Source organism: Mesorhizobium sp. P3_A8, from assembly GCF_056402995.1.
In genome coordinates, this window is the sequence record NZ_JBFUGI010000018.1 from 1 (window position 1) to 55,381 (window position 55,381).

Annotated in this window: 55 protein-coding genes, 1 tRNA gene and 1 pseudogene (1 of these 57 cut by a window edge); 22 read left to right on the forward strand and 35 right to left on the reverse strand. The window is 60.9% G+C overall.

Annotated elements, in window-relative coordinates; all coding sequences use genetic code 11:
• From AC1DX4_RS31055 to AC1DX4_RS31080, 6 genes and pseudogenes are all read right to left on the reverse strand, one after another.
• Positions 1 to 193, reverse strand: a pseudogene (locus tag AC1DX4_RS31055) (IS30 family transposase); the annotation flags it as partial.
• A gap of 353 nt (positions 194 to 546) precedes the next feature.
• Positions 547 to 1,221, reverse strand: coding sequence for a hypothetical protein (locus AC1DX4_RS31060; RefSeq protein ID WP_477223951.1), 675 nt, complete (start codon positions 1,219 to 1,221; stop codon positions 547 to 549).
• Positions 1,222 to 1,223: 2 nt separating this feature from the next.
• The gene (locus AC1DX4_RS31065) at positions 1,224 to 1,631 is read right to left on the reverse strand and encodes a ubiquitination-like system serine protease family protein (protein ID WP_477223952.1); all 408 of its coding nucleotides are present in this window, start codon (positions 1,629 to 1,631) and stop codon (positions 1,224 to 1,226) included.
• A complete protein-coding gene (locus AC1DX4_RS31070) occupies positions 1,622 to 2,812 on the reverse strand; it encodes a ThiF family adenylyltransferase (protein ID WP_477223953.1) in 1,191 nt (396 codons plus the stop codon). The genes AC1DX4_RS31065 and AC1DX4_RS31070 overlap by 10 nt, the downstream gene beginning before the upstream one ends.
• Positions 2,772 to 3,047 (reverse strand): multiubiquitin domain-containing protein, encoded by a 276-nt coding sequence (locus AC1DX4_RS31075; protein WP_477223954.1) that lies wholly within the window; start codon positions 3,045 to 3,047, stop codon positions 2,772 to 2,774. Before AC1DX4_RS31075 ends, AC1DX4_RS31070 begins: the two co-directional genes overlap by 41 nt.
• A 3-nt stretch (positions 3,048 to 3,050) precedes the next feature.
• Positions 3,051 to 3,305: a DUF2188 domain-containing protein gene (locus tag AC1DX4_RS31080; protein ID WP_477223955.1), complete on the reverse strand. Its 255-nt coding sequence runs from the start codon at positions 3,303 to 3,305 to the stop codon at positions 3,051 to 3,053.
• 274 nt (positions 3,306 to 3,579) lie between these two features.
• On the opposite strand from AC1DX4_RS31080, the gene AC1DX4_RS31085 reads away from it, so the two are divergent.
• Both AC1DX4_RS31085 and AC1DX4_RS31090 read left to right on the forward strand, forming a co-directional pair.
• On the forward strand, positions 3,580 to 3,975 hold the full coding sequence (locus AC1DX4_RS31085; RefSeq protein WP_477223956.1) for an antitoxin Xre/MbcA/ParS toxin-binding domain-containing protein: 396 nt from the start codon (positions 3,580 to 3,582) through the stop codon (positions 3,973 to 3,975).
• 5 nt (positions 3,976 to 3,980) lie between these two features.
• Positions 3,981 to 4,682: an RES family NAD+ phosphorylase gene (locus AC1DX4_RS31090; protein ID WP_477223957.1), complete on the forward strand. Its 702-nt coding sequence runs from the start codon at positions 3,981 to 3,983 to the stop codon at positions 4,680 to 4,682.
• A 311-nt stretch (positions 4,683 to 4,993) separates the two neighbouring features.
• On the opposite strand, the gene AC1DX4_RS31095 is transcribed toward AC1DX4_RS31090, so the two are convergent.
• Together AC1DX4_RS31095 and traA are read right to left on the reverse strand one after the other, a co-directional pair.
• Complete coding sequence (locus AC1DX4_RS31095; protein ID WP_477223958.1) at positions 4,994 to 5,209, reverse strand: helix-turn-helix transcriptional regulator; 216 nt, start codon at positions 5,207 to 5,209, stop codon at positions 4,994 to 4,996.
• Between the two features lie 128 nt (positions 5,210 to 5,337).
• Complete coding sequence (traA, locus tag AC1DX4_RS31100) at positions 5,338 to 8,385, reverse strand: Ti-type conjugative transfer relaxase TraA (RefSeq protein WP_477223959.1); 3,048 nt, start codon at positions 8,383 to 8,385, stop codon at positions 5,338 to 5,340.
• 172 nt (positions 8,386 to 8,557) lie between these two features.
• Here traA and AC1DX4_RS31105 point away from each other — a divergent pair, with 172 nt between their 5' ends.
• From AC1DX4_RS31105 to AC1DX4_RS31115, 3 genes are all read left to right on the forward strand, one after another.
• Positions 8,558 to 8,884 (forward strand): conjugal transfer protein TraD, encoded by a 327-nt coding sequence (locus tag AC1DX4_RS31105; RefSeq protein ID WP_477223960.1) that lies wholly within the window; start codon positions 8,558 to 8,560, stop codon positions 8,882 to 8,884.
• A gap of 1 nt (position 8,885) precedes the next feature.
• The gene (locus tag AC1DX4_RS31110) at positions 8,886 to 9,140 is read left to right on the forward strand and encodes a conjugal transfer protein TraD (protein ID WP_477223961.1); all 255 of its coding nucleotides are present in this window, start codon (positions 8,886 to 8,888) and stop codon (positions 9,138 to 9,140) included.
• A gap of 982 nt (positions 9,141 to 10,122) precedes the next feature.
• Positions 10,123 to 10,773, forward strand: a complete 651-nt coding sequence (locus AC1DX4_RS31115; RefSeq protein ID WP_477223962.1) for a response regulator — start codon at positions 10,123 to 10,125, stop codon at positions 10,771 to 10,773.
• 210 nt (positions 10,774 to 10,983) lie between these two features.
• Here AC1DX4_RS31115 and AC1DX4_RS31120 read toward each other — a convergent pair whose 3' ends face one another.
• From AC1DX4_RS31120 to AC1DX4_RS31130, 3 genes are all read right to left on the reverse strand, one after another.
• Positions 10,984 to 11,247 carry a polymerase gene (locus AC1DX4_RS31120; protein WP_477223963.1) on the reverse strand — a complete coding sequence of 88 codons (264 nt, stop codon included), beginning with the start codon at positions 11,245 to 11,247 and terminating at the stop codon, positions 10,984 to 10,986.
• A gap of 38 nt (positions 11,248 to 11,285) precedes the next feature.
• On the reverse strand, positions 11,286 to 11,483 hold the full coding sequence (locus AC1DX4_RS31125) for a hypothetical protein (RefSeq protein ID WP_057143728.1): 198 nt from the start codon (positions 11,481 to 11,483) through the stop codon (positions 11,286 to 11,288).
• Between the two features lie 79 nt (positions 11,484 to 11,562).
• Positions 11,563 to 11,862: a DUF1236 domain-containing protein gene (locus AC1DX4_RS31130; RefSeq protein ID WP_477223964.1), complete on the reverse strand. Its 300-nt coding sequence runs from the start codon at positions 11,860 to 11,862 to the stop codon at positions 11,563 to 11,565.
• A gap of 836 nt (positions 11,863 to 12,698) precedes the next feature.
• Between AC1DX4_RS31130 and AC1DX4_RS31135 the strand changes: the two genes are divergently transcribed.
• Positions 12,699 to 12,920, forward strand: coding sequence for a hypothetical protein (locus AC1DX4_RS31135; RefSeq protein ID WP_477223965.1), 222 nt, complete (start codon positions 12,699 to 12,701; stop codon positions 12,918 to 12,920).
• Between the two features lie 225 nt (positions 12,921 to 13,145).
• Here the strand turns inward: AC1DX4_RS31135 and AC1DX4_RS31140 are convergent, their stop codons facing one another.
• The 5 genes from AC1DX4_RS31140 to AC1DX4_RS31160 all read right to left on the reverse strand — a co-directional run bounded on the left by AC1DX4_RS31140 (position 13,146) and on the right by AC1DX4_RS31160 (position 15,192).
• On the reverse strand, positions 13,146 to 13,574 hold the full coding sequence (locus AC1DX4_RS31140) for a hypothetical protein (protein WP_477223966.1): 429 nt from the start codon (positions 13,572 to 13,574) through the stop codon (positions 13,146 to 13,148).
• A 23-nt stretch (positions 13,575 to 13,597) separates the two neighbouring features.
• Positions 13,598 to 13,807, reverse strand: a complete 210-nt coding sequence (locus AC1DX4_RS31145; RefSeq protein WP_477223967.1) for a DUF768 domain-containing protein — start codon at positions 13,805 to 13,807, stop codon at positions 13,598 to 13,600.
• A 14-nt stretch (positions 13,808 to 13,821) separates the two neighbouring features.
• Entirely contained in the window at positions 13,822 to 14,568 is a 747-nt protein-coding gene (locus AC1DX4_RS31150; RefSeq protein WP_477223968.1) for an SOS response-associated peptidase, read from the reverse strand.
• A gap of 79 nt (positions 14,569 to 14,647) precedes the next feature.
• Entirely contained in the window at positions 14,648 to 14,977 is a 330-nt protein-coding gene (locus tag AC1DX4_RS31155) for a low affinity iron permease family protein (RefSeq protein WP_477223969.1), read from the reverse strand.
• On the reverse strand, positions 14,974 to 15,192 hold the full coding sequence (locus tag AC1DX4_RS31160) for a hypothetical protein (RefSeq protein ID WP_477223970.1): 219 nt from the start codon (positions 15,190 to 15,192) through the stop codon (positions 14,974 to 14,976). The genes AC1DX4_RS31155 and AC1DX4_RS31160 overlap by 4 nt, the downstream gene beginning before the upstream one ends.
• A 1,135-nt stretch (positions 15,193 to 16,327) precedes the next feature.
• Between AC1DX4_RS31160 and AC1DX4_RS31165 the strand changes: the two genes are divergently transcribed.
• On the forward strand, positions 16,328 to 17,083 hold the full coding sequence (locus AC1DX4_RS31165) for a Crp/Fnr family transcriptional regulator (protein WP_477223971.1): 756 nt from the start codon (positions 16,328 to 16,330) through the stop codon (positions 17,081 to 17,083).
• Positions 17,084 to 17,105: 22 nt separating this feature from the next.
• Here the strand turns inward: AC1DX4_RS31165 and AC1DX4_RS31170 are convergent, their stop codons facing one another.
• The 3 genes from AC1DX4_RS31170 to AC1DX4_RS31180 are packed head-to-tail and all read right to left on the reverse strand — an operon-like array spanning position 17,106 to position 18,202.
• Complete coding sequence (locus AC1DX4_RS31170) at positions 17,106 to 17,339, reverse strand: hypothetical protein (protein WP_477223972.1); 234 nt, start codon at positions 17,337 to 17,339, stop codon at positions 17,106 to 17,108.
• A complete protein-coding gene (locus AC1DX4_RS31175; protein ID WP_477223973.1) occupies positions 17,326 to 17,745 on the reverse strand; it encodes a hypothetical protein in 420 nt (139 codons plus the stop codon). The genes AC1DX4_RS31170 and AC1DX4_RS31175 overlap by 14 nt, the downstream gene beginning before the upstream one ends.
• Entirely contained in the window at positions 17,711 to 18,202 is a 492-nt protein-coding gene (locus AC1DX4_RS31180; protein ID WP_477223974.1) for an ATP-dependent DNA ligase, read from the reverse strand. Before AC1DX4_RS31180 ends, AC1DX4_RS31175 begins: the two co-directional genes overlap by 35 nt.
• Positions 18,203 to 18,318: 116 nt before the next feature.
• On the opposite strand from AC1DX4_RS31180, the gene AC1DX4_RS31185 reads away from it, so the two are divergent.
• The 4 genes from AC1DX4_RS31185 (at position 18,319) to AC1DX4_RS31200 (ending at position 21,287) form a co-directional block, all read left to right on the forward strand.
• On the forward strand, positions 18,319 to 18,609 hold the full coding sequence (locus tag AC1DX4_RS31185) for a DUF982 domain-containing protein (RefSeq protein ID WP_477223975.1): 291 nt from the start codon (positions 18,319 to 18,321) through the stop codon (positions 18,607 to 18,609).
• Complete coding sequence (locus AC1DX4_RS31190; protein ID WP_477223976.1) at positions 18,606 to 18,830, forward strand: hypothetical protein; 225 nt, start codon at positions 18,606 to 18,608, stop codon at positions 18,828 to 18,830. Before AC1DX4_RS31185 ends, AC1DX4_RS31190 begins: the two co-directional genes overlap by 4 nt.
• 834 nt (positions 18,831 to 19,664) lie before the next feature.
• Complete coding sequence (locus AC1DX4_RS31195; RefSeq protein WP_477223977.1) at positions 19,665 to 20,624, forward strand: hypothetical protein; 960 nt, start codon at positions 19,665 to 19,667, stop codon at positions 20,622 to 20,624.
• A gap of 63 nt (positions 20,625 to 20,687) precedes the next feature.
• Positions 20,688 to 21,287: a hypothetical protein gene (locus tag AC1DX4_RS31200; RefSeq protein ID WP_477223978.1), complete on the forward strand. Its 600-nt coding sequence runs from the start codon at positions 20,688 to 20,690 to the stop codon at positions 21,285 to 21,287.
• 818 nt (positions 21,288 to 22,105) lie between these two features.
• On the opposite strand, the gene AC1DX4_RS31205 is transcribed toward AC1DX4_RS31200, so the two are convergent.
• The 6 genes from AC1DX4_RS31205 to AC1DX4_RS31230 all read right to left on the reverse strand — a co-directional run bounded on the left by AC1DX4_RS31205 (position 22,106) and on the right by AC1DX4_RS31230 (position 26,040).
• Positions 22,106 to 22,438, reverse strand: coding sequence for a DUF1515 family protein (locus AC1DX4_RS31205; RefSeq protein WP_477223979.1), 333 nt, complete (start codon positions 22,436 to 22,438; stop codon positions 22,106 to 22,108).
• The gene (locus AC1DX4_RS31210) at positions 22,435 to 22,644 is read right to left on the reverse strand and encodes a hypothetical protein (protein ID WP_477223980.1); all 210 of its coding nucleotides are present in this window, start codon (positions 22,642 to 22,644) and stop codon (positions 22,435 to 22,437) included. Before AC1DX4_RS31210 ends, AC1DX4_RS31205 begins: the two co-directional genes overlap by 4 nt.
• 38 nt (positions 22,645 to 22,682) lie before the next feature.
• The gene (locus AC1DX4_RS31215) at positions 22,683 to 22,865 is read right to left on the reverse strand and encodes a hypothetical protein (RefSeq protein ID WP_477223981.1); all 183 of its coding nucleotides are present in this window, start codon (positions 22,863 to 22,865) and stop codon (positions 22,683 to 22,685) included.
• Positions 22,866 to 23,662: 797 nt separating this feature from the next.
• Complete coding sequence (locus AC1DX4_RS31220; protein ID WP_477223982.1) at positions 23,663 to 25,024, reverse strand: DUF6538 domain-containing protein; 1,362 nt, start codon at positions 25,022 to 25,024, stop codon at positions 23,663 to 23,665.
• A 129-nt stretch (positions 25,025 to 25,153) separates the two neighbouring features.
• A tRNA-His gene (locus AC1DX4_RS31225) sits at positions 25,154 to 25,230 on the reverse strand.
• A gap of 351 nt (positions 25,231 to 25,581) precedes the next feature.
• Positions 25,582 to 26,040 carry a phasin gene (locus tag AC1DX4_RS31230; protein ID WP_477223983.1) on the reverse strand — a complete coding sequence of 153 codons (459 nt, stop codon included), beginning with the start codon at positions 26,038 to 26,040 and terminating at the stop codon, positions 25,582 to 25,584.
• Positions 26,041 to 26,291: 251 nt separating this feature from the next.
• On the opposite strand from AC1DX4_RS31230, the gene AC1DX4_RS31235 reads away from it, so the two are divergent.
• Complete coding sequence (locus AC1DX4_RS31235) at positions 26,292 to 30,419, forward strand: PAS domain S-box protein (RefSeq protein WP_477223984.1); 4,128 nt, start codon at positions 26,292 to 26,294, stop codon at positions 30,417 to 30,419.
• A gap of 280 nt (positions 30,420 to 30,699) precedes the next feature.
• On the opposite strand, the gene AC1DX4_RS31240 is transcribed toward AC1DX4_RS31235, so the two are convergent.
• Positions 30,700 to 32,658 (reverse strand): acetoacetate--CoA ligase, encoded by a 1,959-nt coding sequence (locus tag AC1DX4_RS31240; RefSeq protein ID WP_477223985.1) that lies wholly within the window; start codon positions 32,656 to 32,658, stop codon positions 30,700 to 30,702.
• Between the two features lie 200 nt (positions 32,659 to 32,858).
• Between AC1DX4_RS31240 and AC1DX4_RS31245 the strand changes: the two genes are divergently transcribed.
• Positions 32,859 to 34,712, forward strand: coding sequence for an AsmA family protein (locus AC1DX4_RS31245; protein ID WP_477223986.1), 1,854 nt, complete (start codon positions 32,859 to 32,861; stop codon positions 34,710 to 34,712).
• Positions 34,713 to 34,783: 71 nt separating this feature from the next.
• On the opposite strand, the gene AC1DX4_RS31250 is transcribed toward AC1DX4_RS31245, so the two are convergent.
• From AC1DX4_RS31250 to AC1DX4_RS31275, 6 genes are all read right to left on the reverse strand, one after another.
• Positions 34,784 to 35,602, reverse strand: a complete 819-nt coding sequence (locus tag AC1DX4_RS31250; protein ID WP_032928764.1) for an ABC transporter permease — start codon at positions 35,600 to 35,602, stop codon at positions 34,784 to 34,786.
• A complete protein-coding gene (locus AC1DX4_RS31255) occupies positions 35,599 to 36,567 on the reverse strand; it encodes an ABC transporter permease subunit (protein WP_477223987.1) in 969 nt (322 codons plus the stop codon). The genes AC1DX4_RS31250 and AC1DX4_RS31255 overlap by 4 nt, the downstream gene beginning before the upstream one ends.
• Before the next feature lie 9 nt (positions 36,568 to 36,576).
• Entirely contained in the window at positions 36,577 to 37,716 is a 1,140-nt protein-coding gene (locus AC1DX4_RS31260) for an ABC transporter ATP-binding protein (RefSeq protein ID WP_477223988.1), read from the reverse strand.
• Between the two features lie 177 nt (positions 37,717 to 37,893).
• Positions 37,894 to 38,991 (reverse strand): polyamine ABC transporter substrate-binding protein, encoded by a 1,098-nt coding sequence (locus tag AC1DX4_RS31265; RefSeq protein WP_477223989.1) that lies wholly within the window; start codon positions 38,989 to 38,991, stop codon positions 37,894 to 37,896.
• 344 nt (positions 38,992 to 39,335) lie between these two features.
• A complete protein-coding gene (locus AC1DX4_RS31270) occupies positions 39,336 to 40,289 on the reverse strand; it encodes a DMT family transporter (protein WP_477223990.1) in 954 nt (317 codons plus the stop codon).
• 137 nt (positions 40,290 to 40,426) lie between these two features.
• Positions 40,427 to 41,875, reverse strand: a complete 1,449-nt coding sequence (locus AC1DX4_RS31275; protein WP_477223991.1) for a helix-turn-helix domain-containing protein — start codon at positions 41,873 to 41,875, stop codon at positions 40,427 to 40,429.
• A gap of 237 nt (positions 41,876 to 42,112) precedes the next feature.
• On the opposite strand from AC1DX4_RS31275, the gene aceA reads away from it, so the two are divergent.
• The 3 genes from aceA to AC1DX4_RS31290 all read left to right on the forward strand — a co-directional run bounded on the left by aceA (position 42,113) and on the right by AC1DX4_RS31290 (position 44,387).
• Positions 42,113 to 43,402: an isocitrate lyase gene (aceA, locus tag AC1DX4_RS31280; RefSeq protein WP_477223992.1), complete on the forward strand. Its 1,290-nt coding sequence runs from the start codon at positions 42,113 to 42,115 to the stop codon at positions 43,400 to 43,402.
• 57 nt (positions 43,403 to 43,459) lie between these two features.
• Complete coding sequence (locus AC1DX4_RS31285) at positions 43,460 to 43,702, forward strand: SMc00767 family acetate metabolism repressor (RefSeq protein WP_006202762.1); 243 nt, start codon at positions 43,460 to 43,462, stop codon at positions 43,700 to 43,702.
• A gap of 304 nt (positions 43,703 to 44,006) precedes the next feature.
• A complete protein-coding gene (locus tag AC1DX4_RS31290; RefSeq protein ID WP_477223993.1) occupies positions 44,007 to 44,387 on the forward strand; it encodes a response regulator in 381 nt (126 codons plus the stop codon).
• Positions 44,388 to 44,398: 11 nt separating this feature from the next.
• Here AC1DX4_RS31290 and AC1DX4_RS31295 read toward each other — a convergent pair whose 3' ends face one another.
• Positions 44,399 to 45,115 (reverse strand): HAD family hydrolase, encoded by a 717-nt coding sequence (locus AC1DX4_RS31295; RefSeq protein ID WP_477223994.1) that lies wholly within the window; start codon positions 45,113 to 45,115, stop codon positions 44,399 to 44,401.
• Between the two features lie 142 nt (positions 45,116 to 45,257).
• On the opposite strand from AC1DX4_RS31295, the gene AC1DX4_RS31300 reads away from it, so the two are divergent.
• The 3 genes from AC1DX4_RS31300 to AC1DX4_RS31310 all read left to right on the forward strand — a co-directional run bounded on the left by AC1DX4_RS31300 (position 45,258) and on the right by AC1DX4_RS31310 (position 49,322).
• The gene (locus tag AC1DX4_RS31300; RefSeq protein ID WP_477223995.1) at positions 45,258 to 46,694 is read left to right on the forward strand and encodes a glutamine synthetase family protein; all 1,437 of its coding nucleotides are present in this window, start codon (positions 45,258 to 45,260) and stop codon (positions 46,692 to 46,694) included.
• A 91-nt stretch (positions 46,695 to 46,785) separates the two neighbouring features.
• The gene (locus AC1DX4_RS31305) at positions 46,786 to 48,072 is read left to right on the forward strand and encodes an NAD(P)/FAD-dependent oxidoreductase (RefSeq protein WP_477223996.1); all 1,287 of its coding nucleotides are present in this window, start codon (positions 46,786 to 46,788) and stop codon (positions 48,070 to 48,072) included.
• Positions 48,073 to 48,452: 380 nt separating this feature from the next.
• Positions 48,453 to 49,322 carry an SH3 domain-containing protein gene (locus AC1DX4_RS31310; protein WP_477224042.1) on the forward strand — a complete coding sequence of 290 codons (870 nt, stop codon included), beginning with the start codon at positions 48,453 to 48,455 and terminating at the stop codon, positions 49,320 to 49,322.
• A gap of 30 nt (positions 49,323 to 49,352) precedes the next feature.
• Here AC1DX4_RS31310 and AC1DX4_RS31315 read toward each other — a convergent pair whose 3' ends face one another.
• Entirely contained in the window at positions 49,353 to 50,639 is a 1,287-nt protein-coding gene (locus AC1DX4_RS31315; RefSeq protein ID WP_477223997.1) for a Mur ligase family protein, read from the reverse strand.
• Positions 50,640 to 50,726: 87 nt separating this feature from the next.
• Positions 50,727 to 51,473, reverse strand: coding sequence for an SDR family oxidoreductase (locus AC1DX4_RS31320; RefSeq protein ID WP_477224043.1), 747 nt, complete (start codon positions 51,471 to 51,473; stop codon positions 50,727 to 50,729).
• Between the two features lie 309 nt (positions 51,474 to 51,782).
• Between AC1DX4_RS31320 and zwf the strand changes: the two genes are divergently transcribed.
• From zwf to edd, 3 genes are all read left to right on the forward strand, one after another.
• A complete protein-coding gene (zwf, locus tag AC1DX4_RS31325; protein WP_027045183.1) occupies positions 51,783 to 53,252 on the forward strand; it encodes a glucose-6-phosphate dehydrogenase in 1,470 nt (489 codons plus the stop codon).
• Entirely contained in the window at positions 53,234 to 53,950 is a 717-nt protein-coding gene (gene pgl / locus AC1DX4_RS31330) for a 6-phosphogluconolactonase (protein WP_477223998.1), read from the forward strand. The genes zwf and pgl overlap by 19 nt, the downstream gene beginning before the upstream one ends.
• A 73-nt stretch (positions 53,951 to 54,023) precedes the next feature.
• Positions 54,024 to 55,381: the 5' portion of a phosphogluconate dehydratase gene (gene edd, locus AC1DX4_RS31335; protein WP_477223999.1), read on the forward strand. 466 nt of this gene lie beyond the right edge of the window; 1,358 of the gene's 1,824 nt are visible here — the first part of the coding sequence; it begins with the start codon at positions 54,024 to 54,026; the stop codon falls past the right edge of the window.

Sequence of the window (55,381 nt, forward strand, 5' to 3'; positions counted from 1 at the left end):
CGACGAGCGCCGAGGCCGCTCTACGCCTTGCTGACGGAGCAATGCCGCCGTGTAAGGATACGATCCGCTGAACGCCGCCCTTGTTCCGGCGCTCAAGTGCGCGCGAGATCGACGAAATGCTCTGGCCTTGCTTCCATCGATCCCAGAGCTCGGCCTTCTGTTCTGACGTAAACCAGATCCGCGACGTCACCATGCGACACCTCCCATCCTCTCAGATTAAAGGTGTTGCGACGACCGGTTGAACCCACCGCCCCATTTCGGACGTCCAAGCAAACGTTGCCTTCGCCTGAAAGCGGACTTCCTGGCACTCGTCCCGAACGACAGCCAAGTGCCCCATTTCGGTCGTCTAATTGTATGAAAATCTAGCTCGAAAGCGGACGGAGGATGGGAGCAGCGGGGTCAATGTTTGACGCCGTATATGCCAGCCGTATTGTGGCTCGATGATCGGCCTGCAGCCGGCCATAACGTAAGGACGTTATGTTATACGTAATTGCTCCTGCCGAAAGTTTCGACTTGTCGTTCCGGAACGCAGAGTGACAGCTCCGGCTAGCGTGCCTTCACCGCGCGCTCGACCTGGTGCCAGATCGGGATTTTCCGAGTTTTATGGGTGCAGCGGGTGTTGAACAATTTGATCCACGCGACTTGCACGTCCATTAGGATCCCCATAGTCCGGGCTACCAAAGAGTCGTCGATGGCTTCCGGATCGCCATGGATGAAAGCATTGCGGCGCTCCTGAATCGTGCGGATTTGCTCGGCCAGCGGTACGTAGTCCAAGGCGGCCAGGTCCTCCCAGAAGGATACACCCCACAGCGACTTGTGCAGCTCGTCGAGTTGGCCGCCGACGAACTTGAACTTGCGGAGGATCTTAGCCGCCTCGGCTTCGTCGAGGTCGCCAAGTGCCGCGTTATAGAAGCGGTCCATCAGGGACTCGAAGAACGCCCAGAACAAGATGACGATAACCAACTTCCGCGATGTCTTGCCTATCGGCGCCGGGCCATCGTCCGCGCGCTCCCATTCCCGCCTCATCATCTCGAGCAAGAGATGGGTGGACCAACCCAGGGCACCCGGCACGGTTCGCCGCTCGACATAGCTGCCGTCAGGCTGCCTGACCTTTTCGGCTTCGATCACGTGGCCGCAAACGGGGCAGGCGATGCGGTCGTACAGCGCGTTGCACTCGTAGCAATGCACCTGCGTTATCAGGCCTCTGTGAAAATCGTCCACACTTACCTTCCGAACAGCCGGACAATTGCGTTCCAGATCCGCCGCAGTAGGCCCGGCTTCGGTTCGCGCAACCGATAGTAGGCTTCGCGCTTCAGCTGGTCGCTCCGAAGAGCTGCGGCGGTCTGCGCCGCTGACATCGTTGCGGCCCAATCGACGCGACCGTTCGATATGACGTAATGGGAATTGCAGGGCAGCTGACCGCTGCCGATCGACGGCCACAAGCTCGGCTTGCCGTCCTTCTTAATGAATGTCCACTCGGCGGCGCCCAAGGGCACGGATACCTTGCTGCCGCACCCGCAAGCGCAAAGGTGCACGGCGACGCCGAACTCTTCGGACACGTACAGAATGCCCGGCTCGAGTTCGCGCGGAACATACTGAACCTCCCTTAGCGCGATCTGACTCAGGGGCATGTGAAAGAGAACAGGCGGGTTGAGGCGGTGTCCATGACCAGATGATACGTCGCGGCGTCGCTCGCGTAAAACCCTCGCCACTGCTTGTATCGGAGGACGGCGATGCCGGCGTTGATGGCATTCAACTCGGCAATCTGAATATTGGTGCGGTATTCGTCGCCCGGCTGATCGGACGTCTCGATCAGGTTCTGGCTGAGGATATCGGCCGCGGTAGCGGGCTGTAGGAGGGTCGCGCGCATCATCCCGGCCAAGGCACCGTCCTGCCGGTTGAGCCCCATGCCGACGTCGATGAACGCAATCCCCAGCGCGATCAACAGGTCGAAGATTTCCTTGCGGGCTGAGCCTTTGTCGACACAGACGAAAGCAAACGTGACGCCGGCCAGATCCTCTGCGCAGCTCGCGTCGATAAACTTGTCGACGAGCTTTAGCCCGTGGCGAAAATTGTCGTAGCGGGCCTGATACACGTCGACCTTCGGGCGCCGGAATTCGGCCTCGAGGACACTCCCAGGCGAGCGGTAGGCATTGTGAATGTAGTAGGCATCGGAATCGAAGCCCCTGACCTCTTTCACATTGGTTTTCACCAGGAAGTCCAAGAGATAGCTGCCGGTCCCACCCAGGCCGATCAAGGCCACCACATCTTCTTTGAATTTCGCCGCCAGGTCGCCGATCTCGGCTCGGCTAGTCAGGGTGTCGTGGAATTTGAAGATGCTGTCTTCGACGACGTCATGGTCGACGTCGAAGGTGTAAATCTTCGCGTCCGGAAATCGGCTGAGGGCGGGGCCCGCCAGGATCGTAACGTAGTGGTCGATCTTCTCGGCAAGGTTGGCAAATCCGTTCGGGGGCTTGTTGGAAAATGAGCGCTGTACGACAACATCCGGCTTGGCCAGCTGCATCGTCGTGGCTCCACCTGCGAGATTGGGGATGGGCTGCCCGTTCAGGCCATGCGGCACGTCGCCGGCGAAGTAGATCTGATGGTCATCCTGAAGGACATGGTTCTGGTCGGTGAAGACGAGCTTGGAGACGATGGCCCCGTAACAGAGCTCCAATTGCGAGCTTAGGTACGGGATGTCGCGCACGACCAGGCATTTGCTGTCGAACCGGAGCGCGTAGCCCCGGTCCATCAGCTGCCGGATGTCCGCATTATGATTGGCTAGTGCGATTAACACGGAAAACCATCCCATCCTTCGCCTTCACCGAGGTGCCCGGCGCAAGGATGCCTTCCTTATCGTTGTGGCCCTTGGTGTACGTGACGGAGTAAGTCGCGCCCGGGTTTTGCGGGAAGTCGGGGTACGCGAGAGTTACGACTTCCTCGAACGAAAGTTCTTCCTTCTTCGGCACTTCGTAAGGCGTGCCGTTGACGATGATCTCGATCATCTTGTCCTTACCCTTATCTTGGGCTTCGTTCTCGTTCTGCATTGTCTATTCCTTTGCTTGTACGAGTGTCTTAGCCACGCGGAGGGTACGGGTCTCGGCCGTGGCTGTCGCTCTGCCGTCCTGATTATGGATCTTGAGCTCAGTCGACTGATTGCGGCTGACACCGCGGCCGTAGTCGATGGCCTCGCGCTTGGTCTCGAAGTGGTCGGAGGCACGTTCGCTGCCACCGCGCTTCACGTCCCAACCCCCATCGGGGTTGTGGACAACATGATGGGTCTTTCCGGAGCCTTTATGAGCCATGTAGTTCTCCTATCTAATTCCCGATACGAAAAGTACGCCTACTCCAAGCGACTTGGGTGCTGGCAACCTGGTTGCCGTGCGGTCCCACCCGGGTTCGATTTTCACTTGGTCGGACATAAGATTCTCTCCTGTCCCGACGTGTGTGTTTCATCGCGTCAAGCCTTGACGAAATCCCAATAGAGACGGATATTTACGAATCAGTCCGTTCTGGGACTGTAGCTAATCGGACTACAATGAAAAATCAAGTCCGATTTGACACAACATCGAGGAGCAGATGGAAACGCATGAGACAGTTACTCCCCAATCGACAGCCACAACCAATCCCGAGCTGCCAAGCCCCCTCGGTTTTTTCTTCAAACTCGCTGACATCTGGGAGCTGAACACCGACCAGCAGATCAAGTTGCTGGGATCACCATCACGATCAACCTACTTCCGGTGGAGAAAGGACGGCGGCGACGTGTCTGCCGATACGCTGGAGAGAATTTCGCACCTCGGATCCATCTACAAGGCGCTGCGCATCGTCATGGATTCGGAGGAAACTGCCGTCGGATGGATCAGAAGGCCCAACAGGTATTTCGAAGGCGCGTCCGCACTGGACGTGATCATGACCGGTAATCTGAGTGACATCATCAGGGTCCGACATTATGTCGACGCCCAGCGTGGAGGTTAGCTTACGTGTACCCCCGGATCAGCATCGACGGCCTTTACCGAAGGCTCATTCCGTCGAAATATCCGACCATCGATATCTATGAACGTTTCGGCTCCCGCGAGATGCAGGCATTCGCGGCGGAGCTGGAAGCGGTGACGAACCCTCGACTTGCCGCGAAATCGCGCATTACAGGTGGCGATATCTCGGCGGATGCAAGTTCACCGCGTCTGCAGAACTGGAACCATGCCCCCTTCTCTTATCCCATGCCGGAAGGGAGCGATTTCCTTCCGGCACCCTACTCGGTAATGGATCTCGCCTCCGACACGCAGGCGGCACTTGCGCGTGCCGTCCTGCGCCGCGAGCTATTCTTGTCACGCACCGACGAACCGTCGTGTGGTGTAGACATGCGGATGCTGGCGCACCAGGTCAAAGGTGAGGTCATTGACCTGCGGAGTGTCCCGACGGACATGTCGGTCGCCGCACGTCGGCTCATCGGTCGGCAATTATTCGAGGACGGCGCCAACGGCGTTCTCTACCGAACGGAGGAGGTCCCCGGCCACGATTTTCTCGCAGTGTTTAGTGTCGAGATCCTCGTCGACAAGGCGGTCCAGGGTGCCCATTTCAGGTTCAGGTGGGACGGCCTTCAGGTTAGCCGAATATTCGATTTCACGCGCAACGAGGATATCGACCGCGGCGACGTTTTTGCCAAGCCGAGGGCAGCTGCCTAACAGCTACCCCATTCAGCGAACTGCCAACCCAACGGGCTGGGCTCCTCAGCGCAGACACGCCGCCACCAGCGCAGCTCGGTTGCCATCGGCTGGTCCGATCGAAAGATTGTCAGCTTCCAAAGACCTGGATCTCGCAGTGGTCGTCCGCAGCGTGAAACGCTAATGTCCGAAATGGTTCAGTTAGCAATGCGGCTGCTTCTCGCCATCTGTCCCATAAACCGGACTGTCAGCGGACGGTCCCTTCCCGGTCGTTGAACCTTACATCAGAGAGGACTGTTCAACGATGGGCGCAACGTACCTCTCGACCGCCACTAGTCGCTCTTTTTTCGTGATGCATTGGTGTGCCAGTAGACAGGGTCAGCGACCCACCTATTGACATCGGATTCGCGCCAGCCGGCCCCGTTGATGCTTATCTTGACCTGGGCCGGAAACGTGCCTTCGGCGATCTTGCGGTAGATGGCTGAACGGGACAGGCCGGTCCTGTCAAGGACGGTTCTGAGACGTATGATGCGATCCGGCTCTGGCATAGCTTGCCTGATTCTCAGTGGTTGTTGCTGGTATCTACTGGGACAGACAGGACGGACGAATGCTGGACGCAATCAGGTTTGTCGCTTCAGCAGTCTGCGGCGTGAAAACGGCGGCAAATCGGAGCGTGTCAGAGTCCAAGGCCTCGCCCCTTACCGATGCCATGGCTGAACGCGAGTTCCGCCCCGAGTCGGCGGCCGGAACCGACGTGAATGCCGAGTTCGCGCTTGCGGTTTGCCAATAGGGATTCAAGTTGAGGATCGCGTTCAAGGCTCTTGGCCATATCGGACATGGCCGAACGCGTTGACTTATAGCCAGACATGTCGCCGGCCTGATATTGCTCCCGTCCGGTACGGTCGAGCTTTTGCCAACGTTCCACGAAACGGTCGGCGCGGCGGCCGGGATCGATGTCCATCCCGGTGCGAATTTCCGTTTCAAGCTGGAGAGCAACCACGATGCGGCTGACGCGGCCGGCGCCCGTCTCACGAACCAGCTCGGGATTTTTCACATAAGCCGCTTCAGCATCGCGCCAGCCGTGAGGCCGAACCTTCTCGAAAGCGCAACGGGCATCCCTCAACTCGCGCATCTGCTCGGGACTGCCCTGCCCGTCCGCACTTCCGGTACGGAGGATCGCGTCGATCGCACGCGCGTGACGCACAAGCGCTTGGGTGCGTGCGCGGCGCATTTCTGCTTCGGGATTCCCCGGGAGATTCGCGTCACGCTGCGCTCCCCCAGCAAAAGCTTCTCTTCCAGGCGTGGCGCCAACATCTCCGATTTGCGCCCCAACATCTTCCCTTCTCGGCCTGCGCCCAAGGTGTCGGTCAAGCTCGGCGTCGCCAGGCGAGCGCAACCCGTCGAGCAACCCCTCGATCCTGTCCCGCAGCTTCTCCGGAACGATCCGGCGCACGATCTCGACCACGCGCTCGCGGAACGTGATACCGCGCCGCTCGGCATAGGTTTGGGCCGGGTCGACCTGCTCGTAGTCCGACGCCATGTCCTTGGCGCGGTCGCGTGACAGCGTCCGGACGAGGCGTGCTCTAGTGGCAAAGTCATCGCCGCCGTAATGCAGGTCCAGCCCATCTCGATGCCGCGACAGCGCGACGTAGCTGCCATGTGCATCCATGCCAGGCGTGGCGAGCACATAAGTCCGGTCGACGGTCATGCCCTGCGCCTTGTGAATGGTCGCGGCATAGCCGTGGTCGATGTGAGCATAGTCTTTCAGGTCGAAGCGCACAGACCTTCCGTCGTTGGTTTGAACCGTCACGCTCTGTGTGCTGACCTCTTCGATCACACCAATGGTGCCATTCTTGACGCCAAGCCCGCGCTCGTTGCGCAGGAACATGACCCGGTCGCCACTGGCGAAGTTTCTTGCACCGCGTTCGACATTCACCTGAACCTCGTCGCCGAGATCGCCGGCAGCGCGCATACGCTCGCGTGCTGCCTGGTTCAGGACGCGCACTTCGTCGTTTTTGTGGGTGAGGATGATCCGGCTTGCCTCTGGATGCGCCTGCCTGTCGCGATCCCAGCGCTCGACGAGTGCACCTCGTGCCTCATCGCGCGTTGCAGCTTGATGCACCATGCCTTGCGCGTCGTAGGCGCTGATTGCAGCGCCAATCCTGCCGGTTGCCAGATCGCGCGTGGCATCGCGCTGCCAGTTCTCGCGCTGCCGGCGCACCTGGCCGATTTCGACGCCGCCATGTCGCTCGTGAATCGAGCGGAATGCAGCGCCGGCTTCGATTGCCTGTAGCTGCTGGGGATCGCCGACCAGCACGACCTTCGCGCCAACGTCGGCGGCATGGGAAAGCACGCGCTCCAACTGGCGCGTGCCGACCATGCCGGCCTCATCGATCACCAGGACATCGCGTGCTGTGAGCAGATCACGGCCCTGTCCCCAGCTATGCTCCATGCTGGCGATGGTGCGTGACGGGATCCCTGATCCGCCTTCCAGATTCTCGGCGGCAATGCCGGAAAGTGCGGCGCCTCGAACCTCGTAGCCCGCCGCTGCCCATGCCTGGCGCGCGACGCCCAGCATGGCGCTCTTGCCCGTTCCGGCAAAGCCGACAACGACACCAAGACCGCGACCTTCGGTGATATGCGCAAGCACATCGGTCTGTTCGCCTGAAAGGACAAGCCCGTGTTGCGCAGCCCGCGCCAGTGCTGCCTCGCGATGTGCGTCACTCACCGTGTGTCGCTCCTCCAAATCGATACGCTCCGCCGCGCGGTGAAGACGTTGTTCGGTCTCGATCATCTGCCGGGTGGTGAAACGGTCTTCGCCGCGTCCGTCCTTGCCGAGTTCGATAAGATCGGGTGCGTTGCTGATGGCTGCCACGACCGCGTTGAACTGCTCCATTCCATCGCTGTGGCGATGCGAGAACTTGGCCATGTCCCTTCGGGTGAATGTCGACTGCTGATGCGTGATGGCATCCAGCGCCACGGATGGATCGGCAATGATGCGCGCGCCATTGTTGCGCGCGATCTCGCGATGCAGTTCAGCGCGATCTGCTTCAGTGTCGCCAGCAGCAAGGCCACTGCCCTCGATGCGCTGGGCCGGAGCACCGATCTGCGTTTGCGGCTCCAACGCTATGCCCTGCGCTTCCAGACTGCGATGATCGATGCGGGCGTCGATGTCGAGTTCGGCCAGGCGTTCATTGGCCAGCTCCGCCCATCGCTCGCGCCAGCGCTCGACCAGCAGGGTAGCATTCCAGTCTCGAACCTTTGACCCAAAACCGTTCTCGTCCACGGCCCGCATGGTGAGCATGACATGAGCATGCGGCTTTGGACTGCCATCCTCTGCCCGGTCCCAATGCACATTGAGATCGGCGACCATGCCCTTGCTGACAAACTCGGCCTGAAGGAAGTCGCGCGCCAACTCGATGCCTTGCGCCTGGCTGAGTTCACGCGGCAGCGCAAACTCGACCTCGCGGGCAAGCTGCGCGTCCTTGCGCAGCTCGAACGCCTCGACATCGTTCCACAGCCGTTCGCGGTCGCGCCAGGCCTCCGGTGCATCCTCCGGCAGCATCACCTCGGAATGGACGACACCGCGTTTGGCGGAGAAGTCGTGGCTGCGTTCGATGCGCTCGTCACGCAATCGCGAGGCAGAGCGGTAGGCGGCGGACGCCACAGCGCTTGAGCCTGCCTTGCGGCCAATGACCTTGACGTGAAGATGATAGATCGCCATCGCGACCAGATCATTTGCACGTCAAAGCGCACGTCGGCACGACGTATAAGCGCGCCCTCCCTCGAAAAATTCTCGGGATGGACCAGCCCGTCCCAGGCTGTCTCGGCAACCCTGAAGCCTTCCGGCAGACGCTCAACTATCATCCAGACATCGACAAACAATGGAGACAGTCATGCGCAAACCGCGGGACTTCGACACCGAACTGAAGGCGCTGGAAGACAAAGCGCGAGAACTCAAAGCGCGAAAGGTCCACCAGCTTGGTGAACTCGTGATCGCCACCGGCGCCGATCAGCTCAGCACCGACGAACTGGCTGGTGCATTGGTGGCAATCACTGAGACGAAAGACACGGCAACGCGTGAGGCATGGGCCAAGCGTGGGGTGATGTTTTTCGCGAACCGGTCGCGGCGAGCTGCTCCGGCATCTCAGCGCAACCCTCGCAGCGCTCCAACGCAACGGGGCGGCCCACAATCGCCGGAAAGCAGCTCTGGCTCGGCATGACATGCGCACGTGGCAGGTCGAGCGCCGCAAGCGCACACGACATTTGATCGAGCTCGGCGGGCTCGTCGCTAAGGCAGGCATCGTTGAGCTCACCAACGACGATCGCGCCATCATCTACGGAGCGCTCCTCTGGATCGTCGCCAAACTCCAAAGCCATGAAGGCGGGCATGCGCGGAACATGTGGGCCGGGAAGGGAAAGGAGGCGTTCGATGCGGAACGGCATGAAGCCCAAAAGAATCAGCCAACTCAGCGGTGATTGGCGATCGGCAGAGTGCAAAGCCGCGAACGGCGGCATCTGCCAACCGTTCGCCAGGTGGCGGCTGCGTGGTAGCGATTTGGGGGACAACCAGCAGCCACCCGCACCTCTCCCTTACCAAGGGAGTGCTCTACCACTGAACTACCGCAGCAACGGGCGTCTGAATAACCGCTGACGCCTTTAATTGCAAGGCGTTGAGCCCCTTTTCGACATGATGCGCCAATTTGGTCTGTTGGTGCCAATGCGGCACCAAACGGGCACGACACGTCCACCAGCCTGCACCATTTGAGCGAGAGCTACACCATTGTTGTAACCCGCATGGTGCCAGGGTGGTGCGACAAAATACAGCCCCGTACAGAAGTTTCTCGCACCCCCGCCCTTCACGCACTACCAGCGAAGGCTCCGCACGCGTCTTTGCCCCCTCAACGGTTCGATACGATACGGCTCAGTGGCTTTCCAACCTCTCATCTGACCAAGACCACGCGTGTCAGCTAACTAAGACCGTCCTCAGCAAGCTCCATGCCGGTATGACCAGACCGCCGGGGAGACGGTGGAGGTTAATGGGTCTTGGCGCCTTCGCGTCACCGGCATGGCGCTGGCGCTAGCTTCGCTCCACCGCCTAACGGAGCGGGCTCCGGGTTGGGTACGAAGCGGTGCCAAAAACAAGCGCCCTACGCCCGATTGGCTAATTGCGTGATTGCTAATATACCCATAATCATTCGGAGCGGGGGAATGCTCCCGCAGTGGCCGGTGTGGTCCGTTGCCCCCACGGTTGGAGCCCCACTGCATCGGCCATTCTCCCAGCCTGGGCACAGCCTGGCGCTTCGCAAGCAACCACCCCGCCGCTCGCTGACCTCTGCTGGTTGATCCAGCGCAAAGACCTTGGCCTGCCCGTGTCCATTCGGGTAGGCCTTTTTGCCCTGCAAGGCGGAACTTAAAATCTAGCGTTGAGTTCGACAAGGTAGCTTCACGCGGAGTAGGCATGATCGGGATCATTCGCATCGCTGTTGTCGAAGACCATCCGCTTTTTCGCGAAGGTGTGACGCGCAGCCTATCAGAGATCGGGGGCTTCGAGATTGTCGATGAAGGGGCGACGGCGCAGGATGCAGAGCGCATCGCGTCTACGGTGCGACCCGACATATTACTGCTGGACATCTCGCTGCCGGGCGGAGGCCTGGCCGCGGTTGAGAGCATCCTTGCCGACCATCCCGCCCAGAAGATCGTCATGCTGACCGTTTCAGAGAGCAATCCCGATGTGACCAGAGCCCTGAATGCAGGGGTGCGCGGCTATGTTCTAAAAGGTGTCGGGTCGCGGGCTCTTGCCGAAATCCTCCGCAATGCTGCGGCTGGAGAGCGCTATCTTACGCCCACCCTGTCGGCGCGGCTTTCCGATATTCAAAACTCATCACCTGCGAACAGCGTGGCGCACCGGATGCGGCAACTCACCGAACGGCAAAAGGAAATCCTGAGGCTGGTGGCTCAGGGTCTCAGCAACAAGGAGGTCGCCCGGCACCTGAAGTTGCAGGAGAAGACAGTCAAGCACCACATGACTGGGGTTATGTTGACCCTCGGAGTCCGAAACCGCACGGAAGCGGCGCTCGTGATGAGTGAATTTCGCGGCCGGCCAAACTGAAGGCCCGACGCTTCATCTCCGTGACGCGATGCCGGCGAGGTCAGCATAAATTTCGGTCCGATCTCCGTCGTGCTTTTCGATCAGGGCCAATGTTTCCACTCGCGTCATTTGCCCGAGCTTCATTAGAAATTCGAACTCGTGCTTTGGTATCGACGTCGCGAGACGGTCGAGCTTCATCTTTCGGCTTTCGCTTTTGCCACGCATTGTATGTCAGCTACCAGGTCGCGGCCGGACAAGGCCTAGATTAAAATTGGGTGGCAAATCCAAGCGCGTGTTCTTGACCGCGGCTGTTTCTATCGCATCCACGGGCAGGATAATCACCATTCGCGCCATCCGCTCGGGGAAGATTGGTTTGGCGGAAATGAAGAAGATGATTGCTAAAAGCCCTAGCAACAGAAGGATGGCGGCCACATTGGCGATCATCTCTCCAAATTGCCCACTGCTCTCCCGCACCACTTCTTCCTCCTGTCTCATTGGCGTGGCCGATACGTTGCAACAAGGGCCTGGGCCAATCAAAACGGCTCAGCGAGGAACGATGCTGCGATCAGATCGTCGCCGGCAATCCGGCCACGACCGTCGTCCAGGATGGCAGCGACCTTTTGGAAGGTCTTTATTTCGGCGTCGGTTATGCGTGCTGCCCGCACTCTCGCCTGAAGATCGGCTAAGCGCGCCATAAGCGCATCTGTCGTCTCGACTTCAAGGTTCATCATCTTCATTGTCCAGTTGAGGGGATTGACATGCGCAGCCCGCCGCCATGCAAGCGGCGGCGGGCAATTGGCAACTCGCTTTTCAGTCGTAGACTTTGATGATTTTGCGGGTGCTCGGATCCACCAGGACCGTGCGGTTGTCGACCACCACATAGCGGTATTTCACGTTGGGGACCTCGTGGAGTTCGACCGTGTCCGGCAGAGCCGTACCGATGTTCAGCTCGACGCCGGGTATCTTTACGGAAGCCAGCGGCTGCTTTTTCACGTACTCGCGCACGACGGTGTCCTGCTCCGGCGTGATGACAACGTCCTGTGCCGCAGCTGCGCCGACGCCAGCCAAAAGCAACAGCGCCGCTGCGGCGCCGGTAAGGTGCATCTTCATGGTTTTTCTCCTCTTGTGATCAGGCGACAGCACCATCGTCTGTGCGCCAGCCACTCGAACTTCACGGCATGTCAAACGTTCCTCAGACGGACTTCGGTCCCAACAAGACCAAGACCAAAGTCCGGCCACGGAACGCAATGGTCTTACCTCTTGAGACTAGGCGGAACAGCCTAAGTCCGGCGTAGTTGCTGGTCCAAATTCGGAGAAAGCACATGGATAAAAGTGTTGGCCAAGCACGCTGGTTGCTCGCACCGGTTTTCGCGGCAGCCGTCACCTTTCTGGTGATGGGCATAGTCCTCGGCTGACATGTGATGGATCGGCACAGCTATGTCCCTTCCTGTGCTGATAGGACCCGCCAAGCCGCTTCCGCGGCTGGCGGGTCCTCTATTTTCACAGTGGGATGGCTTTAGCTCATGCAACCTTGGAGGTTTACTATGGATCGGCGAACTTTCCTGACTGCGGTGTTTGGCATTGCCGGAGCAGCTGCGCTTGCAAGCGCTGTCCGCCCAATCAACGCAATGGCCGGTGTTCCAAGCGCGGGACCCGGCATCCTTGATGAACTCGAAACGCCACAAAGACAGGATCTCGATGAACGAGGCCAGGCGGAAGTCGAGCAGGTTTCCCACCGGGACTGGCACTACGGCCCCCGCCGTCGCCGGCGGGGTTGGAGACGGGTTTGCCGTAGTTACTGGCGACATGGTCGCCGTCGCGTCCGGTGCTATCGCAGACGTGGTCCTTCGGTCATCTTGCGATTCTAGTTAGTTACCGCTGCACGTGGCCCGTTCCGGCTCGAGCGCCGAGAACGGGCCGATATCTTAATTGATGAGCAGAAGAAAATGACATTGGCCCAGAGATCGAATGAGAGTTGCAATGCGGACACTCCTGCAAATGACAACGTCGGAGCTCATATGACGTTGGACGCTGCCTCGAATGACGAGGAGAACATTGCCGCCCTCGTCACGCGGACCGAGCGCAGGGCTATTTTGGTGCTTCTGGGAATGGGCGGATGGTTGATGCTCGTCCCCGCCATTTATGTTGTGCTGACCCACGGGATATGAGCGGAACAATCTCCTGTTTCGCGAAGTCGCCAAGCGCGGAGGGCATCTCGCCTTGCGGTCAGCCGCTTTTGCACGAAAATTGATGGCCATGAACGAAAAGCAGACCCCCGAGAAATTGGTGCCCGAGCCGTCTCCACGGTGGCAGAACAATAAGGGCGTGCTGCTCGCGGCCGCCGTTCTAGTTTTGGCCTTTTGCGCTCTGGTCGGAATATGGTTTTCTAGACCCTAGACACCCTTCGCCTGGGCATAAGGCGACGGCTTCGGGGGCGTGACGGCCAGGTATGTCGTGAACTCGCGCTCAAGCGCTGCCACCGCTGCCTCTTTGGTGTCCTCCCTGCCTCGCTGACCGCCATGGACCCGCCAGCGCTTGTCGTTCGTGCTGATCGCCCAGAACCATTTGTCCTTGCTGGGCCCGTGCTGCTCGCCAAGCACCCGGCCGACGCCGGAGCCGAGGAACGCCGGCTCGAAATCTTGGGGACCAACGGTCTGGCCTCCAATCACAGTTCGAGCCCAATCGAGCCAGAGCCGCGCGCCACGATCCCGGACAAACCGAGCTGCGTCGACGATGGTGGGGAAAGACCCGATCACCTCGCCGTCTGCTAGGACCTCGTAGCCCGCCGCGGCGTCGCGGACCTTCAATCTATCAGCCGGCATGCGATCATCCTTAGTATGGCCTGTCAGTCGACTAAGCCCGCATCCTGGTATCGAAGCGCCTTATCGATCGCCTCAGAGGCGGTGCCTGTATCGTCTTCGATTTCCGCTCTGCTAAAGCCCAGCGTCCTCGCGTCGGCAAAGAGCATCTCCGTCAGCTCGGCGACGGAGACATCGGTGCCGTGGATGTTGTTTGAAATCCATTTGAAGAGGAAATTCGTCCCGCGTGTGCTCATCAGGCCAAGCTCGGTCAGACGTCGAAAAGATCGTCGGGACCGTGGCCCTTCACATCGATAATGTCGGGCCGGCCGATCTCGTCAATGATGTCAGGCGTGTTGTTACGGGGGCTGCCGACCTTGCCGCCGATCGGCCACATCTTCATCAGGTCGGACGGATACGGCTTCATTAGGTCGCGAGGATCTGGCTCTGGTCCGAGCCAGCGCATGTAATCGGCCGGCGCCAGGATCACCGGCATCCTGTCATGGATGGTTGCCATCAGTTCGTTCGGTTCGCAGGTAGCGATAGCGAAGGTGCGGATCAGTTCACCCGTGACCTTGTCGGCATACTCTTCCCAGATGCCCGCCATGGCGAAAGGCTCGTCATCTTTCATCGCGATTGCATAGGGCTGTTTCCTCTTGCCCGAGGCGTCCAGCTTCTGCCATTCGAAATACCCGTCCACCGGCACCAGGCAGCGCCGTGAGGCGTACGCTTTGCGGAACATGCCATTGGTCGCGATCGTCTCGCAGCGTGCGTTGACGGGCGGCGGTCGGCCGCCTCCGTCACGAGCCCATCCGGGGACAAGCCCCCACCTCGCCGACACGAAGCCGGCCATGGACGTGGACAGTTCCTCCCGGATGATAATCGGGTAGTTGAGGCTTGGCGCGCCATTCCAGATTGGGAAACCATTGCCCATGCGCTCGACGTCGCCAGGATGCGCGAACTCGAAACGCCGCACCATGTCAGGGATTGTCGTCTTGACGAAAACGCGTCCACACATGAGATCACCGGTCTATCGTTGCGGAAGACCAAAATGGGAACGCTTCGTGAACGAGTCAAGCGGCGCCGATCTCCTTGGATTACCGCTTGGATGCCTCCTCTTCCAGCCTGTTCAATTCAGCCTTGATCATCTCCGGGTCTTCATGCTCCAACCCGACCACCTCGTTCCTGGTCTCGTTCAGGGCGACGATGATCTCATCCAGCTTGGCATGGATTGCTGCGGTGTCGCGATAGCCCTGAATCAATACGACGCCAGTGATGAGAATGGCCGCGACTGACAGAGCATAAGTGACGGCATTGGTGAGGCCGAAAGGCACCAGGGCCGTGCAAACGATCATGGCCAGCATCATGACGTAGAAGCCGGGCGGGCGAGATAGAAAATCAGCTGTGACAAACAGAAAGCGGTTCACGGAGCACCGCCTTCGCGATGGTCCATGGCCTCGGCGATGACCTCGAACACGCTGGGCACCTCCTCGCTGATCTCGGTCGTGGGAATGCCTGCCTTGTCGGCGGCTTTCATGGCCTTGTCCGCAAGGTCGCTGATGACCACCGGATCGTCACTAGCGGTTTCGGGCAACTGCTCTGCCATCCATTTGTCGAGGAAGTTGATGCCGCGTGTGCTCATGTGTGCACAAAGCTCACATGGAGCTGTGAGTTCCACCTGACGGTTGATTTCCGTTGAGCCGCAACTCTCTTAGCCGCGCAGTTTTCGCCTCCCGGGCTTTTCGTTCAGCATCGAGAATCCTCCGTGCTTCACGATCAGCTCTCTCAATTTTTTCCTTATCGACACGCCGCTTGTTTTCCACAACAGGCCTCCTTCGTCTGTCGGCTGGTCGAGAAATTGTGTCCCCCAAAAGAGCGATTTCAATTTCATTTGTTAATGCACGCCAGCTTCGGCCGGCGCTGTTTGTCATCCAGAATTGATTTTAGCGGGGCGTACATGTGCGCTAAAATCCCAAGCCCATTGCCCTTGGAGGCGAATTGCGATGGACAGCGTTTCCATAATTCTGAATGGTCAGACCCAGCCTTGCGTGGAAGTGTTCGAAGCCTGCGGTGAGTGGGTTGTCCGCGTCGTTGAGGAAGACCAGGAACTTACACGGTCATTCGAAATCGAATCGATGGCGTTGGCCTTCGCGGAAGGCCAGCGGAGGCGGCTAGCACTGTATAAGTTCGTGCGGCTCTAGAGTGTCTTCAGAAGCCGAGCTTCACCGCATCAACGCTTGATCGCCGGGAAAAGCGGATTGACCCTAAGAGGTCGCGTAACGGGTCAAGTGGCCTTTTCGACAATTCTTGTCCTGGACATAACCCGATGGGGCCGCTTTCGCCGGTGCTTCTCGCGTCTAGGATATGGATGGAAAGCTCGCCGGACGAAGACCCCAACAACCTCAAGCCCGGCGAGCCCACAACCTGATCAGAGTACGCGATCAGGGCCGGGATCAACCGGCACCCTGTCAGAGGCAAAAGCAGTGCCAGTACCGCCGTCCCGAACTGGGACTCGCATTTACCGCGTTGTTAGACGAGCGTCCTGCCGAGATTGCGAGCCAATCTCTCTCGGAGTACGATAATTCCAGGGCTGGGAGAACAGTCAAATGTCTCATTTTTGGTTGGGAGGAACGGCTGTCGTAGTCTTGGCGTTTATCGCGATCATCGCTTTGGACCACCTGAGCTACAGACAGAAGCGCAACACGAGTCTGCGGTAAGCCGATCTGCCGTTGCTGAGGTTCGCTTGTGTGATGATGGCGACCTGCTAAAGGTCATCGATGTCCGATTTGACAACGCCGCTAATCAGAAAGCTCGAAAGCCTTGGTCGCCTTACTGCTGGTGAACGCGACAGCATCGAAGCGATGACGCTTGCAGGTAAGGAGTTGACGTCCGGTCAGCACATAGCGCTGGAAGGTGACGAGCCAAGCCTTTGTTGCTTGGTGGTCGAGGGACTCGTGCGGCGATACAGCATCTTGAGCAACGGCAATTTGCAAACGCTATCGATCCATGTTCCCGGCGATATACCTGACTTACAGGGCTTGCACCTTAGGACGATGGATCACACACTCGCGTCTTTAGGTAAAAGCAAGGTCGCCCTTATTGCGCACCGCGACATCCTTGAGGTTCTCCGTAAGTCACCTCGCTTGGGAAATCTATTTTGGCGTGAGAGTTTGGTTGATGCAGCCGTTGCGCGGGCGTGGGTCAAGGTGTTGGGAGGCCATGATGCGTTTGGCAGGTTCGCCCACCTCGCCTGTGAACTTTACGTGCGCTTGAAAGTGATGGGCCTGGTAACTGACAATTCTTTTCCGTTGCCGCTAACTCAAGTTCAGCTCGGCGAAACTATCGGGGCGAGCGTTGTTCACGTAAACCGGATGTTGAAGAAGCTGAGAGCTGACGGGCTTCTAGAACATAAGGACGGGCGGCTGTCCATCATGAACTGGGAGGGCTTAAGCGGTGCGGCAGATTTCGATCCCGGGTACCTGAATCTGCGAGACCTCCGCTATTTGGATCTAACGCCTGCGGCTGGCCGTTAGTCATTCCGGCGAGCTCGTCAGCTTAGGTCTCGCTGCGGTCCACGGCAGCCTCGTCGACCTCAGCTTCCATTTGATCGCTGACCGGCCTGGCCTTGCCGGCACCATCAAGCGGAACACCGTCGAAGCCCTGCAGCCAAGGGTCACGCCATTCTTCCCAGTACGCCGGCACGTCGCGGGCTTTCCCGTCCTTTCGCGCCTGGCCGCCGTACATCCAGGCGTAGGCGATGCGCTCCTGGTCCTTCTTAGCTACGGCCATCTACGTCGTCCTCCCAGTAGTCCAACAGTCTCGCATGGCGCAGCTTCTCTTCGCCCTTGAGGGTTTTCACGCGGCCGACGAGGCCAGGCTTCAGCCATTCGGCCTTGTCCTTCTTATGCCCTTTCGGGACGGGACCGCCAACCTTGCCTTGCACCCGATCCCATAGGGCTTGCCGCTTGTCGGCTCTGAAGCTCACGAACGCGCCGCCTTTGTAGTGGCCTTTTTCGGCCATGATCACCTGTGCAGCTTTGCCGGGTTCCCGCTGCACGCCAATGATGTCCATCTGCTTCTCTTCAAAGCACTTGATCTTGCGCCAGTCCATCGTCGGACCGCTGCGATAGGCGCTGGCCTTTTTCTTGGATACCAAGCCCTCAAGGTTGGCCTTGTCGACGAGATGATACCGCATCGCCGGTGCCTGGCAGCGCCTCGCTGAACTGTATCCGCCCGCCTTCTGGGACCATTCCTTGCAGGATCTCGCGTCGATCCGCCAACGGCATGGTCCGCAGATCATGACCGTTGAGAAGCATCAGGTCGAACGCCACGAGATACAGGTCTGGTGACGGCTGGCGGCGCCCAATGATGCCTTGCAGCGCGTGGAAGTCGGAGAGGCCGGCTTCATTGATCATGATGGTTTCGCCTTCGAAGATGAAGGTTTCGGCCTTGATCGTGGCGGCTTCCTCGACAAGATATCGGTATCGCGCCGTCCAGTCGAAGCCGTTCTTCGTCAGCATCCGAATGCCGTCTTCGTCTTTGATGACCTGCGTGCGGTAGCCGTCGAATTTTATCTCGTGGCTCCAGTCGTCACCCTCTGGAGGGGTGTCGAAAAGCTCTGGCTCCATCGGCTTGATGAACTTCAAACGCATACACTGACCCGCACAAACCGCGATTCAATAAGCTTAAGCTAAAATAGTTCCCGAATTTGGAAACCAAACTTTCCGTGGTGCGTTCTGGCGCTCTCAACGATTGGGGAGGTCGTGCCATGGGCAACTTTCTACCGCTTTCCATCAAGCTGGTGGACGGCACAGCCATGAGGGTTTCGTCGATCTGCGAAGCGGAGGTTGCGCTTAAAGGTCAATGGCGAAACAAGGAGGCAGCGCCCTACAAGGACGCGTGCCGGCTGATATCTGCAGCCAAGGAAGGCACCTGCAAACCAGCCATCGCTTTTGCGGCCTTCAAGGCTGCAGCAATTGACCAGGGCCTCTTGTTACGATCTGGCAGGAGTGCTGCGCTCAAGATGCTCGATGACGTTAGCAGGGACATGCAGACATGACGAAGCTATCCGATCTCGGCCCGCCGATCCCCGGCAAATTGCATGGCGGCGACCTCATCCGGGAGGAAGGCCATTTCTACAACTGCCCAAACTGCGGTCAGAAGGTTGATCAGCGCGACTTGCGCCAGGTCTTTTACCACGAGGAGCCGGGACATGAGCCCTTGGAGCCGGAGTCTCCGGGAGCTACAATACTGCCGTTCTCGAAACGACCGGCAAACTAGCTCTTTGGAATCGTGACGCTGGTAGGGCTGTTGATGATAATATCCGCCGTCAGCCAGAAACCGACCGCCATGAGAAACAGGACGGCGACGGCAATCAAGAGAAAACGCACCCTAGGCCCCGTGTTTCGTATGGAACCCGGCGATATTACCACGCCAGAAACAAAAAAGCCCGCCGGCCGGAGCCAGCGGGCTTTTCGTGACGTTATTCCTCGATCAATCGGTAACGCATGTCGACGGCGTGCAGGCAGCTGTCACAGCCGAAAGCGTCTCGCGCTTCACGATCACCGGCTTCTCATAGGTCTTCTTCATAGGATACTTCCCCGCGTTTACCCTCAAGCCGGCAAACTGCCTTGCGGCGGCTTTTTCTGTCAACCTTCCGGCGCCTGCGCTTATCGACTCGGCGGCGAGCCAGAAGCCGCTAGCCATGAAAACCAGACGATCATTGCGAAAAGAAATAGCCGCATGGAGCGCCCCCGCCGTTGCCCCGACAATATCAGAAAGCCCGCGCCTCGGGCAACGCAGCGGGCAAGGTTGGGAGTGACTGGGCGGACTAGTTGCCCGATGGAAAAGCCCGCCGACATCAAACGGCGGGCTTTTTGATTCAACGTTCAGGTCTCCTCGATTGGCCCCAAAATGGGAATGATCTGCGTCGTGTACAGTCGTCATTTGACGGTACGCATCTTTGTGGCCTTCCTGCAACAATCGCACCTATAAGCTTAGCTTAAAGTGCAATTTCATGCGGACCCACCGAATTTACTGACATTGTAGTTGACAGCTTTCTTCGGCCCGAACAGGCTTTAGCGGGGGATAAAGCTTGATAGCGGGGGTGGGCTTATGATGGATACTCAAAGACATAGCGAATATGTACGTTCGTTCGGTTTGCTGCCCTTTATGGGCTTGTTTTTTTTGGCGACAATTTTCTGGACGGCGCCCGCTTCGGCACAGGTCGTTTTCGGCGGCGACGCTGGTGATCCCGAAAACACGATCTGTAGCTTTGCCGGCGTGATCGGTACAACGATCAACGACGATTGTAGTGACTCGGACGACTCTTTTTTCGCCGCGCCAGGAATCACTATAGGCCCGAGCGGCAGCCAGATTAACTTCGACGCTGCAACGGGAGCCGCCACGTTCGGTGGGGCGGTCGACATGGGTGGCAATGTTGTTCAAAATGTTGGCACCCCGACAGCGGGAACTGATGCAGTTAACAAGGACTATGTCGACGGTGTTGTTGGCGATGCTTCGGCAAAGAACGTCGAGCAGGACGGAAGGCTCGACGCCGTCGAAGCCAAGAACACCGAGCAGGACGGCCGGCTCGACAGCGTCGAGACAAAGAACACCGAGCAGGATGCGACCCTCACCGATCACGAGACGCGGATCACGCAGACGGAAACCACGAATGCCCAACAGGACATTCGGCTCGACGGCCACGACACGATGCTGGCATCCCTCGATACCCGTGTGACGACAAATACAAGCGATATTGCCTTGCTCGACGGACGGGTCGGTGCCCTGGAAAGTGGTTTCGCTGATCTGGGCAACCAGATTTCCGAGAATCGGACCGAGGCTCGCCAGGGCATCGCAGCGGCGATCGCCATGACCACAGCGCCAATGCCGTCTGCCCCCGGCCGCACGAGCTGGGCTGGGAATGTCGGCTATTTCAAAGGCGAAACGGCTTTCGGTGGCTCGTTCGCTCATCGCTTCGATTTCAACGAGCCTTTCGCGCTCACCGCTGGCTATGCCTATGGCGGCGGCAGCAGCCACGGTTTCCGCGTCGGTTTGGCGGGCGAATTCTAGCACTTAAATCCAGTGCGGCAGATCGTGAAGAAATGGCCGTCAGCTGTGCCGGGAGGGTGTGGAATGCGCAGATTTGCGTGGCTGCCGGCAGTGCCTTTGGTCCTATGTTGCATACAAGCGCCTCCGGCATATTCTCAGGCGAAAAAAGACGACCGTTCCGCGCCCAAAGCAGCTAACAGCCCAAAGCCGGCCAACATCGACCACAACGGCGTCTTGATCCTCATCCGGTCGACATTGCTCGCGCTGGACCATGCCAACAAGACCGGAGACTATTCCGTGCTTCGCGAGCTCGGTGCTCCTGAGTTTAAAACGAACAATCCAGCCCGTCTGGCTGAGGCCTTCGCAAAGTTGCGCAACGAGGAAGTCGACCTCAGCGGTGCAGCCGTGCTTGAGCCGCAGCTGACATTGATGCCGCAGATCGAAACCAATGGCATGTTGCACATGGCAGGTTTTTTCCCGTCAGCCGCCATGCAGCTCAATTTCGAATTTGCCTTCGCCCCTGTCGACCGGCAATGGAAGATATCGGGCATGTCGGTTAAACTAGGCGCGAGCGCGCCCTCGGCCCCCGCTAGTTCCTTGCCTGTTGCGCCCGCACCGGCTCAGGAGAAACCGGAGCCGCCGGCCGCCGCTATCACCACAAAACATCAACCCCAAAAGAAATAGGTTGATCAAAGGTGGTTGCCATGTTCGGTCAGGCCGGGTGGGTGATCGCAGCTTACGACGCAATTCATCAAGCTCTCGCTTCATGCCCCTGATAACGTCTCGCGTGCCGTAGACCGCGCCGAAGTCCTGCGAAGCTCGTCCAGCCGGCGCGTGAATTTGGTGACGCATTTCGCGGCGATCCGCTCCGAACCAAGCGCGATTCGACAACAAATTAGAAAAAGCGCATATTCGTTAAATGATGGGGGGACGTCATGCGCTTTTGTCTTGGGACAGCGGTAGTATCTGCCATATTATTATCGGGATGCTCGGCCGATTATTTGAACCATTACGATGGCGTCACTTTGGCCGCTGGAGACGCCAACCACGCCAATTTGCTGATGCAGACGGTCGACCCATTCAACCCAAACAGTCAGAACACCCACATTGAAGGCGATGGAGCTCGATCGGTGGCCGTAGTGCAACAATTGCGCGGTGGCTCCGTATCAAAGCCTTACGCTGGCAATTGCGAAACTCCAAGTGACACGGCGAAGGACGGTTCAAATTGCGGTGGAAGGGCGGCCAGCGTTAAGCCAGGGGGAGCAATGTGACTTACCCGCCTCGCAGCACCCGCCAGATGTCGTGCCAATAGGCCGTGACCAGTGACGCCAGAGCCGCCGCTGCCATACCGTGACGCCCAGGGCGCCCAAAACCACTAGCTTCCAGCGCGTCACCTCTGGTCAATGCTCTTTCAGGGTTAGTACGAAAAAAGCAGCCCACCGGCCGGAGCCGATGGGGTGACTGAAATGATGCAGAGGAGATTCAGGCGGTGCGCAGCACCTTCAAGATCGCCACCAGTAGACAATGAAGCCGACAACCGCCCCGCCGAGTGCCGTGCCGGCGATGCCGGCCACGAACAGCGCGCCGACGCCTCGCTGCTTCCATTCCTTTACCTCGTCTGTGACGTCTTTGCTATCGGCGACGTCAGCCTTCATCGTCTCGACGTTCGTTTTGAGATCGCCGAAATCATGCACCAGGTCGTCGACCCGCTTGTGGATGGAGGCTCGATGTTCGTCAGCTCGTCTGGTGCTGTCGGTAAAGTCACGCCGCAGCGCTGCCACCTCAGACCGGAGACTGCCGATTGCCTCCGAAATCTCGTCGAGCTTTGACGTCATTTCACCAGCGCCTTGATCGTGAGAGCCTTGGCGTGGTCGAGGCGCTTGCAGTCGCCGAGTGCCGCCCGATCCTTCACCCAGAGCAGGATTGCTTGGTCATAGGGGATGAAGGTGTGGGGAACGTCGACGACGCCTTGGCATTCTTGCGTGACGCTTGGATCGACGTGGATCGCCGGCTTTGGCGCCAAGCTATCGACCGATGGCATCGAGCCGTGCTGACACCCCTGCAGAGATGCCATCAGGCTTACAGCCAGAAGGATTTTTCGGATCGGGCGGTGCATTGTCTTCGTCCTTCTGGGCGAACCGGCTCGGCAATGCGGCCGGCGTCGATATGCTGTTTGTCGATATAGGCTTGGGCCGCGGCGTCGATGTCTTGCTCGCCGGTCGTTGTGTCGGCCGCTTGGGCGATGCCAGCGAGCAATGCCACGCTCGCGCTAACCTATTCCGGCCAGTTCGACCGCACCGCCGCCGACAACAGCGCCAAGCACCCGCAACTGGGGGTGAGGCGCGACCCAGAAAGTTCGAAAAGCTTCCAAGAACCTCAGGCAAATTGGACGCCGCAGGACATTAAGGGTCACGGACATTGCAGCGAACGTTCGCATTGGAACGGTTAATCTCATCGGCAAAAGAGCGTCCGAATAGGGCTCTCGGCGGCTCCGTCGTGAGAACGAAAAAAGAAGAGAAGCAGAACTTTCGTGTGCGATTTTTGCACACGGCATCATGTAACTATCTGATATTACTCATCTATCTATCCCATCCATCATCGCCACGGGTCGCGATTTTCGACCGCACGGCATCGAACGCAACTTGCTCACGCTGCATGCCGGCGATAGCAAAAGAACGCGCCCTCAATGTGGGTCTTGCGATGTAGCGGTCTCCCGCTACCAACCCCCGACGGCAGAGAGCCTTTCCCATTTGCACGCCGCAGCCGCCGATTGTGGCCCGAGCCGAACGCAGGCCTTCACTGCACCAGAAAGGTCCGCCTACGCATAGGGCATGCTACATTCATGGCCTTGCAGAAAGGCGAATCTGTGAGGCGATATTCGCCCACGCTTCAGCCAATCACCGTGCAACGGATTGAGCGAGCGCTCGACCGCGTGGCCGAGATCATCGTGGCGCGCGGCGAACAAGGCGAGACATGGCTACCGTTGTACGACTATCTTGAACGTGCTCTGCAAGATTGCCAAGCAAAGGAGGGACGCCTTGTCGCAGCCCATGAGCGCGTTAAACGATTGAGGGGTCAAACGGCAGTACGATCTTCATGAGTTCTTCCTGCCACATTTTCATGTCGCCGCCTTCGCCGTATTTCGGACGGTCGATGGTGTGGCCCATCAGCATGCGCCGGAGTTCCTCATCCAGCCTGGCGTTCTTCATGCGGTCTTCAAACGAATGCCGAAGAGAATAGACAGTGTGCTTTTCGGTCGGGAACAGTTTGTGGTTCTCGAAGTGCTTGTTGAGCAGGGCTGATAGCGACGCCTCGCGATCTTTGTATCTCGGAAAGCCATTAGGATGCGTCTTGAACACCTCAAGCGCGACACCGACCAGAGGCACCTTACGCACCGATGAGGCTGTCTTGATCTCACGTGGGTCGTCAGGATCTTCGCGCGGCTCGACCGAAATGTGAGGCACCTCGTGGTCGAGATGGATAACGCCGGCGTGCAAGTTCGCAAGTTCGCTCGGCCGGGCCCCCGTCTCCACGAAGGCGAGCAGGATGCCTCGCGCCTCATCGTTGAGCGCCGCGAGTGCACCAGGCACGAGGATCCTGTCGCGAATCCAGTCGGTCGGGAACGGTGGGCGACTGCGTTTCGACTTGTCGCTGAATGAGAGATCGGCGAATGGATTCTTCTGTTCGGGTGAACCGAGATGACGATAGTAGTCGCCGTAGAGGGTTCGCAGGTTCCCCATATTTCGGTTGCCGGTCGACGCCGAACGGTCTGCTTTGCCCTTAACGGGCGCAATTCGATCCAACCAATATTTATGGACCTCACGCGCGTCATCGCGGGTGATCTCTCCCATTCGCTTGTTGCCGACAAGCGTGATGAAAACATCGACGCTCATTTGGCGTTTTGCCTTCCATCGCTTCTTCTGATCAGCACTTTTGGTGCGGAGTTCGTCGCGGACGATTTCGTCAAAAAAGAGCTTCAGCGCTTCCGATRTTTTGTCGTCAGGATGAGACACGGCACCAGTAACCGCGTCGACCACGGGAGAGTTGGTAGGATTTCCGATCGTGGCCTCGACCCGCTGTAGAACGGTATCCAGCGGCTCGGCGACGAAGATTTCGGCGAGCGGCCGATAGACGAATCCTAGCGCCTCTGCGCGTTTGATAGCGCGCTGGTAACGGATGCGCGCGGCATCTGAATCTTCCCCCAACATTAGAGACGACCATAGCGCGTTGTCGGCAGCTTCGTGGAGATCGCGTGACGTACGCGCCTTCAGCCGGTCGGTCGTGTCCAAAGCACGGCGTACGAAAGCACCGCGACCATCGAGCTCTCGTAGCTCCGTTGGGACTCGTCGGTAGTAGTGAAAGCGATCGCCCCTCTGTTGCAGAAAGCGATCAGGATCATGCTCTTCGCGTCGCCTTCCCATGTCTTTAAGACACCTTTTGTATCACAATAAGTAACACAATAGGTATCACAAAAGGCCAATATGGCGCAACCGTCAAGTCAGGTAGCGCCAATTTCTGCAGTAGAATCAATAACTTGCAGGAGGAGCCGATGGTACCGTTGGCTGGGATCGAACCAGCGACCTCCGGATCCACAATCCGGCGCTCTAACCATCTGAGCTACAACGGCACATTTGCCTGAGCGGGTCGAGGTGGAAAGTCTCCGCGATCCGCTCTGTCGTTCGGCGATGCGTCCTTACGGGCTTATGGATTCTAATTCAAGGCTTTTGCAAAGCAAAGACCACTTCCCCACATCTCGCCCCAGCAGCGCTGGTTTCGCCGGGCAAAGAAAAAGGCCGGCGGGAGGAGGTGCCGGCCTTTTCCTGTTACGAGCCAGCGGGAGGAGGTGCTGGCTGGTCACCCCGGGGAGCAGAGGGAGGAGGTTCCACTCGCCGGGTATTCCTTGATGGCTACCATCATACGCCTGATCGTTTTTAAGAAAATGCGACCTTTTGTTGCATCTTCAGATCATGCGTAAATGTTAGGCAGCCTTGATGTCCTTCACTGCCTTCTCGAAGGCGGTCTTGATCGGCTTGGAGACGTCTTCGGCGGCCTTGGAGGCAACAGCCTGGAAGTCCTTGGCCTGCTCGACGGTCGACTCGATACGCTTGCGCAGGAAGGAGGTCTGCAGCTCGACGACTTCCGACAGCGACTTGGCGCCGATCAGGGCTTCGAGATGCGAGAAGCCGGCTTCGGCATTGGCGCGCAGCGCCGCGATGGTCTTGAGCGACAGGTCGCTGGAAACAGTCTTGGCGGTCTCGTAGGTCGACTCCAGAGCCTTCTGGGTCTCCTCGGCGCCGGTCTTCAGCTTGGCATAGGCCTCTTTCGACTGCTCAACGCCCTTTTCGGCGAAAGCGCGCATCTGGTCGGTGGCCTTGGAAGCGTCAAAGCTCGGGAATTCAACGTTTTCGATCGTGTCGGCGGTCTTGGTCCTGGACATCTTTCCATCCTTTTCAGCGGCAGCGGCTTTGACAGAAAGCCGTCTCGTTCAGTTATGATGGCAATATAAAGGCAATTTTTGTGCATTGCAATATCTTTGTTGCACTGCACCATAAATTTCTTTCAGGCCGTTAACCAAAAGCCCAGAAACCAGCCGTTGCACGTTCTGGCTTGTGGACCTTCGCGCCTCAGGCTTTTATTAACAAAGCGTTAACTGCAAATTTCGCCGCTCCGTCAGGATTCGCCAAGCGCATGCCGTCCGAATATTCCTTCCTCGACGTCGCCGTGCTGGACGCGGTCCGCCAGCGGTTTGCCGCCGGCGACGCGCTCGCCATCCTGTCGGTGGACCTGGAGCAGGTGATCTGGGCCAATGGGCCCGGCGCCGCCGTGTTCGGCTACCCCGACATCGAAGCCATCATCGGCGCCTCCGCACAGTTGCCGCTGATCGCCCGCCGCCAGATCATGGCGACCAGTGGCTTTCCCGAAATCGGCAATGATCGTGGGATTACCGTCAGGTTGGCGACCGGGATGACCAGCCGGACCATCGGCTTTCAGGCAAGTGCGGTGACGCTGCCCGACGGCGAAAAGGCGATCATGCTGGCGGTGCCGGCGGCGCAGACAGGCTCGCGCAGTGCTGCCGAAATCGCCAGCCGGGCGATCAGCGGCTTCACCGAAGACGGCCATTTCATCGCCTTCATCGATGCCGGGGGCAATATCGAGGCCGCCTCGGAGGGATTTTCGGCGCTCGGCATCCAGCCCGCGACGCTGGCCGCCCTGGTGGCCGACGTGGCTGCCGAGGACGAGCGCATCGTCAAGCGCCTGGTTCCGGGCGGCAACACCTCCTACCCGGCCGGCCTCGCCCGGCTGACACCGGAACGGCATCTGCTGGTGGTGATCGACGAGGATCAGCTCGAGGACAACGCGTCTGCAGCAGAGGCCTCGGCCGACGAGCCCCCCGCAGCAACGGAAAGCCTAGCCACCGAGATTGGCGGCGCAACAGCGGCAGCGGAAAGCGCCGCGGCAGAATCCGATCCTCACCAGGACAATCAGCCGACGGCGGATGCTTGGCGGACAGAGGCGATCGAGCCGTCCCCCGCCACTCCCGAGCCAGCCATTGCCGAGCCAGTCACTGTCGAGCCAGCCACAGCCGAAATTGAGCAGCCTGCCCTCTCCGAGCCCGTGGCAGAAGATATGCCGGAACAGGCAGTGCAAGAGATTGAGGAGCCGGCCGGGCCGACATCGGTTGCCGCCGACAACGATCAGCCGGCGGCGGGCGGCACGCCGGCACAGCACGATCATTGGTACTTCAATGCCGGCGGGGATGACGCGCGGCTCGCGCCTGCTACACCGGAATCTGAAAACGGGGCCGAAGCGATCGGCACCGAGACTTCGGCGGACAGCGCGGAGCCGGACAAGGCCACCTCCCCGTCCACACCGACCGCAACCCCAGCCCGGACGATAGACCGCTCGGCGGCGCCGCTTCGCTTCGTCTGGCGCACCGATGCCGAAGGCAAGTTCAGCGCTCTGTCGCCGGAATTCGCCGATATCGTCGGCAAGCCGGCCGCCGACGTGATCGGCCGGCGCTTCAGGGATGTCGCGGCGATCTTCGGCCTTGATGCGTCCGGCGAGATCGCCGGCCTGCTGGAGCGGCGCGACACCTGGTCCGGCCGCTCCGTGCTGTGGCCTGTCGTCGGCACCGACCTGAAGATCCCCGTCGACCTGGCGGCCTTGCCTGTCTATGGCCGCAGCCGCGCCTTCGAAGGTTTTCGCGGATTCGGCGTCGCCCGCCCCAGTGACGCGGTCGTCGATCCGGAAGCGATCGGCATGGCCCTGGTGCCCAATGGCGAGGCGCCAGTGGCGGCGTCCGTACCGGAAGCCGTCGAACCTCCCGCTGAAGCGCCGAAGGCCGAGGAGCCAAACGCGTCAGATCCGTTCAAGGGCGAGGTGCCGGCGCTGACCATCGTGCCGAAACAAGAGCGGCGCTTTGCCGACAAGGTCATCCGGCTGGCCGAACACCGGCAGCCGGCCAACGACAAGGGGCTGTCGACGCTGGAACGCAGCGCCTTCCGTGAGATCGGCGAGCGGCTGAAGAGGGACAGTGCGCCGGCCGAGCCGCCGGAAGCCGACAAGCCCGGCATCGAACGCCCGACGCAACCGGCAGTCGAGACACCGGCCGAGCCCGCGGCGGAAACAGCAGCGGAGGTCCCGGCCGCCAAGACGGAAACTCCGATCGAATCCGCTGGCGAGGTTGCCTCGACGCCTGACGCTGCCCCGGATCATGAACCGACAGAGGCCGGCGAAATCTCCGCGACAGAGCCAGAGAACGACGCGGTGCTGGCCGAACCATCCGAGACCGAAGTCGATGGAGAACACGAGGCGGATTTAGCACGGCTCGATGGCGCCCATCCGGACGACGTGGTTCACGAGGCGCATGCCGACGCGCCGTCCGGTGCGACAGGCTCGCTGCTCAGCTACGCCGACCACAACGACGAGCCCAGCCCTGTCGCGGACAATGACGAGCCAACAGCCTCTGAACCGGTCGCCGCGGAACCGGAAAGTGCCGAGCCCGCCGCGATTAAGGATGAACCGGCGGTTGCGGGCGCCGGACATGTCGCAGCCGACGACGACAGCATGACGTCGGCCGATTTTCGCGATGCCGAGGACAATGAGGATTGGACCGACGGCGCTGAAGATGCAGCGGTTGATGATCAGACCGTAGAGCATGCCGGGCCATCGGCAATCTCCGAAGGCCAAGCCATTACGCCAGCCACCGAGACTGCCGGTGCACAAGTTGCAGCCGAGATCCAGCGTCCACGCCTGCAGGTACCGCCGCTCAAGACCGAGGGGTTCGTGCCCTCCGCCTTTTCCGTTGGCGATGAAAGCAAGGTCCCCGATACCTCGCTGCTCGGCAAGCTGCCGGTGCCGCTGCTCATCCATTCGGGCGACCAGCTGCACTATGCCAACGAGGAATTCCTCGACCTGACCGGCTACGACACGCTGGAGGATCTCGAGGATTCCGGCGGCCTGGGCGCGCTGTTTGCCGATCCCTATGCCGATGACGGCGCTTCCGACGGCAGCGACCGGTCGCTGCGGCTGAAGACGCGTGATGGTCAGGAATTCCCGATCGACGCCATCCTGCGCTCCGTTCCCTGGCGCGACGGCAAGGCGCTGATGCTGGTCGTGCGCCGTTCCGGCGAGGATGACACGCCTGCGGCCCTGCACGCGGTCGGCGAGGAGCCGACACAGCCCGACATTTCCGAGCTCAAGGCACGCATCGCCGAGATGCGCACCATCATCGACACCGCCACAGACGGCGTCGTGCTGATCGGCAGCGACGGCACCATTCGCTCGATCAGCCGCCCGGCCGAAGCGCTGTTCGGTTTCGACAGCGACGAGGTGACCGGCAAGCCATTCGCCTCGCTGTTTGCCATCGAAAGCCAACGCGCGGCGCGCGACTATCTCACCGGCCTGTCCGAGCCCGGCGTGGCAAGCGTCATGAATGACGGCCGCGAGGTGATCGGCCGCGAAGCGCAGGGGCGCTTCATACCCCTGTTCATGACCATCGGCCGGCTGCCCAATGAGAGCGGCTTCTGCGCCGTCGTGCGCGACATCACGCAGTGGAAGCGAGCAGAAGAGGATTTGACGCAGGCACGCGCGGTGGCTGAGCGGGCGTCCTCGCAGAAAACCGATTTCCTCGCCCGCATCAGCCACGAGATCCGCACGCCGCTCAACGCCATCATCGGCTTTTCCGAATTGATGGTCGACGAGAAGTTCGGGCCGGTCGCCAACGACCGCTACCGCGACTATCTGCGCGACATCAACCGCTCGGGCAACCATGTGCTCGATCTGGTCAACGACTTGCTCGACATCTCGAAGATCGAGGCCGGCCAGCAGGAGATGGCCTACGAGGCGGTGTCGCTCAACGACACGCTGGCCGAGACCGTGGCGATGATGCAGCCGCAGGCCAACCGCGAACGCGTCATCATCCGCTCCAGCTTCGCCTCGCGGCTGCCGGAAGTTGTGGCCGACCTGCGCTCGGTGCGCCAGATCGCGCTCAACATCCTGTCGAACGCCATCCGCTACACCCAGGCCGGCGGCCAGGTGATTGTCTCGACCGCCTATGAGACCTCTGGGGACGTCGTCATGCGGGTGCGCGACACCGGCATCGGCATGAGCCAGGCCGAGATCGAGCAGGCGCTGAAGCCGTTCAAGCAGATCAACGCCTTGAAGCGCGGGCGTGGCGACGGCACCGGCCTTGGCCTGCCGCTGACCAAGGCGATGGTGGAAGCAAACCGCGCCCGCTTCACCATCAATTCGACGCCCGGCGAAGGCACGCTGGTGGAGGTCGCGTTTCCATCGACCCGCGTGCTCGCGGAATAGGTGACCGCCTCCTCGACAGCCTTCCGCTACCCCATTCCGCTAAAAGAAAAGGCGCCCAAAGGACGCCTTAAGAGATGGGATTGCTGTCACAACGGGGGCTTGAGCGAATTCAGATCCTCCGGGGGCTGAGGAACGGGATTTCTCCCTCAAGTTACATGCGACTATCGGGGCCGGCCCTTAACAAGTCCTTACCGGCTCGTCGAAAAATTTACGAATGTGTACCACTCGTGAAATCTAGGTAAATTCTACCGACATATTTTGTTAACCACGCCGGTTGGGGTCAGTCGGCGAGTTGCGGCAGATTCCTGAACAGCTCAAGTGCTTCCGGGTTGGCGAGCGCTTCCTTGTTCTTGATGGCGCGGCCATGCACGACGTCGCGCACGGCAAGCTCGGTGATCTTGCCCGATTTGGTGCGCGGGATGTCGATCACCGCGACGATCTTTGCCGGCACGTGACGCGGGCTGGCGCCAGTGCGGATTTTCGCCCGGATGCGTTTTTCCAGATCTTCGTCGAGCGTCACGCCGGCGGCCAGCCGCACGAACAGCACGACGCGCACGTCATTGTCGAAATCCTGGCCGATGCACAGCGCTTCCAGGATTTCCGGCATCTGTTCGACCTGGTTGTAGATCTCCGCCGTGCCGATGCGCACGCCGCCCGGATTGAGCGTGGCGTCGGAGCGGCCATGGATGATCATGCCGCCATGCGCGGTCCATTCGGCGAAATCGCCATGGCACCAGACATTGTCGAAACGCTCGAAATACGCCGCCTGGTATTTCTTGCCGTCAGGGTCGTTCCAGAAGCCGATCGGCATCGACGGGAACGCCTTGGTGCAGACCAGTTCGCCCTTCTCCTGGCGGATCGATTTGCCGTCATCGTCCCAGACATCAACGGCGAGGCCGAGGCCCGGCCCCTGGATCTCGCCGGTCCAGACCGGCAGGGTCGGCACGCCGAGCACGAAGCAGGAGACGATGTCGGTGCCGCCGGAGACCGAGGCAAGATGCACGTCCTGCTTGATGCCGTCATAGACGAAGCGGAAATCCTCGGGCGACAGCGGCGACCCGGTGGAGGAGATCGCCCGCACGGTGGACAGATCATGCGTGCGGATCGGCTTGAGGCTGGCTTTGCGCACGGAATCGATGAACTTGGCCGAGGTGCCGAAGAAGGTCATCTTCTCGGCATCGGCGAAATTGAACAGCACATTGCCGTCGGGATAGAAGGGCGAGCCATCGTAAAGCAGCAGCGTCGCCCCTGAAGCGAGGCCCGACACCAGCCAGTTCCACATCATCCAGCCGCAGGTGGTGAAGTAGAAGAAACGGTCGCCTTCGACGAGCCCGGCATGCAGCCGGTGTTCCTTGACATGCTGGATCAGCGTGCCGCCGGCCGAATGGACGATGCATTTGGGAATGCCGGTCGTTCCGGACGAAAACAGGATGTAGAGTGGATGCGAGAACGGCAGCCGCTCGAAGCTGACCGGTTTTACGGCGAAGGGCACCAGCGCCGCTTCCATCGCCACGGCCTTGTCGATGGTTGCGGCCACGTCGGCCGATGTGCCGAGATAATCGACAAGCAGAACCTTGCGAACACTGCCGAGCTTGGCCGCGACCGCCGCAACCTTGTCGGCGACCTCGATCGCCTTGCCATTGTACCAATAGCCGTCGGGCGCGATGAAAATTACGGGTTCGATCTGGCCGAACCGGTCGAGCACGCCCTGCTCGCCGAAATCGGGAGAGCAGGACGACCACACCGCGCCGATCGAGGCCGCGGCCAGCATGGCGGCGACGGTCTCCGGCATGTTGGGCATCATCGCGGCAATGCGGTCGCCCTTCTTGACCTTGAGCGACAGGAAAAGCTGCTGCAGGCGCGAGACCAAGCCATGCAGCTGGTTCCAGGACAGCCGCCGCTCGACCTTATCCTCGCCGCGAAAGACGATCGCCTCGCCAGCGCCGGTCTTCTTCAACAGGTTCTCGGCGAAATTCAGCGACGCATCGGGGAAGAAGGAAGCGCCGGGCATCTTGTCGCCATCGGCGAGAATGGTCTCGCCCTTGTCGCCCACGACACCGCAGAAGTCCCACACCAGGCTCCAGAAACCCTCGCGATCCTCGATGGACCAGCGGTGAAGGTCGACATAGGAGGAGAAGGACGCGCCGGCCTTGGCTGAAGCAGCCTTCATGAAAGCGGTCAATGGCGAAGCGTCAATCTGGTCTTGCGACGGGGTCCAGAGCGGTACTTCGGCAGCCATGATCGATCCTCCCACGGTCGTCATCGCTTATGCATATCGCAGCGCAGCAGAGCAAGATTTTGTTGGGCCGAAGCGGCCAGGTGTGCGCAAATGCCATCGCCGGGCCATAAAGACTTGAAATGCCTCAGTCCTAAGTCGTAGTGACGACTGGGGTTTACACATTTCGGGCGATTAATCGGAACGGAAGCATATAGGGCGAGATGCCATCATCCTTGATCCGGCGTGGAGTATGGGCGATCGGCGCTGCCGTGATCGTCATCGCTCTGGTGGTCGCCACGCTGCCGCTGATCGCCTCGACGCGCATCGTGCGCGACCGTATCGCCTGGGAAATGAGCGCCTGGAGCGGCTTCCGGGTCGCCATCGATGGTTCGCCGCGCATCGAGGTCTGGCCGAAATTCCGCGCGATCCTGACCGATGTGACACTGTCGAAGTGGACCGACGCCGACGCGCCGCCGGTCGTCGAAGCCGAACGGGTCGAGATCGACCTCTCGGCCATGGCGGCATTACAGGGCGATGTGGCGTTTTCCACGGCGCGGCTGGTACGGCCGACGATCCGGGTCCAGCGCACGGTGGATGGCCTGTTTCTGCCCACGGCACCGACCGGAGGCCGCATCGCGCGCTCCATCGACACGGCGCGCGGCGTGGTCAATGCCGATCCCGCCAAACCCGACCTCGACAAGCTGCCGACAGACGCCTTCGGCACGGTTGAGTTCAGGGACGGCCGGATGGTGGCTTCCGTCGACGGCAAGGACGTCGAAATCCTGAGCAGCCTCAGCGGCCAGGCGAGCTGGGCGGCGATGAACAGCAATGCGACGCTGTCGGCAACCGGAATCTGGCGCGGCGAAAGTGTGACCGTCGAAGCCGCCTCGCCCAAGCCGCTGGTGCTGTTTGCAGGCGGCATGGCGCCGCTTACTTTGTCCTTCAAGGCCGCGCCCGCCACCTTTTCCTTCGACGGCACGGCCAGCATGTCCGAGAACGCCTACTACGACGGCCAGGTGAAGTTCGCGGCCCCCTCGCTACGCCGCGTTCTGGAATGGTCGCAGGTTGGCATCGCACCGAGCGCAGCGATCGGCTCCGTCAGCATTTCGAGCAAGGTCACGGCATCGGCCGGACGCATCAAGTTCGAGAACACCGCGCTGGCGCTCGACAACAACCCAGGCATGGGCGCGCTGGACCTGTCGCTTGGCGACGCCCAGCCGGTGATCTCGGGCACGCTCGCTTTCGACACGCTCGACCTCAGGTCATTCCTGTCCGCCTTCACGCCGCTGGGGCCGGCGAGCGGGGCTGGGCCAGGGGACGTCGAGGCCAGTTTCGCCGACCGGGTCAATCTCGATCTCAGGCTGTCGGCGGCGCATGCCACGGCCGGCGCCATCCAGCTTGCCGATGTCGCCGCCACCGCCCAGGTCAAGGATGGTCTTTCCGTCTTCGATATCTCCGATGCCTCGGCCTTTGGCGGCAATATCCAGACCAGCCTTCGTTTCGACCGCAAGCCCGAGGGCACCCAGGTTGAGATCAGGCTGCTTGCTTCCGATGTCGATGGCGGCGCGTTCGCCACGGCAGCCGGCATGACCCGGCTGGTGCCGGTCGGCACGGGCACCGTTTCGGTCATCCTCAAGGGGCCGGGCAGGACCTGGGATTCGATCTTTGAAAATGCCGACGGTTCGGTCTCGGCGACCTTCGGCCCCGGCGCGCTGAGCAAGTTCAACCTGCCGGCTTTTCTCAAGCATACCGAACAGGGCGGCTTCTTCGCGCTCGACGATGTCTCGGACGGCACGCTGCCGATCGACGGCGCCGAAGTGAAGGCGACCATTTCGAGAGGCGTGGCGAGGCTGGACAAGGCCGAGGCCAATTCGGCGAAATACAAGATCTGGCTTTCCGGCATCGCCTCCTATGCGGGGCGCGGGCTGGCACTGTCCGGCGGCGTCATCCAGCCGGACCAGGCCGCGACACAGAAGACCGGCCAACAAGGGCCCAACCAGTCGTCCTTCTTCGTCGGTGGAACGTGGAACACGCCGTTCATTTCCCCGATAAGCCGCGGCGTTTCGGGCGAATAGTCGCGCGCTTTTACCCTCGGGCCAGGCCGTTCAGTTGCCCGAAAACCGGCTTCCACTTTTCGAGATCATGCTCACCCGCGCTGTGCCGCCTGTTCGTCGAGCTGGCGTTGCACCTCGCGCCGCTTGTTGGCGATCGAAGCGATGATGACGCCGACCGCGACCACGGCGATCAGGATGGTGCAGGCGGCGTTGATCTCCGGCGTCACGCCGAGACGAACCTGGCTGTAGATTTTCATCGGCAGCGTCGTGGCGCCCGGGCCGGAGGTGAAGCTGGCGATGACCAGATCGTCGAGCGACAGCGTGAAGGCCAGCATCCATCCGGACACGATCGCCGGCAGGATGACCGGCAGGGTGATCTGGAAGAAGGTTTTGGCCGGCGTTGCGCCGAGATCCATCGCCGCCTCCTCCAGCGACCGGTCGAAAGACACCAGGCGCGATTGCACGACGACCGCCACGAAGCACATTGTCAGCGTGATGTGGGCGAGCGTCACCGTGAAGAAGCCGCGGTCGAGACCGACGGCAACGAAGAGCAGCAGCAGCGACAGGCCGGTGATGACTTCCGGCATGACGAGCGGCGCGAAGACCATGCCGGAAAACAGCACCCTGCCCCGGAACCGCGTGTAGCGTGTCAAGGTGAGTGCCGCCAGCGTGCCGAGCACGGTCGCCACCGTCGCCGAAATGACGCCGACGCGCGCCGTGACCCAGGTGGCGTCCATCAGGCCCTGATTGTGGAACAGTGACACATACCATTTGGTCGAGAAGCCGCCCCAGACGGTGACGAGCTTGGATTCGTTGAAGGAGAAAACGATGAGCAGCACGATCGGCAGGTACAGGAAGGCAAAGCCAAGCACGATCGAGGTGACGTTGAAGCGGCTCCAGGTGGTGTTCATTTGTCCTGCTCCTGCGCCTTGGCCTGCGCCTGCTGAAAGAGCATGATCGGCACGGTGAGCAACAGCAGCAGGATGACGGCGACGGCCGACGACACCGGCCAGTCACGGTTGGCGAAGAACTCGTTCCACAACGTCTTGCCGATCATCAGCGTGGACGAGCCGCCGAGCAGATCGGGGATGACGAACTCGCCGACGGCCGGGATGAACACCAGCAGGCAGCCGGCAATGACGCCCGGCAGCGACAGCGGGAAGGTGATCTTCCAGAAGGCTGCGGTCGGCGGGCAACCGAGGTCCTTGGCCGCCTCGATCAGCGAGTAGTCCATCTTTTCCAGCGACGAATAGAGCGGCAGCACCATGAACGGCAGATAGGAATAGACGATGCCGATGAAGATCGCCGTGTAGGTGTTGAGGATGACCAGAGGCTGGTTGATGATGTGCAGCGACAAGAGCAGCTGGTTGAGCAGGCCCTCGGGCTTGAGGATGCCGATCCAGGCATAGACGCGGATCAGGAACGAAGTCCAGAACGGCAGGATGACCAACATCAGCAATGTAGGGCGGATGGTGGCCGGCGCACGTGACATGCCATAGGCGATCGGGTAGCCGACGATCAGCGTCAGGACGGTCGAGACGGCGGCAATGATGACGCTCGTCACATAGGCCTTGAAATAGAGCGAGTCCTGCGTCAGCCAGACATAATTATCGAAGTTGAGGTTGCGGAAGCCGGCGAAGAAGCCGGAGACGCCGTCCCTGAAATCGAGCACCGGCGTGTAGGGCGGCATGGCGATCGCCGTCTGCGACAATGAAATCTTGAAGACGATGACGAAGGGGATGAGAAAGAAGAACAGCAGCCAGAGGTAGGGGACGATGATGACGAGCCGGTTGACGAAGCCGGCACCCAGGCGCGTCAGGAACGGCTTGGCGACGGTCGATGGGGCGGCGGCATCGGTGACGGCGATGTTGGACATATCCTCCCCCTACCGTGCCAGCACGACGCCGGCGTCGGGCCGGAAGGACACCCAGGCGCGGTCATTCCAGGTCAGAGGATCCTCGGTCACGCGCGCCGCGTTCAAGGCGCTTGCCCTGATGATCTGCCCGTCATCCAGCCTGATGTGGTAGACGGTCATGTCGCCGAGATAAGCAACGTCATAGACCTCGCCTTCCAGCGCGTTGACGGCATCGGCTGGCTTCTTCGACGAGACCTTGATCTTCTCCGGCCTGATGGCGAAGACGATGTCGGAACCAGCCGCGGTACCGGCGCTGTTTTCGACGACGATCTGGGCACCTGTCGTACCGGTGATGCGCGTCGTGTTTGCCGTGCGCTCGGCGACCTTGCCTTCGAACATGTTCACATTGCCGACGAAATGGGCGACGAAGCGCGAGGTCGGCGCTTCGTAGACTTCGGCGGGTGTAGCGACCTGCATGACCTCGCCCTTGTCGATGATGGCTATACGATCGGCCATGGTCATAGCCTCTTCCTGGTCGTGGGTGACGACGACGAAGGTGAGGCCGAGGTTCTGCTGCAGGTCCATCAGTTCGAACTGGGTTTCCTCGCGCAACTTCTTGTCGAGAGCGCCGAGCGGCTCGTCGAGCAGCAGCACCTTCGGCCGCTTGGCGACCGAACGGGCAAGCGCGACGCGCTGGCGCTGGCCGCCGGAAAGCTGGTGCGGCTTGCGCTTGGCGAACTGCTCGAGCTTGACCAGCTTCAGCATCTCGGCGACGCGCTTTTCGATATCGGCCGCGGGCATGCCTTCCTGCTTGAGGCCAAAGGCGATGTTCTTCTCCACCGTCATATGCGGGAACAGGGCATAGGACTGGAACATCATGTTGACGGGCCGGCGATAGGGCGGGATGCCGCGCAGATCCTGGCCATCGAGCAGGATGCGACCGGCCGTCGGTTCCTCGAAGCCGGCAAGCATCCTCAGCAGCGTCGACTTTCCGCAACCCGAGGCGCCGAGCAGGGCGAAGAACTCGCGCTCGAAGATGGTCAGCGACAAATTGTTGACGGCGGTGAAGTCACCGAACTTCTTGGTGACGTTTTCGAACTGGATGTATGGCTTGGCGTTCGGGTCGTTCCATGGCGCGAAATCCCTGCGGATGCTGCCAAGCGATTTCATATCCCCACTCCGTGCTTTGTAGTTCCCCGGAGCGGTTCATCGTTTCTCGGAAACGCAGAACTGCTCCATCTCCTGGTTTTGACGCAATTCCGGACGGAAAACCGTTCCCCACTTTTCCTGGAATTGCTGCAGAGAAATCGACCCCGGCAGCTGGCTGCCGGGGTCGTGTCGAATTGTCTACTGGCCGGTGACGATCTTGGTCCAGGTGCGCGTGATGACGCGCTGGGTCTTGGGATCATAGGGAGAGACCGTGTAGAGCTTCTGCAAGGTCGCATCGTCCGGATAGACGGCGGGGTCGCTCAGCAGGGCCTTGTCGACGAACTGCTGCGACGCCTTGTTGCCGTTGGCGTAGAGCACGGCGTTCGACGATTTGGCGATCACTTCCGGCGTCATCATGTAGTTGAGGAATTCATGCGCCTCGGCGACATGCGGCGCATCGGCCGGGATCGCCATCTGGTCGAACCACATCTGGGCGCCTTCCTTCGGCACGGAATAGCCGATTTCGACACCTTGCTTGGCCTCGACCGCACGATTGCGGGCCTGGAAGACGTCACCGGACCAGCCGACCGCAAGGCAGATGTCGCCATTGGCCAGGGCGTTGATGTACTCGGACGAATGAAACTTCCTGATAAAGGGGCGGACCTTCATCAGGGCTTCCTCGGCCTTGGCGATGTCGTCGGGCGAGGTGCTGTTCGGGTCGAGGCCGACATATTTCAGCGCCGCCGGAATGATGTCAGCCGGAGAATCCAGCACATAGACGCCACAGTCCTTCAGCTTGGCGAGACTCTCGGGATTGAAGAACACGTCCCAGCTGTCGATCTTGTCAGTGCCAAGCGCTGCCTGCACCTTCTTGATGTTGTAGCCGATGCCGACCGTCCCCCACATGTAGTTGATCGAATACTCATTGCCGGGGTCGTATTTGGCGGTCCTTTGTGAAACCGTGTCCCACATGTTGGAGATGTTCGGCAGTTTCGACTTGTCGAGTTTCTGGAACACGCCGGCCTGGATCTGGCGGGCAAGGAAATTGCCGCTCGGCACGACGACATCATAGCCGCTGCCGCCGGCGAGCAATTTGGTTTCGAGGATCTCGTTGGAATCGAACGTGTCGTAGACGACCTTGATGCCGGTCTTCTTGGTGAAGTCGTCGATGATCGTCGGGTCGATGTAATCGGACCAGTTGAAGACATTGACGACGCGGTCCTCGGCGTGCCCGGCGGGCGTGAACAATGTCAGAAATACCGAGGTTGCCGAAAGCCAGAGCGCTTTGCGGATCATGCTATTCTCCTTTGGTGAGTGTTCCATCGCCGGCTCGTCGCGACTGGCGCGCGGCCGGGCATTTGTTTCAGACTATTGAGCTTTCCTTGGGACAACAAGCGCCAATTGGCGCGCCGGCCGCGGCCGCGCAATTGTCCCGGACTGGGCAATTGTCCCGGACTGGAAGGAATCACGGTGCCGTCAGAAGCTTTCGCCGCCGCGCGGACAGAAATACAGAAATATGGACCGGTCTCGATCGGACCGGCAGGGAGACTTGGCAAGATACGCCTGTCTTGTTGTTGCCGTGCTCACAGCCTGCCCGGGCTGCAGCAACGTTGTCAATGGCAAAGCTTCAGCGGCCCGCATCAATTCGGCGATGGCACCCCGGTGACCCCTGCCCGCTGCGGCCGTGCCTGGCGCTTGAACTCGAGCCCGATATGGACGAGCAGCGCCGTGACCACCACCGCGCCGCCGATGATGGTGCGCCCGGACGGCACCTCGGAATGGATGAGCCAGACCCAGATCGGCCCAAGGATCGGCTCGAACGTGCCGAGCAGTGCCGCGATGGCCGCCGGGATCAGCCGCGCGCCGGTGGCGAAGAAGGCAAGACCAATGCCGAGATTGACCACGCCGAAAGCGAACAGAAAGCCCATGTCGCTGGCCGAGACCGTGAAGGTCGACGCCTGCGAGGCGGCAAAGCCGGCAGCCAGGATCGTGCCGAGGCAGGTCGCCGGCGTCATCCTCACGCTGGCGAACCGCCTTGTGATGACGGTGGCGATCGAGAACATGAACGCGATCAGCAGCGCCAGCCCGTCGCCTATGGGCGAGACGGCGCCATCGAGCGATTCCGACACCATGATGGCAACGCCGGCGATGACGGCGGCGATCGCCACCCAGGTCATGACAGTCACTTTCTCGCGAAACAACGCCCATGCCAACAGGGCCGCCAGAAGCGGCACGCCGGCCTGCATCAAGAGGATATTGGCGACGGTGGTGTAGGCGAGCGCGACGACGAAGGCGGTCGATGCGATGGCGAAGCAGAACCCGACGGCAAGGCCAGGCAGGCCCATGTCGCGAAACGATCGCAGCATGCCGCGCCAGCCGTCACGCCAGGCCATGAATGAAAGCAGGAAGGCGGCGGCCCAGACGGAGCGCCAGAAGATAACCGTCCAGCTGTCACCGACGGTGATGAAGCGGGCGATGGTGCCGCCGAAACTCCACATCAGCGCCGACAGGAAGACCAAAAGCATGCCGACGCGTTCCTCGCGCGGCGAGGCTGTCGACGTAACAAGGCCGGGCGATGATGCTGCGTCTGTCATGGGCGCGACTGTCGAGCTTTTGTGGACGGGACGATGCGCAAGGGACGACAAAAAACTGCTCTGTTCGCGTAACGCAAAGACTTGAGCAGCGGGTGATCCAGACACCGGCGACGATTGTGGCACCTTTTGCTGCCGCGTTACTGGAAGTCGAAGGCGCTCAGGCCCGTCACCATCTCGTCGAGGCCGAGCGGGCGTGTCACCGGCGGTTCGGCGCGCGCCAAGCAGCCGACGCGCTCGCAAAGCCGGCAAGCGGGTCCAACCTGCGTTGCCGCGACGGTGCCTTGTCCCGACTTTCCTGCAGCCGCCGCGCCGGGCAGGGCCGCGCCGTAGACAATGTCGTCGCGAAAGCCGATGTCGCAACCGAGCAGCAACGCGGTGCGGCGCGGACGCTCCGAGAACGCGCCTTGCGGCCCTTCCAGCGTGCGGGCGATACACAGGAACTCGGCGCCGTCGGGCATTTCCACCGCTTCGACGAAGATCTGGCCGGGCTGAGTGAAGGCGGCATGCACGGGCAGCTTGGGACAGCCGCCGCCGAAGCGGCTGTGCGGAAAGCCCTGGCTGCCGGCCCTGCGAAAGCGGTTCCCGGCATTGTCGACCTCCAGCATGAAGAAGGGCACGCCGAGTGCGCCCTGCCGCTGCAGCATGGTCAGCCGGTTAGCCGCCTGCTCGAAGGAGACGCCGAAGCGCGAGCGCAGGACGTCGATGTCGTAGCGGGCGCGAACGGCAGCCGCATGAAAAGCCTGATAAGGCATCATCAGCGCATGCGCGGCATAGCGGCCGAGCTCGAAGCGGGCGAGGCGGCGGGCCTCGTCGGTGCTCAGCTTGAGCGCCTGGATCTGACCGGCGACCGCAACCGTCATGCGGATCAGGCAGGCCTCCATCGCCACCTCGCGCAACTGGTCGAACGGCGACAGCCGCTCCGACAGGAACAGGCGCTGCGAATGGCGATCGTAGCGGCGGCGCCAGTTCGGCATGGTGGCGACCGGCAGCACCTTCACGACGATGCCGTATTCGCGCCTCAGCCAGGCCTTCAGCGCACCGAACAAATCGTCGCCGGGATCGAGCACAGAAGTGAACGCCTCGGCCTCTTCCTCGAGTGCTGTAAAATGGTTCGACCGCCGCTCGAAGGTCTCATGCACCTCGTCGATCGGCAGGCGGGCGCCGGAAAGCGCCGTCGCCCGCCCGTCGCGCGCCAGGAGTTCGTTGAGGTCGGACAGCCGCTCGGCCTGCTCGCGATAGGCGCGGAACAGTTTTATCACCGCGGCGGAAGCATTAGGCGCCGCCTCGGCAAGCTCGATCAGCTCCTGGTCTCCCGGCAATTCGCCGACCAGCAGCGGATCGGTGAAAACCTCCTTCAAGGCCGCGACCGACCCCCTTGCCTCGCCTTGCAGCTCGTGCGGGTCGACCTTGTAGACGGACGCCAGCTTGAGGATCAGCTGCACCGTCAGCGGCCGCTGGTTGCGTTCGATCAGGTTGAGATAGGACGGCGAGATGCCGAGCCCCTCGGCCATCGCCGTCTGGGTCAGGCCCTTGGCGTTGCGGATGCGGCGGATGCGCGGTCCGGCGAAAATCTTCTGCTCAGCCATCGACTGCCCTTGACAGGAATTTACACGACATCCGCGGCAATCTCATTGCCGCGCCTTTTACAATCATGACAAATTTACAGCAGCCCGCTGTCAAACACAACACAGGTTTTCCCTTATATCCTGGCATATTTGTTGATTTACCTGGCCCATTCCGCGCCGCAATGTAAATTCAGTCACATTCCAACGGGCCAAATGATTGGCCACCGGACATAGCGCAGCAATTCTTCGGAGTGACCCATGACTGATTTTTACAATCTCGTTCCCTCGGCGCCGGAAGGTCGCTTCGACGGCATCGAACGTCCCTATTCACCGGAGGATGTGAAGCGGCTGCGCGGTTCGGTGCAGATACGCCAGAGCCTGGCCGAAATGGGTGCCAACCGGCTGTGGAAGCTGATCCACGAAGAAGATTTCGTCAACGCGCTCGGCGCCATGTCCGGCAACCAGGCGATGCAGCAGGTGCGTGCCGGGCTGAAGGCGATCTACCTGTCGGGCTGGCAGGTCGCTGCCGACGCCAACACTGCGTCTGCAATGTATCCTGACCAGTCGCTTTATCCGGCCAATGCCGCGCCCGAACTCGTCAAGCGCATCAACCGCACGCTGCAGCGTGCCGACCAGATCGAGACCTCCGAGGGCAACGGGCTTTCGGTCGACACCTGGTTCGCGCCAATCGTCGCCGACGCCGAGGCCGGCTTCGGCGGACCGCTCAACGCCTTCGAGATCATGAAGGCGTTCATCGAGGCGGGTGCCGCCGGCGTCCATTATGAGGACCAGCTGGCATCGGAAAAGAAGTGCGGCCATCTCGGCGGCAAGGTGCTGATCCCGACCGCCGCGCACATCCGCAACCTCAACGCGGCGCGGCTGGCAGCCGATGTGATGGGCACGTCGACGCTGGTCGTGGCGCGCACCGATGCCGAAGCCGCGAAGCTTCTGACATCCGATATCGACGAGCGCGACCAGCCCTTCGTCGACTACGCTGCCGGGCGCACGGTGGAAGGCTTCTACCAGGTCAGGAACGGCATCGAGCCTTGCATCGCGCGGGCCGTCGCCTATGCGCCTTACGCGGATCTGATCTGGTGCGAGACCTCGAAGCCCGATCTGGCACAGGCCAGGAAGTTCGCCGAGGGTGTGCGCAAGCACCATCCGGGCAAGCTGCTCGCCTATAATTGCTCGCCCTCGTTCAACTGGAAGAAGAATCTCGACGACGCGACGATCGCCAAATTCCAGAGGGAACTCGGCGCCATGGGCTACAAGTTCCAGTTCATCACGCTCGCCGGCTTCCACCAGCTCAACTACGGCATGTTCGAACTGGCGCGCGGCTACAAGGCACGGCAGATGGCGGCCTATTCCGAGTTGCAGGAAGCGGAGTTCGCCGCGGAGGCCAATGGCTACACCGCGACCAAGCACCAGCGCGAGGTCGGTACCGGCTATTTCGACGCCGTGTCGATGGCGATCACCGGCGGCAAGTCGTCGACCACCGCCATGCATGAATCGACCGAGCACGCACAGTTCAAGCCGGCAGCCGAATAGCGGATCAGAAAACACCGAGGAAACGCCCAACAGGGCATCAGACACAGGAGAAGACCAATGGCATCGATAAGCCGTGTCAAGGAACGGGCAGAAGAACAATCGACGACGATGAGCGTCGACCAGCAGGCGACGATCCGCATGCTGGCCAATGATCTGCACAGACTGAACCAGTCGGTGATGAAGGCGGTCGAGGCGGGCGTCTCGGTGGAACTCGTGCGCTCGGCCAGGCACCATGGCGGCGACGGCAATTGGGGCGATCTGCTGATCCCGGTGATCGTCACGCAGCAGAGCCATGGCTGACCGGAAAGCGCTACAACCGACCCTTCACCTGCGCAGCCTATGCGCAGGTGAATTTTATTTTTACGCAACCAATTCGTGGACAGGGCAGTACAGTACTGTTGCTTGACTCCACTGTCGGATGAGGTGTTTCCAAGGGCCTTTTATTTCAACTTGACATGGGGGGCGATCTCACGCCAATTGTCGGCCAGATTCAACTCTGCATTGAAATAGGGGCGAGCTTCTTGGCCGACTTGGGTGCCCAGTGAGTAGCGAGGGCGAGACCGCAAAACATCCGAATCTGGTGACCCAGGATTCAAGCGCCGAGATGACCCGCAGTCCCTCGCAAGTGCTTGTGGTCGGGAAATCGCCGATCAATCGCGTGGTGGTGTCGAAGATCGTCGAGCGATCCGGGCTCAGGCCGATCTCGGAATCGCCCGATATGGCGGCGAAAACCTTGCGGACGCTGGTGCCAGGCGTGATTGTGCTGGACGGCGGCGCAGACAACAAGGACTGCGACAATCTGATGTCCGGCATCGAAACGTTGCGGCGGGCTTCGGGCAAATCGCTTCCTCCCGTCATCCTGCTTTCGACCAAGACCGGCACGCCGGAGAGCCTCGGCCTGTCGAGCGTGATTGACGTCGTGGTTGCCAAGCCGATCACGCCCGAGCGGCTGCAACCAGTGATCGATCGCCTGATCAGCCGCTAGCCAAAACACGATCAATCTAGCCTGGCGATGTTTTGCACCAGTTCGGGCAATTGCCCGAGATCGGATATCTGGCGGAACCGCGGTTCCGCGACCGGCGCCTCGACATGCTCGAGCACCCAGGTCAGCTCGTGCGGCACATGGACACCCCAGCCACCGGCTTCGATGGCCGGCACCACGTCCGACTTCAGCGAATTGCCGACCATCATGCTCTTTGCCGGACCGTCACCGTGGCGGCTGAAGAGCCTGGCATAGGTCGCGGCATTCTTGTCGCTGACGATCTCGACCGCATCGAACAGGTCGCCAAGGCCGGAGCCGGCCAGCTTGCGCTCCTGGTCGAAGAGGTCGCCCTTGGTGATCAGCACAAGGCGGTATGCGCCAGCGAGCTTTTCCACCGTCTCACGCACATGCGGCAGGACCTCGATCGGATGGCTCAGCATCTCGCGGCCGGCGTCGAGAATCTCCGCTATGACCGAGGCCGGCACCCGCCCGTCTGTGACCTCGATGGCTGTTTCGATCATCGACAAGGTAAATCCCTTGATGCCGAAGCCATATACGGCAAGGTTGCGCCGTTCGGCCTCGAGCAGTCGCGCCGAAATCTGTTTCTCCTCGCGATGGTCGGCAAGCATGGCAGCGAAGCGCTTCTCCGTCATGCGGAAGAACTGTTCGTTCTGCCACAGCGTGTCGTCGGCATCGAAGCCGATGGTCGTCAGTTCGTTGTTGTTTCGCATCGATATCTTCCGGTTGGGAGCCGCCCGAACCTAAGCCGACCGGCGCGATTTTCAACCTCGGCGGCAAATGCCGGCAGCGGCTCCCCTTCCCTTCCACAGCGGCGAACGGCTATACTCCGAAATCCGCAACCCAATCTGGTGAATGATGCCGCCTGCAAAAAAGGAAGTCCGTCCGTCGAGCCGCGGAGGACGGGCGCGCACGCCTGCCTTCGTGAAAAACCTGCGCGGTGTGAAGAACTGGAAGGAAGTCAGCGAATGGCTGCAATGGCGCGGCATCGAGGACATCGAATGCATTACGCCTGATCAGGCCGGCGTGGCGCGCGGCAAGATGATGCCGTCGAAGAAATTCACCTCCAACACCTCGCTGGCACTGCCTTCGGCCGTCTTCATGACGACGATTTCCGGCGGCTACCCCGAAGACGGCAATGGCTTCCACTATCCGGAAGACGACGGCGACCTCAAGCTGATGCCGGATTTGTCGACGCTGACGGTGGTGCCCTGGGAAGAAGACCCCACGGCCGCGGTCATTTGCGACCTCGTCCACCAGGATGGCCGCTCGGTCGAATTCACGCCGCGCAATGTGTTGAAGCGCGTGCTTGCCGCCTATGACAAGCTTGGACTGAAGCCGGTGGTGGCACCCGAGATCGAATTCTACTTGGTGCGCAAGAACCCGGACCCCGACTATCCGCTCACCCCGCCCGTCGGCCGCTCGGGGCGCGCAATCGGCGGCGGCGCCGGCTATTCGATCGCCGGCGTCAACGAATTCGACGAGCTGATCGACGACATCTACCATTTCTCCGAAAGCCAGGGCCTGGAGATCGACACGCTCATCCATGAAGAGGGCGCCGGCCAGCTCGAGATCAATCTGCGCCATGGCGACCCGATCGAACTCGCCGACCAGGTGTTCATGTTCAAGCGGACCATCCGCGAGGCGGCGCTGAAGCACGAAATCTACGCGACCTTCATGGCCAAGCCGATCCAGGGCCAGCCGGGTTCGGCCATGCATATCCATCAGTCGATCGTCGACAAGAAAACAGGCAGGAACATATTCTCGGCCGAGGACGGCTCGGAGACCGAGGAGTTCTTCCATTTCATCGGCGGCATGCAGAAGCATGTGCCGAACGCGCTGGTGATGTTCGCGCCCTACGTCAATTCCTACCGCCGGCTGACACAGGCGGCCTCGGCTCCGGTCAACAACAAGTGGGGCTATGATAACCGCACCACGGCGTTCCGCGTGCCGCGTTCGGATCCCGCGGCGCGGCGCGTCGAAAACCGCATCCCGTCCTCCGACGCCAATCCCTATCTGGCGCTGGCGGCCTCGCTTGCCTGCGGATTGATCGGCATCACCAACAAGCTCAAGGCCGAGCCTCCGGTGCTGACGACCGCCAATGCGCACGAGATCGACCTGCCGCGCAGCCTGCTCGAAGCCGTCGACCTGTTCGAGGGCGACGAGGAACTCTGCGCGCTGCTGGGCAAGTCCTTCGCTGCCACCTATGCGGCGATCAAGCGGGCGGAATTCGAGACATTCATGGAAGTGATCAGTCCGTGGGAGCGGGAATATTTGTTGCTCAACGTTTGAAGAGGCGAATAGCGAATAGAAACAATATTGGTTCTTCCCTATTCTCTACTTCTTCTACCCCTTCCAAAACTCCCTCGAGTCTTCGCCCGTCATGCCCTACCAATCTCCCATTTCTCCCGGCCGTTCCTGGTATGAGGATACGGCCGGGCCAAGACCTGAGTACCCGGCGCTTGACGGCGATCGGTCTTGCGACGTTGTCATCATTGGTGGCGGCTTCACCGGTCTGTCGGCGGCGACGCATCTGGCCAAGGCTGGAACGAATGTCGTTCTGATCGAGGCGTACCGTTTCGGCGACGGCGCTTCCGGGCGCAATGGCGGGCAACTTGGCACCGGCCAGCGCGCCTGGGCCGAGGACCTGGAAGCGGAATACGGTCTGTCCCGCGCCAAGGCGCTGTTCGATCTCGCTGAGGAGGCGAAGGCGCATCTCATCGAATTCGCCGCCATCAACCAGATCGATATCGACTATATGCCGGGCCAACTTTCGGTCGCGCACAAGCCGCGCTATGTCGACGACTACAAGGCCCATGCCGAGATCATGGCCAGCCGTTTTTCCTATCCGCACATCTCCTTCATGGACGCGAAGGAGACGGCGGAGCGATTGGGTTCGACCGCCTATTTCGGCGGCACGCGCGACACCGGCACCGGCCACATCCATCCCATGAAGCTGGTGATCGGCACGGCGCGGGTGGCGGCGCAGGCCGGTGCCCAGCTGTTCGAAGGGACGCCATCGACGGGCATCATTTCAGCAGGCGGCAAAGTCAAGGTTTCGACGCCAAGAGGTACGGTGACGGCCCAAAAGTGCCTGATCGCGGTCAATGCCTATGGTGGTACGCTCGAGCCGGTGAGTGCGGCGCACATCATGCCGATCGGCTCGTTCATCGGTGCGACGGTGCCTTTGGGGACAGATTCAAAAGTGCTACCCGGCGGCGAGGCCGTCGATGATTCCCGCTTCGTCGTGCGCTATTTCCGCAAGTCGAGGGACGGCCGGTTGCTGTTCGGCGGACGCGAGGTTTATGGCGTCAATGACCCCAAGGACATCCACATCCATATCCGCCGCCAGATCGTGGAACTCTATCCGGCATTGAAGGATGTCGAGATCACCCATGGCTGGGGCGGCTATGTCGGCATCACCGTGCCGAGAAAACCCTTCGTGCGCGAAGTGATGCCCAATGTGATCTCGGCCGGCGGCTATTCCGGCCATGGCGTCATGCTGTCGAACTTCTTCGGCAAGCTCTATGCCGAGACCGTTGCCGGCAATCGCGACAGGCTGAAGCTGATCGAGGACCTGAAAATTCCGCCCTTCCCCGGCGGTCGACGCTTTCGCACGCCGCTGCTTTTCCTGGCACTGAACTGGTTCGCGCTACGGGACAGAATCTAGTGCATGTCGCCCAAAAATGGCTCCCGGTTTGGGAGAACGACATGCATGAAAACAAGGCATGAAGCGCGCCGCCTGAATCCGTTTCAACACGACGCGCCTCAGGTCGGATCAGATCGCCATCACGATCTCATGTAATATTGTAATATTCATTGTAACATTTGTTGCCCTAGCGGCACATTGCGGAAATCCCGTCAAAGGTGCAGAATCCCTTGTTACGGCGTACTGATGCCACAATCGCGGGCGAAAGGTTCCCGCTTCTGGGCGATTATTCGGGGATTGCTGCGGGCTTGTCCGCGTTGATTTTGGGACCGATGCCGATCAGACGCCGGACTTCCGGCAGCGATCGAAAGAACACCGGCCCGCTTATGGAGGTGGCAAGAGTGAGAGAGCCCTTCAGTTTCGGTGCGCCGGAACGTCGGCGCTTTGCCATGCAGTTTGGATACGACATGCGGCCGTCCTTCTGGCAGGAAGTCCGTTCGAACTCGCATCTGGTGATTGCCGCGGTCGGCACCGCCGCGCTGCTCGGCGTGGCCGCGGTGGCGCTCTGGCTGGCATTGCCAACGAGCGAGCGCCAGGCCGCCGCCAGCCAGGAACAAAGCATTCCGACCATTCCAGTGAAGACAATGAAGATCGTCCCTGCCGGAACCACGGTGGCCGCGGCGACCGTGCCGCAGCCGGCCCGCAAGTCCGACCAGGTTTCACCGACCGTGGCGGCAGCGAAAGCAAACATACAAGCGCTCGCGGCCAATGACCCTCGCTGGACCGGGGCGCAGCCGAAGACCGCTTCCGCGGCCCCTGATGCCGATCAAGCAGCAGCCCCCGGCCAAGTGGCCAACCAGGCGCCGGACAAACCGGCTACCACGGCGGCATTCGCACAATCGGCGACCGATACCGATGCCACCACCGAACTTGCCAAGGTTGCCGCCCCGGCGCCCGTGGCAGGCAGCAAGCCGGATGGCGCGCAGACCGCGGCCATCCCCGAGGTGCAGCCGCAAGCACCGGAACAAAAACCCGCAAATGCACAAGACGACAATGCCAAAGCGAAGCCGCGAAAGGTTGCGGCAGCGGGCAGCGGCCGTATCCTCAGGGCTGTGACCATGCGCAGTGCCCCGAAGAAAGGGGCTACCCCCATCGGTACAGTGCCTGCCCGGACTTCAGTGCAACTGATGGGCTGCAAGCAGTGGTGCGAGATCGTCTACAACGGCAAGCACGGCTGGATCTACAAGAGCTACATCAAGCCCGGCGCCTGAGGCTTTTCCGCAACCTGTTCGATACAGAACTCATCGGCTGAAGAGCCGCCGGAAACGTTGCAGGCGGCGCGCCGATTTGCGTTGCCTTACAAACTCCCGATGTTGTTCGAAGGGGACTTCATAGAGGCCGCACTGCTGGCATCCTTCGGTTTTGCCGCATACCGGAACCCAGCATCGAACATCGTGAGTCCAGGCAAGCGGGACACGTTCCAGATGAAGATTGGAAGAACTCTTCAACAGGATCAATTCGCCCGGTACTGCTGTCCGCCTGATGTGATCCGAGACCTCTTTCGGCGTGCGCAATTCGACGAAGCGGCCAGTGTCGCGATCGGCCTGGCTGGCCTTTGAGCGATGCGCATGCTCGCCGACATAAATCACCTGGTTCGCGATCTCACGCACGCTTTTATAGGCGCGGGCATACTTTGCGTTCGAATCGGTAAAGTCCGACAGCTGGCCAAGCACGATCCGCTTTTTGTTAAAGGTGGATTTCGCCATCATACTCAAGGCAAGGGGTAGCGAATGCCAAGGCGCCTTGACGGAGTCGACGATGAAGTGCGGCCCGCCCTCGGGGATGATCACCTGGCACCGGTTTTCCACGGGCTCAAACGTTTCGATCCTGTCCTTGACGGTTTGCGAAGGCACTCCAAGTTCGAGGGCCGTGGCCGCAGCGGCGACCGTCGGCAGCCAGAAATGCTCGCCTGGGAATGGAGTTTTGAGGTCGAGCGTGCCACCGCGCCAGTGTAACTTGAAGCTGAGCATGCGAGGGTACCCCGCACTGACCTCGGTGACACGGTAGTCGGCCGATACTGACTCGCCGAATGTGACGAAGCGTTGCCCCTTGCCCGGTGCCATCGCCAGCACATTGGGATCATCGGCATTGAGGACGGCGAAGCCGCCCGGCTCCAGAGCCTCGACGAGCGCGCCTTTTTCGTCAGCGACATTCTCCAAGGTTCTGAAACTGGAGACATGCTCAAGCCGGACCATTGTGACGACAGCGACATGCGGCCGCAACATTTCCGCTAACGGCTTGATGGAATTGACCGCCGACGCTGACACCTCAACGACGACGTAGTTTACGCCGCCGATCCGGCGCGAAAGCATCCTCGACAACATCTCCAGCGAATGGAAAAGAAGTTGAACATGAACCGGGTCATGGCCGGCCAATATGTGCCCAAGCAGCGCCGTGACGGTCGATTTGCCGGAGCTACCGGTTATGCCGATGAAGGTCGCTTTGCTTTTCGAGCGGGCGCGCTTTGCCCTGTAAGCCATGAGGCGCTGCCTCAGGCTTTCGCGAATTTTCCGCAGTTTCGCATTCATTGCGCCGCCAGATTTCCCAAGCCCCGCAGCTTATGCCTTCTCGTGGATGATCAAGTCAAACGACAGCCATGCGTAGCGCCGATCAGCTCAGATGCAGCGGCCGCCGTCGACTTCCAGCGCCACGCCGGTGATGAAGGCGGCTTCATCCGATGCCAGCCAGAGTGCTGCATTGGCGATATCGAGCGGCGTCGAAAGCCGGCCGAGCGGGATCGAGGCGCGGAATGTCTCGCGAATCTCGGGCGTGTCGGCGCCCATGAATTTCTCCAGCATGCCGGTTTCGCCGGCGACCGGGCAGAGGCAGTTGACGCGGATGTTCTTCGGCGCGAGTTCCACCGCCATCGACTTCGTGGCGGTGATCGCCCAGCCTTTCGAGGCGTTGTACCAGGTGAGGCCGGGCCGTGGCCTGAGCCCGGCGGTGGAGGCAGTGGTCAGGATGACGCCGCCGCCTTGCCGCTCCATGATCGGCACCACGGCAAGGGCCGAATGATAGATCGCCTTCATGTTGATCGCGGTGATCAGGTCGAAAGTCTCCTCGTCGACCTTCAGCATGTCGCCGTTGCGATGGGTGAAACCGGCATTGTTGACCATGATGTCGATACGGCCGAAGGCGCTTTTTGCGGCATAGACCATCTCGTCGAATTCGGAGCGCAGCGAAACATCCGTCTGCGTCCAGATCGCCGCCTCACCGATTTCATTCGCGACACGCTCGGCGCCCTTGGCGTTGAGATCGGCGACAACCACCCTGGCGCCCTCTTCGGCAAAACGCTTGGCCATGCCTTCGCCGAACCCGGATGCCGCACCGGTGATGATGGCGACCTTGTTTTCCAGACGCATGCTTTTCCCGCTCATTGATGTCTTCCCGGAACCAACAAGGCGGCTGGCCGCCGTGGCTCATGCCACGACAGACAACGCGCCATTTCTCCCTTAGCTTTCGTCACATTCACGTTCTATGCTGCAACTGCGAAAGCTTCCGGAGTCTTCGTTCACCGACAAGCCTCCGGCAAGCGCCAGTGTCAAGCGCACAGGTGGACCCAATCAATATCCAGCGATTGGGCCTCGATGTGACACCATGGCACTGGAAAATTTAAATCGATTAGAATATATCAGCCGCGTACTCGCGAGCGGCGTCAAAGCGGACAGACCATGACCAGCCAGATCATCCCCGTCGACCCTTTCGACTTCATCATTTTCGGCGGCACCGGCGACCTGTCGGAACGCAAGCTTCTGCCATCACTCTACTATCGCCAGCGCGACCATCAATTCTCCGAGCCGACACGCATCATCGGCACGTCGCGCTCGAAGATGAGCGACCAGGAATTCCAGGCCTTCGCCAGCCAGGCGATCTCAGACCACGTCAAGCCGGCCGATATCGACGCCAAGGAGTTGAAGACCTTCCTGGCGCGGCTTTCCTACGTCTCGGCCGATGCGACGACCGGCGCCGGCTTCGACAAGCTCAAGAAGGCGATCGGCGAGAGCGAGAGCATCCGCGCCTTCTACCTCGCCGTGGCGCCGGCGCTGTTCGGCGATATCTCGCACAAGCTCAAAGAGCACAAGCTGATCACACCGAACTCGCGCATCGTGCTTGAGAAGCCGATCGGCCGCGACCTTGCCTCGGCGCGAGCGCTCAACGATCTGGTCGGCGACGATTTCCACGAAAGCCAGATCTTCCGCATCGACCACTATCTCGGCAAGGAGACGGTGCAGAACCTGATGGCGCTGCGCTTTGCCAATGCGCTCTACGAGCCGCTGTGGAACTCCGCCCATATCGACCACGTGCAGATCACGGTCGCCGAGACCGTGGGCCTGGAAGACCGCGTCACCTATTACGACAAGGCCGGCGCGCTGCGCGACATGGTGCAGAACCACATGCTGCAGCTGCTCTGCCTCGTCGCCATGGAGGCACCGTCGTCGATGGACGCCGACGCCGTGCGCGACGAGAAGCTGAAGGTGCTGCGGGCGCTGAAGCGCATCAACGGCAACGAGGCGCCGAAGCACACCGTGCGCGGCCAGTACCGCGCCGGCGCTTCGGCCGGCGGGCCGGTGAAAGGCTATGTCGAGGAGCTCGGCAAGGACAGCAACACCGAGACCTTTGTCGCCATCAAGGCCGAGATCGGCACATGGCGCTGGGCGGGCGTTCCGTTCTACCTCAGGACAGGCAAGCGGCTGGCGACAAGGGTTTCGGAAATCGTCATCGAGTTCAAGCCGATCCCGCATTCGATCTTCGGCGACAGCGCCGGGCCGATCTTCGCCAACCAGCTGGTCATCCGGTTGCAGCCGGACGAAGGCGTCAAGCAGTTCATCATGATCAAGGATCCGGGCCCGGGCGGCATGCGGCTGCGGCAGATCTCGCTCGACATGAGCTTCGCGCAATCCTTCGACGGCCGCGCGCCCGACGCCTATGAGCGGCTGATCATGGATGTCATTCGCGGCAACCAGACGCTGTTCATGCGCCGTGACGAGGTCGAGGCGGCGTGGAAATGGATCGACCCGATCCAGAACGCTTGGGAAGGCGCCAAGCAGGAAGCACAGGGCTATACGGCCGGCACATGGGGGCCGTCGGCCTCGATAGCGCTGATCGAACGTGACGGGCGGACATGGCACGAGAGCAATTGACCAGCGCCAGCTACAACTGGAACGGCTTCGACGGGCGCCAGGAGTTGGCGGCCGCCCTTGCCGGCCATGTCGCCGGCCGCCTGACCAAGGCAATCGCCGAACGCGGCACGGGGCTGCTCGCCGTCTCCGGCGGCACCACGCCGGCAAGATTCTTCGCCGCCCTTTCAGCGATACCGATCGCCTGGGACAGAGTGATCGTGACGCTGGTCGACGAACGTTTCGTGCCGGCCTCCTCGCCGCGCTCCAATGCCGGGCTGGTTGCCGCAAATCTGTTGCAGAACGCGGCCAAGGCGGCACGCTTCGTGCCGCTCTACCATGAGGCATCAGGCATCGAGGATGCGGCGGCATCCGATGATGCCGCATTGCGGTCCTTGCCCTGGCCGCTCGATGTCGTGGTGCTCGGCATGGGACCGGACGGCCACACCGCCTCGTTCTTTCCCGATGCCGACGATCTGGCAAAACTGCTCGACCCGGCCTCGGACAGGATCATCCTGCCGGTTCATGCGGCAAGTGCTGGCGAACCGCGGCTGACCCTGACGCTGGCGCGCATCGTCGATGCCGGCTTCATCGCGCTGCACATAGAGGGCGAGGACAAGCGCACCGCCTTTGACGGTGCGGTCGCGCCCGGGCCGCGAAAGCCGATCCGCGCCGTGCTCGACGCTGTCCGCAGGCCCGTAGAGGTTTTCTGGGCACCCTGATTTATAGATTTACCGTGGTCCCGGCAACGGCGGGAGGATGTTTCCGGGACCTCACCTGAAAGGACCGACCGCCATGACCGCAAGACGCGACATCGAAGCCATCACCGAGCGCATTCGCCAACGCTCGAAGGCAGGGCGTGAACGCTATCTCGGCCGCATCGCCGAGGCATCGAACCAGACCGCCAACCGGTCGGTGCTGTCCTGCGGCAACCTCGCTCATGGCTTTGCGGTGTGCAGCCCCTCGGAAAAGCTGGCGCTCGGCGCCGACAAGGTGCCCAATCTCGGCATCATCACATCCTACAACGACATGCTGTCGGCGCATCAGCCCTTCGAAACCTACCCTGCCCTGATCAAGGAGGCCGCACGCGAGGCCGGCGGCATCGCCCAGGTGGCCGGTGGCGTGCCGGCGATGTGCGATGGCGTCACGCAGGGCCAGCCCGGCATGGAACTGTCGCTGTTTTCGCGCGACGTGATCGCCATGTCGGCAGCGATCGGCCTGTCGCACAACATGTTCGACGCCGCCGTCTATCTCGGCGTGTGCGACAAGATCGTGCCCGGGCTGGTGATCGCGGCGCTCACCTTCGGCCATCTGCCGGCTGTGTTCATTCCGGCCGGACCGATGACGACCGGCCTGCCCAACGACGAAAAGGCCAAGGTCCGGCAGCTCTATGCCGAAGGCAAGGCGGGTCGTGCCGAACTTCTGGAAGCCGAGTCCAAATCCTATCATGGGCCGGGCACCTGCACCTTCTACGGCACGGCGAATTCCAACCAGATGCTGATGGAGATCATGGGCCTGCACACGCCGGGCGCCTCCTTCGTCAATCCCGGCACGCCGTTGCGTGAGGCGCTGACTCGCGAAGCGACGAAGCGGGCGCTGGCGATCACCGCGCTCGGCAATGCCTATACGCCGGTCGGGCGCATGATCGACGAGCGTTCGATCGTCAACGGCGTCGTCGGCCTTCACGCCACCGGCGGCTCGACCAACCACACCATCCATCTGATCGCCATGGCGGCGGCGGCCGGCATCGCCATTACGTGGCAGGATATCTCAGATCTCTCAGAAGCGGTGCCGCTGTTGGCGCGCGTCTACCCGAACGGCCTTGCCGACGTGAACCATTTCCATGCCGCCGGCGGGCTCGGCTTCCTGATCCGCGAACTGCTCGATGAGGGCATCCTGCACGAGGATGTACAGACGGTGTGGGGCGAAGGCCTACGGCCCTATGCGGTCGAGGCAAAGCTCGGCGCCGACGGCTCCGTGGTGCGCGAAGCTTCACCGCAGGCAAGCGGCGACGAAAAGGTGCTGGCGCCGTTCAACAAGGCATTTCAGGCGACGGGCGGCCTTAAGGTGCTGGCTGGCAATCTCGGCCATGCCGTCATCAAGACCTCGGCCGTCAAACCGGAACGGCGCCTCATCGAGGCGCCGGCCAAGGT

Excerpts from the sequence above, each read along its gene's own strand:
- AC1DX4_RS31065 (WP_477223952.1), bottom strand. The coding sequence starts at position 1,631 with ATGCCCCTGAGTCAGATCGCGCTAAGGGAGGTTCAGTATGTTCCGCGC.
- AC1DX4_RS31070 (WP_477223953.1), bottom strand. The coding sequence starts at position 2,812 with ATGGGATGGTTTTCCGTGTTAATCGCACTAGCCAATCATAATGCGGAC.
- AC1DX4_RS31075 (WP_477223954.1), bottom strand. The coding sequence starts at position 3,047 with ATGCAGAACGAGAACGAAGCCCAAGATAAGGGTAAGGACAAGATGATC.
- AC1DX4_RS31080 (WP_477223955.1), bottom strand. The coding sequence starts at position 3,305 with ATGGCTCATAAAGGCTCCGGAAAGACCCATCATGTTGTCCACAACCCC.
- AC1DX4_RS31085 (WP_477223956.1), top strand. The coding sequence starts at position 3,580 with ATGGAAACGCATGAGACAGTTACTCCCCAATCGACAGCCACAACCAAT.
- AC1DX4_RS31095 (WP_477223958.1), bottom strand. The coding sequence starts at position 5,209 with ATGCCAGAGCCGGATCGCATCATACGTCTCAGAACCGTCCTTGACAGG.
- traA (WP_477223959.1), bottom strand. The coding sequence starts at position 8,385 with ATGGCGATCTATCATCTTCACGTCAAGGTCATTGGCCGCAAGGCAGGC.
- AC1DX4_RS31105 (WP_477223960.1), top strand. The coding sequence starts at position 8,558 with ATGCGCAAACCGCGGGACTTCGACACCGAACTGAAGGCGCTGGAAGAC.
- AC1DX4_RS31110 (WP_477223961.1), top strand. The coding sequence starts at position 8,886 with ATGCGCACGTGGCAGGTCGAGCGCCGCAAGCGCACACGACATTTGATC.
- AC1DX4_RS31115 (WP_477223962.1), top strand. The coding sequence starts at position 10,123 with ATGATCGGGATCATTCGCATCGCTGTTGTCGAAGACCATCCGCTTTTT.
- AC1DX4_RS31120 (WP_477223963.1), bottom strand. The coding sequence starts at position 11,247 with ATGAGACAGGAGGAAGAAGTGGTGCGGGAGAGCAGTGGGCAATTTGGA.
- AC1DX4_RS31125 (WP_057143728.1), bottom strand. The coding sequence starts at position 11,483 with ATGATGAACCTTGAAGTCGAGACGACAGATGCGCTTATGGCGCGCTTA.
- AC1DX4_RS31130 (WP_477223964.1), bottom strand. The coding sequence starts at position 11,862 with ATGAAGATGCACCTTACCGGCGCCGCAGCGGCGCTGTTGCTTTTGGCT.
- AC1DX4_RS31135 (WP_477223965.1), top strand. The coding sequence starts at position 12,699 with ATGACATTGGCCCAGAGATCGAATGAGAGTTGCAATGCGGACACTCCT.
- AC1DX4_RS31140 (WP_477223966.1), bottom strand. The coding sequence starts at position 13,574 with ATGCCGGCTGATAGATTGAAGGTCCGCGACGCCGCGGCGGGCTACGAG.
- AC1DX4_RS31145 (WP_477223967.1), bottom strand. The coding sequence starts at position 13,807 with ATGAGCACACGCGGGACGAATTTCCTCTTCAAATGGATTTCAAACAAC.
- AC1DX4_RS31150 (WP_477223968.1), bottom strand. The coding sequence starts at position 14,568 with ATGTGTGGACGCGTTTTCGTCAAGACGACAATCCCTGACATGGTGCGG.
- AC1DX4_RS31160 (WP_477223970.1), bottom strand. The coding sequence starts at position 15,192 with ATGAGCACACGCGGCATCAACTTCCTCGACAAATGGATGGCAGAGCAG.
- AC1DX4_RS31165 (WP_477223971.1), top strand. The coding sequence starts at position 16,328 with ATGTCCGATTTGACAACGCCGCTAATCAGAAAGCTCGAAAGCCTTGGT.
- AC1DX4_RS31170 (WP_477223972.1), bottom strand. The coding sequence starts at position 17,339 with ATGGCCGTAGCTAAGAAGGACCAGGAGCGCATCGCCTACGCCTGGATG.
- AC1DX4_RS31175 (WP_477223973.1), bottom strand. The coding sequence starts at position 17,745 with ATGCGGTATCATCTCGTCGACAAGGCCAACCTTGAGGGCTTGGTATCC.
- AC1DX4_RS31180 (WP_477223974.1), bottom strand. The coding sequence starts at position 18,202 with ATGCGTTTGAAGTTCATCAAGCCGATGGAGCCAGAGCTTTTCGACACC.
- AC1DX4_RS31185 (WP_477223975.1), top strand. The coding sequence starts at position 18,319 with ATGGGCAACTTTCTACCGCTTTCCATCAAGCTGGTGGACGGCACAGCC.
- AC1DX4_RS31190 (WP_477223976.1), top strand. The coding sequence starts at position 18,606 with ATGACGAAGCTATCCGATCTCGGCCCGCCGATCCCCGGCAAATTGCAT.
- AC1DX4_RS31195 (WP_477223977.1), top strand. The coding sequence starts at position 19,665 with ATGATGGATACTCAAAGACATAGCGAATATGTACGTTCGTTCGGTTTG.
- AC1DX4_RS31200 (WP_477223978.1), top strand. The coding sequence starts at position 20,688 with ATGCGCAGATTTGCGTGGCTGCCGGCAGTGCCTTTGGTCCTATGTTGC.
- AC1DX4_RS31205 (WP_477223979.1), bottom strand. The coding sequence starts at position 22,438 with ATGACGTCAAAGCTCGACGAGATTTCGGAGGCAATCGGCAGTCTCCGG.
- AC1DX4_RS31210 (WP_477223980.1), bottom strand. The coding sequence starts at position 22,644 with ATGCCATCGGTCGATAGCTTGGCGCCAAAGCCGGCGATCCACGTCGAT.
- AC1DX4_RS31230 (WP_477223983.1), bottom strand. The coding sequence starts at position 26,040 with ATGTCCAGGACCAAGACCGCCGACACGATCGAAAACGTTGAATTCCCG.
- AC1DX4_RS31235 (WP_477223984.1), top strand. The coding sequence starts at position 26,292 with ATGCCGTCCGAATATTCCTTCCTCGACGTCGCCGTGCTGGACGCGGTC.
- AC1DX4_RS31240 (WP_477223985.1), bottom strand. The coding sequence starts at position 32,658 with ATGGCTGCCGAAGTACCGCTCTGGACCCCGTCGCAAGACCAGATTGAC.
- AC1DX4_RS31245 (WP_477223986.1), top strand. The coding sequence starts at position 32,859 with ATGCCATCATCCTTGATCCGGCGTGGAGTATGGGCGATCGGCGCTGCC.
- AC1DX4_RS31250 (WP_032928764.1), bottom strand. The coding sequence starts at position 35,602 with ATGAACACCACCTGGAGCCGCTTCAACGTCACCTCGATCGTGCTTGGC.
- AC1DX4_RS31255 (WP_477223987.1), bottom strand. The coding sequence starts at position 36,567 with ATGTCCAACATCGCCGTCACCGATGCCGCCGCCCCATCGACCGTCGCC.
- AC1DX4_RS31260 (WP_477223988.1), bottom strand. The coding sequence starts at position 37,716 with ATGAAATCGCTTGGCAGCATCCGCAGGGATTTCGCGCCATGGAACGAC.
- AC1DX4_RS31265 (WP_477223989.1), bottom strand. The coding sequence starts at position 38,991 with ATGATCCGCAAAGCGCTCTGGCTTTCGGCAACCTCGGTATTTCTGACA.
- AC1DX4_RS31270 (WP_477223990.1), bottom strand. The coding sequence starts at position 40,289 with ATGACAGACGCAGCATCATCGCCCGGCCTTGTTACGTCGACAGCCTCG.
- AC1DX4_RS31275 (WP_477223991.1), bottom strand. The coding sequence starts at position 41,875 with ATGGCTGAGCAGAAGATTTTCGCCGGACCGCGCATCCGCCGCATCCGC.
- aceA (WP_477223992.1), top strand. The coding sequence starts at position 42,113 with ATGACTGATTTTTACAATCTCGTTCCCTCGGCGCCGGAAGGTCGCTTC.
- AC1DX4_RS31285 (WP_006202762.1), top strand. The coding sequence starts at position 43,460 with ATGGCATCGATAAGCCGTGTCAAGGAACGGGCAGAAGAACAATCGACG.
- AC1DX4_RS31290 (WP_477223993.1), top strand. The coding sequence starts at position 44,007 with ATGACCCGCAGTCCCTCGCAAGTGCTTGTGGTCGGGAAATCGCCGATC.
- AC1DX4_RS31295 (WP_477223994.1), bottom strand. The coding sequence starts at position 45,115 with ATGCGAAACAACAACGAACTGACGACCATCGGCTTCGATGCCGACGAC.
- AC1DX4_RS31300 (WP_477223995.1), top strand. The coding sequence starts at position 45,258 with ATGATGCCGCCTGCAAAAAAGGAAGTCCGTCCGTCGAGCCGCGGAGGA.
- AC1DX4_RS31305 (WP_477223996.1), top strand. The coding sequence starts at position 46,786 with ATGCCCTACCAATCTCCCATTTCTCCCGGCCGTTCCTGGTATGAGGAT.
- AC1DX4_RS31315 (WP_477223997.1), bottom strand. The coding sequence starts at position 50,639 with ATGAATGCGAAACTGCGGAAAATTCGCGAAAGCCTGAGGCAGCGCCTC.
- AC1DX4_RS31320 (WP_477224043.1), bottom strand. The coding sequence starts at position 51,473 with ATGCGTCTGGAAAACAAGGTCGCCATCATCACCGGTGCGGCATCCGGG.
- zwf (WP_027045183.1), top strand. The coding sequence starts at position 51,783 with ATGACCAGCCAGATCATCCCCGTCGACCCTTTCGACTTCATCATTTTC.
- pgl (WP_477223998.1), top strand. The coding sequence starts at position 53,234 with ATGGCACGAGAGCAATTGACCAGCGCCAGCTACAACTGGAACGGCTTC.